We start from the raw sequence: 42,306 nt of genomic DNA, 5'->3' as shown, positions 1-42,306 counted from the left end.
TCCCGAACTCAGAAGTGAAACCTCTTAGCGCTGATGGTAGTGTGGGGTTACCCATGTGAGAGTAAGTCATCGCCAGCTCATTATTCGAAACACCCCCTGACTAGTCCAGGGGGTGTTTTTTTATGTGCGGGAAAAAGGGAAAAGAAGAAAAGAAGAATAGAATAGGAAAATGAATAAGTTAAAGTGACGAATAAATGAATATTTCTGCCTCAAATATAAATTTAATAGTCTTTAATATTTCTATAAAGTTTATTGATCCGCTGAAATAATTGATTGCGTTGCAGCTTTAAGCATATATAAGACTTGGCCTAATAAAATGTCCTTATCAGTCAATGCCACAATAATCATGGGATGATTTTGTGCAGCAACAGATGCAAGTATCGCTTTTCCATTTTCGGCATCTAAGGTTATATTTTGACAACCGACCAAATGAATTTCTTTAATAAATGCTGACACCATTGCAAGGATAGAGCTGCTAACCGCTGCTAACTTGCTATTGTTATATTGCCCACGTTTGTAAACACTCGTCAGCTCAAATCCATCTGTTGAACACACCATAATGAAATGAATCCCGCGTGCATTGTTAATAATATTATTTATTTGTTCACGGGCATGTTGTATTAACTCATTCGAAGCGGTGCGTTTTGTGACATTAAACATTAATAGCTCCTTATGCGGTAATGTAGTGATTTACTTCGATTGAGGTAATTAAAGCTTCAAGTAGCAGTAAAACGTCAGATTTTTTGCGACAGTCAATAAAGAATAGGGGCGAATATAAGTCCTGACTAATCAGCCAATCTTTGTAGATAGCAGTATTCGTTGAACTTGTGATTTCGTCTGTATGGGTAATTCCAATGGCTATGTTATCTGTATAGTTTTGGAAGGTTTCTAAATAGCTTTCGAGTTCACTTAGGGGATCATTAACATTATGATCAATCAAAATAATTGCACCGATTGCGCCTTGACAAATCACAGGCCAAATAAAATCAAAACGACTTTGTCCAGGGGTACCATATAAACCTATTTTTAAGCCATCTTCTAAGGTCACTTCTCCGTAGTCGATACCTACTGTGGTTTCAAGTTTTTGATGGCTGGTTTGATCTGTATTAAACGCCTCGGTCAGTAGAACTGGGATATCAGAAAGTGAACGGATCGCTTCAGTTTTTCCAGCACCCATAGAACCAGCAAAGACAATTTTATATTGCTGAAGAATCATGTTTGATGTCCTATTCTAAAATCCAAATTTACGGCGTAATTTACGAAAGAAGTTTTGCACAAAGTTCTTTTCTTCTGTTGGTTCATGTGTTTCAGGTGGGGTGTAATGTTTATCCCAAAGATTTATTTTTTTAATATTCAGTGATGCCATATTCGCAGCAATGAACTGTCGAACGGTGCTGAGGGGTATATCATATTGTTCTGCGATCGCTGATATCTTTGCGCCCTGGATAAAGCATGCAGAAAGTTGAAAAATTTGTTTATGAGATAAATGTTCAGTAGGTTTTGGCCAGCTTAAAATTCGAAAATGACCATCTTCAGGAACTGTTTGGTAAAAATTCGGAGTTTGCCAAAATAGATTCCATATCCAGTCTTGAAGGATGACGGGGTGCTTTCGACTTACATGGGTCATATCTTCAATTGATGCGAAATCATATTTAAAACTAGCATCTGTGTGTTGAAGTTGACGCTCGAGGTTGAGCCAAGCTATATTTTGCGCGGTATCGATTACCGCTATTGTACCTAGATCATCATATAGGTGTAATTTTTCATGGTTATCTTCTGCATACATTTTTTTGAAGTAATCATCTTCCAAATTAAAATCGCTAAAGCTTTGAGTTTGACATTTTTGTGCATGCTCTATGGATTCATTAAGGCGATTATGGCTGACGAGATGTTTATCAATCCATTGATTGAGCTCTTGATTATCATCCACGGGTAGGAACAGCGTATTATTTCTGACACGCCCAGATTGTTGGTAGTCTTTCGAGATCTTGAGCCAAGGTAAAGCGCGGCGTGTTAATATTTTTTGAATTCCTTCGGTGTCAAAAAAACGCTCATGAATAAATAAGCAATCGAGATTCACATCAGATGCACTTTTCCATTGGATATTAAAGTGCTGTGGAAAAATTGCGTAAAGCTGATGTTTGAGTTGATCTGAATCATGAATACTTAATCCAGCAATGCCGATATTGATATATTGCTTATTCATGGTGTTCCTCGACTAATTTTATTCAAATCTGTAAAACATTTTGGGAATAAAAAACCCTCTTATTGGCATAAGAGGGTTGGGTGAAATTAAGCAAAATCTAAATTTTTTTCATAAGTTTTTAATTCGTGTCGAGCCATGGCTAGGTTTGCTTTGGCACGATCAAGTACTAAATATAAGAATACGGATTCATTATTTTCCAGTGGACGAATCAAGTGATACTGCTTTCCTAAGGTAATTAAAATATCGACAATGTGATCATCTAAATTGAGTGACTGAGCAACACGTCTTTTGGAGCGAACCACTTCAGTATTTCCAGCAGCTGCTAATTCTAAATCAATATCTCCACCGCCTTGTGTCGCCATAGCTAGGCCACTTTCACCGTCTACCAGTGCCGCTGCATGAAAACCGTCGATTGTTGTGAGTGATTCTAATGAAACTTTAGCCATTTTTATGCCCCTCTTTTAGGTTATACATGATTATTATTTGTAGATATTTAGGTAATTAAACTAGCGTTTTTAACTACATAATTTAATTATAGGAAGCGTATGGGGCTTTGCAATAAAATTAATTTTTTGCTTTAAAAGGATAATATTTTCTAAATATAGCGTTAAGTTTTAGGATTTAAAAAATGTGATTTAATTTGCTATATATATTTTTTATGTATTTTAGAACTTTATTTTTGATATAAAATTTACCAAAAATTCAAATGTAATATTTTGTAAATGGTGTGACAAAACTCAATTTTTGCAGAATAAAGCTGAGTGATTTACATAAAGAAAACAAAAAGTGATCTAAAGGCGTGTAATTTAGAATATTGGATTTAAAAAAACCTACTTAAGAAGCAGGTCATTGTTTTAGACAAATGAAGCCACTTAAGAAAAAATATTACAAGCTGCAGATGCCAGAATCCATAAAATCACCACTGCAACGATAGGCTCTACAATTTTTGACCAAGTTGGCACTTGTACTTCAGTTGTCACATCTTCTTGAGTATGTTGTTGATTAACCATTTGATTGAACTCCTTCATTGATGCTTCTAATGATATCTCTTCTTGCAGATTGGGTTTAGAACCAAGAAGCTCTGTTAGGTTGTTTGTTGACCAAACCCAATCATCCGCTTGACCAGAAAGGTGTTCAATTTGTCCATTGAGTAATTCTTGAATGCTTTGTGGTGAGTGTGAGCCGGTATCATGAAGTTGCTTTAATTCATTTAATTGTAAATGAAAAATTTCAGTTGTTAGGTGTTCAAGTTCAGAGCGTTCTAATATTGATGCATTCGATGAATTGGTGGTCAGATGGCGTGAAACTTCTTGAATATAGAGTTCATCAGGATGAGTAATTTCTTGATAAACCTTTTGAACATTATTGCGGAGCTGATGAATCAATTCACCTAAAGTTAATGCATTAATTTCACGTATATGTTGACGTTTTTCTTCACGATTTAAATGACTTAAAAGCGTAGGCTTTTGAGATTCTATTTGTTCGACAAAATATTGTACTAAATCAAAAGCCATTATTCGCTTCCTTATTCTTTAATCGAGCAACCTTAAACCTGGTTTTTTCTTCGGCTGCTCTTGTTGTTCTTGGTCGTTTGATTTTAAAGCATTTTGATCATTCTGAATACCTTCATATTCTTGAGGATCGAAGAACATGCCTTGACCATTTTCACGTGCATAGATACCTAGAACAGCAGAAAAGGGGATATAGAGGTTTTGCGAAACGCCACCAAAGCGTGCAGAGAAAGTAATCGTCTCATTGCTCATGTGTAGCGCATGCGTTGCATGAGGTGCGATATTCAGGACAATTTGGCCATCTTGGATATATTGAACTGGCACCATCGTACCATTCTGTGTCGCATCAACAAGTAGGTACGGTGTAAGTTGATTGTCACAAATCCATTCATAAAGTGCCCGTGTTAAGTATGGACGCGTTGGAGTGAGTTGTAGTTCTTGTTCAGACATAATGCTTACTCGAATATTAATGGGAAATTAATTTTTTGCTAAAAGCTCGCTATAGCGATTTTTTTCCTGCAATGTCATCGATTTGATAAATGCAGGACGGCTAAAGATGCGTTGGCAATAGAGAAATATAGGGCGGCATTGCTGTTTGGGAAGCTCAATCCCCATGGCTTTTAGGCGCAGAAATACAGGTGCGAGCATACAGTCTAACATGCTAAATTGTTCAGACATAAAATAAGGATAATGCTGAAACAAGGGGGTAAGTGAAATAAGTGTATCACGTAATTGTTTTTGTGCTTTTTGCTTGGCTTTTTCATCGAGGGTATCGGGATGGCGAAGCATAATATCGGCAAGTCTTAACCAATCTTGTTCGAAGCGCCATACATATTGACGTTGCTCTGCACGAGGCATGGGTGCATCTGCATACAGTTTATTTTGACGATATCGGTCATCCAGATATTCGGCAATAATACTGCTGTTATAGAGTTTTAGGCCATTTTCAATCATCATCGGAAGTTGATTGTAGGGATTTAAACTCGCAAGATCTTCGTCTTCATCATCAGCAATAATTAAATTATGTTTGATTTGCTTCTCTGCAAGTACATAGCGTATCCAGTGTGAGCGAAAGTCATCCGCATGACTGTAAAGCGTAATCCCTTGGAGAGGTGCATTTTCGACTGACATAATCCGAGACGATGAGAAATGAATAAGATAGGATACTAAAATTAGACAGTAAAATCACGGAGACTTTAGCAATATCAATGCAGCTACAGTGAAAATTACAGTTTTGTTTTATTTGATTTTATCTGATAGCTTTTCATGTCATTCATTTACCTGATCGTCACCGCATGATGACCATTGTACTTGTACAAAAATTATTATTTTTAGCTGCTGTTATTTTTATGGGCATTGGCTTTTATACGGCACTCGCTGGAGGTTATGTCTCTGATTATGGAGCAGAGGATGATAGCCCAGAACAAAAAAGCAAAATAACCATCTCTACAATTACACTAACATTGTCGGTTATATGCTTAATTGCGAGTTTGAGTCTCTTTGTTTATCGGATCGTTATTCTATTTGCATCATCTTCATAAAAATTAAGACATAAAAAAACCTTGGCATAAGCCAAGGTTTTTTGTCCGATTCGGTAAACGAATTAACGTTTAGAGAATTGAGGACGTTTACGAGCTTTACGTAAACCAAGTTTCTTACGTTCAACTTCACGAGCATCACGAGTAACGAAACCAGCTTGACGAAGAGCAGGTTTAAGAGTTTCGTCAGAAGCGATCAATGCACGAGTAATACCGTGACGGATAGCGCCTGCTTGACCACCGATACCACCACCAGCAACAGTGATGTAAAGGTCATATTTTTCAGTAGCTTCTAAAAGCTCAAGTGGTTGATTAACAACCATACGAGCAGTTTCACGACCGAAATATTGTTCTAAAGAACGGTTGTTGATTACGAGTTTACCAGTACCAGCTGATAGGAAAACACGTGCAGTTGCGGTCTTACGGCGACCTGTACCATAGTTAGTAGCCATGTGCTGTATCCCTTAGATGTCCAAAACTTGTGGCTGTTGAGCAGTATGTGGATGCTCAGTACCAGCGTACACTTTCATTTTCTTGATCATTGCATAACCAAGAGGACCTTTTGGCAACATGCCTTTTACAGCACGTTCGAAGATTTCTTCTGGTTTGTGAGCAACTAATTTTTCGAAATTAGTTTCACGAATACCACCAGGGAAACCAGTGTGGCGATAATATTTCTTATCAAGTGATTTTTTACCAGTCACTTGAACTTGCTCAGCATTGATAACAACGATGTAGTCACCAGTGTCAACGTGAGGAGTATAAGAAGTTTTGTGCTTACCGCGTAAACGACGAGCGATTTCAGTCGCAAGGCGACCTAAAGTTTTGCCAGAAGCATCAACAACGTACCAGTCGTGTTGAACTTCAGCTGGCTTAGCGCTGAGAGTTTTCATTAAACCACTACCTATTATAGTTGGTTTGGACTATGGAAGCTGTCCAAACAAAAGGAGACGCGATTCTATACGAATACGTGAAGAATCACAAATGAAAATATAAAATTTCAAGCGCTGTATTGTAGTATATTTCTTCAGCAATAAACAGCAGATAATCCAGAAATTATAAAAAAAGCGGATGAAAGTAAATCATGTCGAATTCTAATCTGTTAAAAAACACATCTGAACCCTCATTTTGGCGGCAATGGTTGCAATTAATGGGCTTATGTAGCGCCTTGGTTTTAAGCCCAACTTTTTTGTATTTGGTGTATTTGCACGGGGCGGATGGTGCGATCATCGTTTTGTTAATGATGCTCACTTTATTTTTCCTTAGTTATTTATTGGTTTATCTGTTGATTGGATTATTGCTTCTGGGCGGTATGTTTTTTTGGCTGATAACGAACTACCCGCAGCATGTACCGGCCGTTCAGCGCGGCATTGTAATTCTTATTGCACTGATTTGGATCATAGGCATTTCAGGTTTTGCTTTCGATTTCATTCCATACAATGTCGCACAACGCGCTTATTTTTGAGTTTTAGTCCGATATTTTTAGTCAATAAAATTAGGTCTGTCATGTGCATCACACAGTATAATAATGCTATTGCACACACAGGATAGACCCATGCTGCCTTTATATATCACGAGCGGTGAACCCGCAGGTATCGGACCTGATATTTGTTTGAGCTTAGCCAATCGAATAGATGAAAGGCCACTTGTGGTTCTTATTGATAAAGATTTGCTGCTCAAGCGTGCTCAACAGTTAAAGCTCGAAGTTGAACTGATTGACTATGTTGGGCAGGAGGGTTCGGCAGCTCTAGGTCAGCTTTATGTGGAACATGTACCTGTAACTACACCTGTTATTGCAGGTCAGTTAGATGTGAATAATGCAGCCTATGTGTTGGAACAATTACGTCGTTCTGCAGATTATGCGATGTCTGGCAAAAGTGTAGGTGTTGCAACTGCACCTGTGCAAAAGTCGATTATTAATGATGCCGGTATCTATTTCAGCGGACATACGGAGTTTTATCAAGAATTTGCAGGCGTTGATCGTGTCGTGATGATGCTTGCGACCAAAACGCTCCGTGTCGCATTGGCAACTACACATTTACCGCTTCGTGATGTAGCCGATGCCATTACTCAAGAACGTTTGCATCAAGTCATTGATATTGTAATTCATGATTTAAAAACCAAATTTAAAAAAGATCATCCGCATATTTTAGTCTGCGGTTTAAATCCGCATGCGGGTGAAGATGGTTATTTGGGCATGGAGGAGATTGAAGTGATCAATCCGGTGCTAGAGCGTTATCGCGCTCAAGGGGTGAATATGAGCCTGAGCTTACCTGCTGATACCTTATTTACCCCTGAAAATTTCAAAGATGCCGATGCGGTTTTGGCGATGTATCACGATCAGGGCTTGCCTGTGTTAAAGTCGCAGGGCTTTGGCGAAGCCATCAATATCACTTTGGGCTTACCGTTTATTCGGACTTCAGTGGATCACGGCACAGCACTGTCACTGGCTGGAACTGGTCTTGCTAAAAGTTCGAGTTTACAGGTGGCGGTTGATTTGGCTTTAGAATTAGCACGTGCGAAAAATAACGAAACTTAATAATAAAGGTTTGAATTTTATATGAATAATAGTAAAAAATTATCAAAAATAAAACAGGAAAATATCAAGATGCTTAGGGCGAAATCGATCATTCGCCCATTTTTTGGGATTGCGTTAGCGTTGATGCTGTCAGCATGTTCAACGCTCGCTACAGATCATCATTCTTTTGAATTAAAAGTATTATCGCTGCAAATTCCAAAACAGACGGAAGGATTTATACGTTTTGCATTACCGGGTGCTGTGGATGGCTTTAAACATAATCAGCAAAAATTTAATCAAGCGCTGACCGCGGTGCATAAAAAATATGCGAATCGTGATGGTGCTGATAAAATGCTTCAAGATGGACAGGCAATCAATGCTAATATTGATCTGCTTGTACAGCATCAAAATAGCCTGAGTGCGCTATATGAATATCAACTTCTTGTAAGTGAAACCATTCCAGGTATTCAAGCTGAATATAACCTTCTGGCTGATATGATGGTTAGAGCAAACAATTCAGCAATGCAAGCAATTATTGCTAAAAATCAAGTCTTTATTGCGGGACGGGTGTTGGATTCTTTGCTGAATTTAACTGATGTGAATTCTATTCATCCAGACGATTTAGATGACTTTTTAGCAGATTTTGAAACTTTCAATCTTTATTTGAAGGCTCAACTGAGTGGTAATCCTGAACTGGGTGTAGAGCGCGTAAACAATGCTGAAATGCGCGAAAGTTTGCTCTCCATTGAGGCTGAAACTGAAGAAATGATGAAATCTGAAACAATGGCTTTGTTGCAACAAAGAGAGCCATTGCTCAGTGTAATTAAAGCGGCTCGGGATAATGTGACCAAGTCCGAAGAAATTTTTGCTCGCTTGAGTGAATTTGAATCAAGTCAGTAATCGTTGTAATAAACCTATGCGGAGAATTTTATGTATCAAATTAATGCCCTAAACCCAAAAGATGAAGGGCATCACACGCGTAAGCGGTTTGGACAGAATTTCTTACATGATCAACGTGTTATTGCCAAAATTGTACGTTCGGTAAATCCGCGTACTGGTGACAATATTGTCGAAATTGGTCCCGGTCTTGCTGCGCTTACATCGCCTTTAATTGGTGAATGTGATGCTCTAACTGTAGTTGAGCTGGACCGTGACTTAGCCGCAGGTTTGCCGGGCCGTGTGCCGCATCCTGAGCGCTTGACCATTGTTGAAACCGACGCGCTGAAATATGACTTTACCGAGCTGTTTGCCGAAGGCCGTCCTCTGCGCGTGGTTGGCAACTTGCCGTATAACATCTCGACTCCGCTGCTGTTCCATCTCTTGGAGTTTGGCGACAAAGTCAAAGACATGCACTTCATGCTGCAAAAAGAAGTCGTGGACCGTATTACCGCTTCACCGAATACTAAAGAATACGGCCGTTTATCGGTGATGATCCAATACTTCTGTAAACCGACGTTTTTATTTGAAGTGCCGCCGGGTTCGTTTAATCCGCCGCCAAAAGTCACCTCTGCGGTATTCCGTTTAGAGCCTTATGCCGTTAAACCGATTGTGGCGAAAAATGAAAAAGCGCTTGCGCGTTTGGTTTCACATGTCTTTACTCAACGCCGTAAGACGTTACGCAACAGCTTAAAAGGCATGTTGGTTGAAGATGGTTTTGAAAATGCAGGGGTTGATCCAATGGCGCGTCCTGAAACCCTAACACTTGCAGAATTTGTCGCATTAGCAGATCAAATGGTGGCTTAAATAATTATGACTCGCAATATTCGCTATAACTATGTCATTGGTGATGTTCAAGGCTGTTTTGAAGCATTAAAAGCTTTACTGAAAGAGATAAAGTTTGATGCAGACCAAGATTTTATATGGTTTGCCGGTGATCTCGTCGCACGGGGTGAAAACTCGATAGGCGCTTTGCGGTTCATCAAAAAATTAGTGGATAGTGAAGTTGCGGCGACGGTACTGGGCAATCATGATCTGACTTTGCTGGCATGCGCTCGCGGTATTAAGGATATCAATCCTAAAGACAATATCGATGATGTGATTCACGCTTTAGAAAGTGATGATTTGATTGATTGGTTACGCAAGCAGCCGCTGTGTCTATTTCCGAATGAGCAAACCATTTTGACTCATGCGGGTATTCCTTTGAATTGGACTGCGCAGCAAACCGCTGATTTGGCAAAAGAAGTGGAAGCGGTGATTGGTCATGACGACTTTGATGTGGTCGATGCGTTTCTTCAAGTGATGTACGGTAAAGAGCCGAACCTATGGTCGGATGATTTGTCTGGTCATGCGCGCTTACGTTGTATTACCAACTATTTGACCCGCATGCGCTTAACCGATGCAGAAGGTCGTTTAGAGTTCAGTTTTAAAGACTCACTCGATGACCCTATGCCGAAGGGTTTTCAACCATGGTTTGAGTTTGAGTCACAAGCAGCGCAGACCCATCAAATTCTTTTTGGTCATTGGGCCGCTTTACAAGGAAAAAGCATTTCAGCAAAAATCCAAAATGTGGATGGCGGATGTGTTTGGGGCAATCAGTTGATGGCCTATCGTTTAGAAGATCAGCACATGTTTGCGGTCGATAATCCTGTGATGTAAGTATTTAAAAATAAAAAAGCCGCATTGATGCGGCTTTTTTATTGGTGTGAGGATTAGTCTAAACGAATCCAAGTTTGGTTACGACCTAAGACTGAAACGCCAATACTTGCACGGATCGAAATACGTTTTCCTGTGTTGTTTAAGCGCACTTTAGCATCATAAACTTTGCCAGAAAGAGGGTCGATAATACGACCTTTTTCATAATTATTTGTATTATTAATCTGCTTTAAACCTTTAACAATTTCCATGCCGAGAATCGGTTGGTTGGTATAAGGCGCAGGGCACTTATTACAGTTTTTTTGTGGTGTATAGCCAGGACGTGGTGTAATTTTAATAATTTTACCGGTATAGGTATTATTGGATTCTTTGTGAATCGAAATAATCGCTTTGGCCGCTCCTGTTTTATCGTCAATTTGTTGCCACGTGCCAGTAATGTCATTTGCAAATGCGACATTCATCAATCCGAATGTGCAAAGGCTGAATAATATTTTTTTAAACATAATCGCTTTTCCCCTAGAAGCGTGATTTATGAGCACGTATGTTAGAAAGTTTACGAGAATAGTCAACTTTATTTTTAAAATAATTTGAATATCTTAGGCATAAAAAAACCGCCATGGCGGCGGTTTTTATAACATTGAACTTATTCTTGGCGAATCCAAGTTTGGCTACGACCGAGTGCTGATACACCCATATAGCCACGCAGCGTGAGACGTTTTCCGCTGGCATTTAAGCGAACTTTTGTGTCGTAAATTTTGCCAGAAAGTGGGTCAATAATACGGCCTTTGTCGTAATTATTGGTCCCTTCAATATGTTTTAAACCAGTTAACACATCAAGGCCTAAAATCGGTTTGTTTTTATAAGGTGCAGGGCAGTTTACGCAGGTGTCACGTGGCGTATAACCCGGACGCGGCGTCACTTTAATGATTTTACCCACGAATGTTCCATTACTTTCTTTACGGATTTCAATAATGGCTTTTTGTGAACCTGTTTTATCATCAATTTGTTGCCAAGTCCCTGAAAGGTCTTGAGCAAAAGCTGAACCACTCATTACAGCAGCTAAGAATAAGAGGCTCACTTTTAATTTTTTCATCAGATATTCCCTGTAGGTGGTTCACCTATATCAAATCAATTAACTGAATAAATTCAAAATTTATTCAGCGCGAATCCATGTCTGTGTACGACCAATCGCGGAAATCCCCAGATATCCACGTAAATGTAAGCGCTTACCATTGGCAGAAATTTTGCCTTTTAAGCTGTAAATTTTGCCTGCTAAAGGATCAATAATTTTTCCTTGAGAGTAGGTATTTTCACTTTCAAGTTTCAGCCCCTTAAATACATCCATCCCTAAAATAGGCTGGTTGGTATAAGGTGCAGGGCAATTCACACATTTTTCCTTTGGTGTATAACCCGGACGTGGCGTCACTTTCACAATTTTGCCGGTATAGGTGTCTTTGGCATCTTTTCGAATTTCGATCAGTGCTTTAGGCGAACCGGTTTTATCGTCAATTTGTTGCCAAGTCCCTGTAAGATCTTGAGCATAAAGTGCAGAGCTTGTTACTACAGCACCGAATAATGCAGCCCATTTCAAACTTTTTTCGATCATATTAATAATCCTTTATCAATACACTTTGTGAGGGTTTATTGATCATACTAGGTAATATCTGAACTTAGAGCAACTACTCTAAGCATAAATATTTACATTTTATTCGGGAAAGTTGACATGTTGCACAAAAGTGCCTTTACCAAAAATGTAACATCCACAGCACATCGTTCAATGTGTTGTGGTGTACCCTAGAATTTATATTAAGTTTATTTTTTATACAAAACAATCATTTAAAAGTGATTGCTCAGTCACATATTTTGTAGATAGAGTATGAAAGTTGGCAACCAGATTGCTGTGAATACTGCATTTACCGCCATGCCAAATGCCGCATAGCGCCCAGCAATGCTGCCGCGCTGCCAAGCTTGAGCTGTGCCAATCGCATGTGCAGCAAGTCCTAAGGCGAGTCCTGATGCACGTTCATCATGAATATTTTTGAGTATGATGGGTGAAAATGCTGCGCCAATCACCCCTGATAAAATCACAATCAAAATCACCAAAGGAATCGGGGAATGCAGCAGCGTGGCAATGTTGATGGCAATAGGGGTGGTCACTGCCCGTGTAGCAAAAGCCATAATGGTTGGATCAGACAAATGCAATAAATAAGCCAGCCCCATAGGGAGGGCAACGGCACTGATACTGGCAAAGACTAAAATCCCGCCCACGGCTTTTAATGGCAAGTCATCGTAGCGCATCGCTGCTAAAGGAATGGCCAAGGCCACTGTGACATAGCCGAGTAAGTTATTGAACAGTGGATTCACGTGTGCCATATAACTTTCATAGGAAATGCCAAAAAGATAGAGCATACCAATGACGAAAAACATCCCAATCACAATCACGGGGATTTGCGGTAATTTTTTATTAATAGGTTTTGCGACAAGATAGGCGATCAGGGTAATGATGAATCCAGAGATGATTGAAAGCATGTTGATTCTCCTATAGCCATTTCTTAGACATTTTTGCGTAGACCCATAGCGGTATGAGGGTACTGACAAAGAGAACAATCAAAAACATCGGAATTTCATCGCCTAAATGCATCATCATTAGCAATGAGCCTGCACTAATGGGTAGGAAGGCAAAGGCACTTTCTTTCATGATTTTATTATTGGTATCGACCAAACTGGCTGGAATTTTGTTGAATTTTCTCCAAAATGAAAGCACGATCAAGAGGCTAATCAAACCGACTAGATTGCCTAATTCTGGGTGATTGAATTGCTTCATGACCCAGACCGCGCCTTCACGGAAAATAATAATTAATGCAATAGTGCCTATCCAGGCTTTCCAGTCGATGCGCTTGATCCAGTCCATTTTTGTCTTTCGTTAAAATTATACTAATCAAGTTTTAACCGATTTAGTCTTTAATTTCAAATTCTTCAAGTGGACGTTGAAATTGTTGCGCACGCGTTCCCAAGATTTCTTCGATGTGTAAATGCGCCTGTTTAATCAGTTGTTCTAACTTATGCGGGGCAATGATGAGGTGCAAAATTAAGTTGCCTTGTTCATCATAACTTTCATTTTGGATCACATTGAGCGCATACAGTTGTGTTCTTAATTTGCCATAAGCTGGTTTTAGACGGACTTCAAAGCTTTGAATTTGGCCCATTAAGCACTCTTGAACCGCTTGGCGTAATAAGGGAAGACCTTTACCACTATGTGCTGAGACATAGACACGTTCCGGCTGATGTGGCTTACCATAGATGATTTTAGGATCTTCGCCACTGACATCAATTTTGTTATAGACGCGCAGAATCGGAACATCGACACCAATTTCTTTCAGTACTTTTTCGACAGCCTCGATTTGTTCCATCATGTCAGGACTGCTGGAGTCAATGACATGTAACAATAAGGTCGCCTCTAACGTTTCTTCTAAGGTGGCTTTAAACGACTCGACCAGTGAGTGCGATAAATTACGCACAAAACCTACAGTATCTGCGAGAACTAAGTTGCCGATACCATCCCAATGTAGACGGCGTAAAGTTGGGTCAAGTGTCGCAAAAAGTTGGTCTGCTGCATAGACATCACTTTTTGCTAAATTATTAAATAAGGTCGATTTACCAGCATTGGTATAACCCACCAATGACACGGTTGGAACAGCAGCTTTTTGACGTGCCACACGACCTTGCATACGTGTTTGGCGGACTTTCTCAAGTTTCGCTTTGAGTTGTCCCATACGGAGCTTGAGTAGACGACGGTCAGTTTCCAGCAGCGTTTCACCCGGTCCACGTAGGCCGATCCCACCTTTTTGGCTATCGAGATCGCCACGACTACGAATCAGCCGTGAAGCCATATGTTGTAATTGAGCCAACTCAACTTGCAATTTACCTTCATAGGTACGTGCGCGTTGGGCAAAAATATCTAAAATTAATTCTGTACGATCGACCACACGACAACGCATGATGCGTTCAAGATTACGTGCTTGGGCAGGGGTGAGAGCATGGTCAAAGATGACCAATTCGGCTTCATATTCTGCGACTACTTCTGCAATTTCTTCAGCTTTCCCTGAGCCGATAAATAATTTGGCATCAGGCTTAATACGCTGAGCATGCACATGTTGCAAAATATTGGCACCTGCAGATTGAGCAAGTAAGTGGAATTCTTCGGCATCAAGGTCTGCAAGCATTTGTACTGCCACACTGACTAAAATTACGCGTTCACCGCTCGCTTGATGTTGATTTAAATTTTCCACTCAGCACACACTCCTGTTTAAAGATTCATTTTAGGCGAAAATGCAGTGCGAGGGTTAATCTAAGTGAGGGATTAATGGCTAAGTTCTGTATGTCGTGCTATTCAATTAGAGAAAGCTTCGAAAGCTCAGCGCCAATAAGAAAAGCACACTCACATATATCAATGAAAAACCAGCAATGGCTTTTAACGCTTGTCATGAAGAAATAGGGGGATTGTCTGAATATGAATGATTCATAATTTTAACCTTTAAAACCGATATAAAAATAATATTTGATTTTTAAAAACGATTAAAATGGGAAAATATTATCTTCGACTTCGGTTTTTATGATCAATGCAAAAAAACTGTCTTCGGTATATGATGATGAAAATTTACGCCAAATTGTGGCACCGTGTCCTTTTAGTGAACCGTTTATGAATCAACCTCAAATCGTCAATACACCGCAAATTAATGTGTTTTCAAAAATTTATTTGTATTGTAAAAAAGTCGGTGCAGCAGCTGTTGCCGTGACGCAGGGTTTTTATTTGGTTTATCGTCATCAATTGTATAAAGACCCGAATAACCCGCAAAATACCCGCTATGTGCAGTATTTTTGTCGCAAGTTATGCAAAGTATTTAATCTTGAAGTCAAAGTGCATGGCGAAATTCCACGTCAACCAGCCCTTTGGGTAAGTAATCATATTTCATGGTTAGATGTGGCAGTTTTGGGTTCTAGCGCACGTGTTTTCTTTTTGGCGAAAGCTGAAATTGAAAAGTGGCCGGTACTGGGTAATTTGGCGAAAGGCGGTGGCACCTTATTTATTAAGCGTGGCTCTGGCGACTCGATTAAAATTAAAGAACAAATTACGGGCTTCTTAAAACAAGATACGCCGGTACTCTTTTTCCCAGAAGCCACCACTTCAGATGGCAGCAAAATTAAAAAAATTCATGGTCGTATTTTAGGTGCGGCAATTGAAGCCGAACGTCCAGTCCAAATTTGCTTAATTTGCTATGTGAATCAGGACGGTGAACTCGATAATATTGCGCCCTATGTCGGAGACATTAGCTTTGATCGACATGTCAAAAATGTCTTAGAAATGCCGAAAGTCACAGCGCATCTGATGACATTGCCCGCAATTGATTCGGCAGGTCATACTGTTGACAGTCTGACACAAGAAGTGCAGCAAAAAATGAATCAGGGATTAGCAGAGCTTCAAGCTAAAGTTCTTAAAGCGCCAGTTCCAGTTGAAGCTAAATAATTTAATGATACAGGCTGCAAGGGGATGCCTTTGCAGCACAATCCTTACATAAAGCCTTCGAGCGGCAACCAAGAGATAAATTTCACCCCCGCTTTTTGCCACCACTTGATTTTCGGTTCACGTGGATAAATACGCGTTTGACCATTTGACAGCTTAATTTTCCAATTGATCTGTTGGTCTGCATTGAGCACTAACTTATAGGCATATTTACTCAAATTTTCATCCATGGTGTAGTGGACGGCTTTGGCTAAGCGTGGGCTATTCAGTAATACCCCAATTTCAGTATTTAAATATGCTGAACGTGGATCAAAGTTAAATGAGCCGATAAAGACTTGTTTTTCATCAATTGCCATCAGTTTGGCATGCAGGCTTGAACGGCTTAAACCTTTTAGACTAACTTTAGATTTTTCCGCCAACTCTTTGGTATTGGTGTTGAGGTTTTCTGCATCAGGTCTAGAGAGAAACTCATAGAGTTGAACGTCGTGTTCCAAGAGGTCTTGACGATATTTGCTATAAAAAGCATGAACCAATGGTACGTCATTGGCCTGGAATGAGTTGGTCAAGACTCTGACTTTTACGCCATCTGCACGAAGGTTTTTTAGGCGTTCAGCCCCTTTTTTTTCTGGGACAAAGTAGGCTGAAACGATATCGACACTTTGTTCCGGTTTATCTAAACGGTTGAGGAGCTGAAAGTTGAGATGCTCTTCTTTTTTGGCTTTAGATTTGATTTTGCTCGGGGAGTCTTTGACGACTTCGGCTTTGACCCAGTCAAATTGGATTTTATTGTTGAGCCAGTCATCAAAGGCATGTGAACGATTGGCTAAGTCCAAATAATTAACCACAGTGGCTTCTTGGTTATAGTCATCGAGTTGTCGTTTGAGACTGTCAAAACGCAAACTATAGTGGCGTGGATTGACCAATTGGCGTACTGGAAAGGCATAGTCATCATTCCAATATTCGTCAAAAGAATGAATGATTTCATCGGACGCCGCACCGACCAACATGACGTCGACATCGGAAAATTGATAGTTATCACTGACGTTATAGTATTGGTTACTCATATTGCGACCACCAATCAGAGCAATTTGATTGTCTGCAATAAAGCTTTTGTTGTGCATACGACGGTTGATGCGTTTTAGATCCAGTACCATATCGACAGGGCGGAAATGTCGGAAGCGGTACGGGTTATACAGTTTGACATCAATATTGGCATGTTGGTCGAGTGCCATATAAATGCCTTCCATTTTTTTGGCATTGTTGTCATCGACCAATAAACGAATTTTCACCCCACGATCTGCAGCTTTGATCATGGCATGCAGGGCCAAAGCACCAATTTTGTCGTTATCCCAAATATAGTATTGTAGATCTAAACTTTTTTCGGCTTTATTGATCAGTTCGATTCGAGCCGCTAAGGCTTCTAATGGGTCATACAGAACGTGGTAACCGGTTAAGTTGGGATTTTGTTCACGTAGCGGCAGCACAATTTTCGCAAGGCTAGTATCGTCTGTCGGGGTATTAAAAGCATATTCCACAGGTTGAGTTTGCTGTTTAGGCAAGGTACTACATGCAGATAAAGTCAAAACAAGGCTACAACTCAGCAAAACCGCCTTAGTGTGGTTGTGTATGAAGGGCAAATTTTGCTGTTTCGGTGTAGCTGAGTTCATACTGTTAGACATACTAAAAAATTTGATTTGAGTATAAGTGTCAGCTGTGAAAAGATAAATATAGTGACCGAGTTTTCTCGTTAGGCAAATTGTAGAGCAAATGTATGTGGGAATTAGATTCCGTAGTGATGTATTTTTATATCGGGTTGGCTGTGCTGGGCGTTTGGGCAATTTCTCAAGCTTGGTTAAGTCAGTCGCGCACGGAAACGATTCATCCGTTTAAAGCCTTCGTACATTTGTTGGCATTCTATCTTTCGTATTTACTTATCCCTTTATTCTTCTTTAGCTTTTATGCAGGCTGGAGTGGCTATTATTCACTACATGAAGCGATTTTTGTCGGTGCTGTTACGGGGCTTTTGTGCTATGCCCGATTTATCGAGCCGCACATGATTCAGGTGAAAAAATGTCAATATCAATTGCATGAAACACGACAGTTATTAAAGCCTGTACGCATTGCCTTAATTGGTGATTTACATATTGGTTTATTTTCGGGTCATGAACGTCAGTTAAAAATGATCGTCGATAAAATCAATGCACAAAATCCTGATTTGGTCGTGGTTGCAGGGGATTGGACTTATGAGCCAGAAAATAAGTTAGCTGAAGAACTGGCCGTACTAAAAAAAATTATTGCTCCGATTTATTCGGTGAATGGTAATCATGATGAGCAATATCCCGGTCCGCCTATTCAAGCGCTGTTAAAACATGCATTAGAAAGTAACCATGTGGTGGATATCGAAGGGCAGGTGGTTGAGTTTAATGAGTTTCGTTTATTAGGTGTTGGGGACTTATGGGCTGGTAAAGCCGATATGCGCTATTTGCCAGAATTGCCACAAGATAAACCTTGGATCATTTTGTCGCATAATCCAGATACCGTCGATATGGTACCTAAACTGCCAGGACGACCATTGATGTTGTCGGGTCATACCCATGGCGGGCAGGTACAACTGCCTTGGTTGACCGATTATGTAATGAAAAAAGTGTCGATTTTAGGCCATAAAAAAGGGCTATATCAGCATGACAATGCAGATGTCTTTGTCACTGTCGGTACGGGCATGGTTGGTGTACCTTTTCGTTTTCTTGTGCCACCGACCATTGATATTATCGAGTTGGTTTAATCAAAAACTACCGTTCATTATCGCTAAACGGTTTGGTGAATGTTCTTCTTGATGTAGAGCTACAGGCCTTGTTTGGTTAATAAAATTGAATCGTGCCATTCATTTGCTGTTTGAAATTAAGTGAATGACCGTGTCTTGGAACAGATGATGTGTATTGCTCAGTTGGATCTAAGCTGTATTCATGAATTAAATCGAAATGCTGTCAACAAGAGAGTAGCTAATCAGGTCATTGACTCAATTTGAGACATAAAAAAGCCAGCAATAGGTGCTGGCTTTTTTATTATGTGCAGATTAAACCTGATTATTCACATCATCATTTTTAGTTTCGCGAATCATTAAGAACGCGATCAATGAAAGGATTGATGCTGCAGTTAGATAGTAACCTACTGCATATAAACCATAGCCAGTTGCAAGTTTAGTTGCGATCAATGGCGCGAAAGATGCACCAAAAATACCAGCCATGTTAAAGGTTAAAGCTGAACCTGTGTAACGTACAGACGTTGGGAAGATTTCAGACAATACCGTACCAATTGGACCATAGGTTAAACCCATGATCGCAAGACCGATACATAGGAATAAGAACACCATCGCAGTACTGCCAGACTCAAGCATACTTGAGAAGACTAAGCCAAACAATGCAGATACAACACATACCGCAATCGAAGTCGTTTTACGACCAAATTTTTCAGCAAATACAGCAGAAAGTGGAATGAAGGCAGCGAAACAAAGTGTGGCAACCAGTTGAAGTTTTAAAAATTCTTCACGTGTGTAACCAAGCTGGGTTGTACCCCATTGTAAAGCGAATACTGTGGTTAAGTAGAACACAACGAATGTACAAATCGCGGCAATCGTACCGAGAATTAACATCCCCCAGTGCTTAGTGATCACTTCTTTGAACGGAATATTTACTTCTTTTTGCTTATCCAAAACTTTTTGGAACGCTGGTGTTTCATGTAATTTTAAACGAATCCACAGACCGACAATAACCAATAGCGCACTTGCAATGAATGGAATACGCCAACCCCATTGCATAAACTCAGCTTCAGACATGAAGTGACCTAAGGTCAAGAATGAGCCTGTTGCAAGAATAAAGCCGATTGGCGCGCCCAATTGAGGGAACATACCATACCAAGCACGTTTGCCTTCTGGCGCATTTTCAGTTGCAAGCAGCACGGCACCTGACCATTCACCACCTAAACCAAGACCTTGACCTAAGCGACAAAGTGCAAGCATGAGCGGAGCAGCGATACCAATTTGAGCATAGGTTGGAAGCAAGCCGATACATACCGTTGAAATCCCCATGGTGAGGAGAGCGGCAACTAATGTGGCTTTACGACCGATACGGTCACCTAAATGGCCAAAGAATGTTGCACCAATCGGGCGAGCAATAAAGGCAATCGCAAACGTTGCTAAAGATTGAATTGTTGCGGTTGTTGGATCTGTACTTGCAGGGAAGAACAGATGCGGGAAGATAATTACAGCCGCAGTTGCATAGATGTAGAAATCGAAGAATTCGATTGTGGTACCTACAAGACTTGCTGTAAGTACGCGGAATTTTGAATTTGTTGGTTGCTGTTCAGTGGCAGCAGCACTTGAAGACGCCATGGTGGACCTTACACTTACTAAAAATAATTGAACTTAGTTTTAAAAGCGTAATCTTTTTAAAAAAGGCGTAATTTCTTAAAAAAATACGAAATACCAACTTACGAACTGCGGGATTAGGGTCACTAAAGAATGCAGTGTCAGTGGGTTATATCACGTAAAGATAAATCGACAGGAAATGTGATCCTGCACCTATCAATACAAAAATATGCCAGATAGCGTGTGTATATCTTACCTTTTTTAAGGCATAAAACAATGCACCGATTGTATAAGATAGCCCGCCAATGATCAGGTAGGTTAAAGCTTGATCAGATAAAAAGCGTTGCATATCATCAATTACCAGTACTGCAAGCCATCCCATCACCAAATAGGCAATCAACGAAATCTTTTGAAAACGATGAATGAAAATTAATTTGAATAGTGTTCCAATTGCAGCAATGACCCACAGTGCAATGAGTAAATAATGCGCTTTTGCGGTAGGCAATGCGATTGCCAGAAACGGGGTGTAAGTACCTGCAATTAAATAATAGATTGCGGTATGGTCGAGTTTTTTGTACCAACCACGGCGCTCAGGAGATTCTGCGAAGTGATATAGACTCGAGGCTGAAAACAATAACAGCATACTGAATGCATACACCCAAAGTGCAAGCCATTGTCCAGTTGGAAGATATGATCCTTTTAAAATCAGTAGGATACCTGCGATGACAGACAGCGCTGCACCGAAAGCATGGGTATAGAAATTCAGTCTTTCTTCAGCTGGGTCATAAGCTAAAAGGTGGGGAGCATTCATAACGTATCTTTTATAATAATTTAAATATACAAGTGTATAGTAATTCAATTTTGCTTTTGGTGTAAGAAGATTTAAAATTGTTTTGCAAATTTATCTAGGTTTATATTATGTCATCTTTGGCTTCTCCCTCTACGCAAGAGCAGCAATTTTTAGCGGCCTTTCAGCAAGCCATTGAAACACAGCGTTTTGATCGCATGATTTTGAGTCAGTATAAAGGTGAATTAGACCAATTAGAAAAAATGACCTTGCGAGTCATTTCGCTGCAAGGTGAGTCATTTCTCAGTTGTTTATATCGTTATAAAACCCAAGACATCACCAAAAACTATCCAATGGCAGCTGCATATCAACAAGTCGAAAGTTTATTGAGTTGTTGTAAGCAAGCCAACCTGATGACCTTAGATGAAGAAATTCAGCTTAAGAAAAATAAAAGAAAGCCATGCTAAGCATTAGCAAAAAGCAGCCTGCTTTAGGGAAAAATCCTACGGAGCAGCAAGGGCATGATCGAGCAAAACATCGCTATGTCGATCAAGACAGTTATTTCTTACAGCCACTCGGTATTACGGATGCAAAAGCACAAATTATTCCGAGCATGGCGCGTAAATGGAAACAAATTAATAAATTTGTAGAAATTTTTTCAGGCGCTTTAGGTCAGATTAAAGAGACTGATCAATCTCTACATGTTGTAGATTTTGGTTCAGGCAAGGGATATCTAACTTTTGCATTATATGATTATTTAGCAAAACACCAGCAAGTGCCTAAAGTGACTGGGGTTGAGCTGAATCCAAAAATGGTGGAATTTTGCCAAAGCGTTGCTCAGCAGTCGAATTTCAGCCAACTGGATTTTTTCCAAGGCGATGTTCGTACCTATGCGCCTGAGCGCTTAGATATCATGATTGCGCTGCACGCCTGTGATGTGGCAACGGACTTTGCGATTCATACCGGCATTCGATTAAATGCGCAAATGATCATGTGTGCGCCGTGTTGTCATAAAGAACTGCGTCCGCAATTGAAAGCGCCGCAAGTACTTGCACCGATGTTGCAATTTGGTATTCATGCAGGCCAGCAAGCAGAGATGCTTACTGACACGATTCGTGCACTTTTATTGAAAGCATATGGTTATGAAACCAAAGTCTTTGAATTTGTGGCACTTGAACATACTAGTAAAAATAAAATGATCTTGGCAACCAAACGTGCAGACTATGTCGAACCTGATCAAGCGGTATTGGCGCAGATCCAAGCTTTAAAAGACATGTATGGCATTCAAAAGCATTCGTTAGAATTATTGTTGAATGATCAATGGGACCAGCAAGATATTGGCTGTAAATGCTAAAGGATGAAGGGATGCAGCAGTTAAATATTCAATTTGGTCCGTGGGAGCAACTGGCATCTGCAGCTCGGCCGATACGTGAACAGGTCTTTATTTTAGAACAGCAGATATCGCCCGAAGATGAATGGGATGCAGAAGATGCGATTTCACTGCATTTTATTGTTCATGATGGGATGAAAGCTATTGCAACTGCACGTTTGTTGAAAAATAACAGTATAGGTCGTGTTGCTGTTTTAAAGGCCTATCGCGGTCAGGGGATTGGTAAAATCTTGATGCAAGCCATCATTCAACAAGCGAAATTAGAGCAACGTGAATATTTAAAACTATCATCACAAGTGCATGCTATACCGTTTTATGCAGCTTTAGGTTTTGTTGTTGAAGGTGATGAATATTTAGATTGTGGTATTCCGCATCAAGATATGTACATGGCTTTGGCTTAAATACGTAAAATTGGACATCTATAAATAAAAAAACGCTTAATATTTTAAGCGTTTTTTTTATATAGATGAGGTCAAAGCTTAGTGACCATGATCATTCGATGCAGTAGGTTCAGGGCTCATGTCATCCATATGTGCATGTTGTTCTTCAGTCATCTGCATATCTGCTGCAGTCGGCGCAGAAGCTTCACGAGCTGCTTGATCAGCTTGCGCCTTTTTCAAGGCTTCTTCTGACATCACAGGGGCATTTTTAAATGCATGCTGTTGAGTATTGTCTTTTTTCTGTTGGCTCGGCATATAGTCTGGTTCATTGGTCACAGCAAGCCAGAAAATACCCATGAATAGCGCACCTAAAATACAGAAGATAATCAGTGCCTTCCAGCCCCACGGTGATTTTTCAGGAGAAGTATGATCAGTCATAACAAGCTACTCAATCGGATAAAAAGAAATCAAAAAACTTGTTACTTTATAACATAAAACAGATGAGAGTTCGCGTAAAATCTAGACTTGTTTGCAAACACGCGAATGCGAAGAAAAAATAAAAGGAGCCGAAGCTCCTTTTGATGTGATTGAACAGCAAAATTTGCATGCTCAAAATGAATAATTAAATCTGCTCAGCTTTCGCCACTTTGTCTTTCAGCAATTGCGGTGCTTTGAAGCGTTCGCCATATTTTGCTTCTAGTGTATTGGCACGAAGTAACGCTTTTTCCAAACCATATTGATTTAAAAATTGAAGTGCACCACCTGTCCAAGGGGCAAAACCAATCCCGAAGATTGAACCGACATTGCCATCGACTGTCGACTGCAAAACACCTTCTTCTAGGCAGCGTAAGGTATCAAGTGACTGTACAAACAGGAAGCGGTCTATCATTTCCTGTTCAGAAATAGCATTATCATTCTGCCATTTGCTCAAGCCATCCCAGAGGTGCTTTTTACCGCCTTCAGGATATTCATAAAAACCTGCGCCGGCAGCTTTACCTTTACGTCCGAACTCATGAATCATTGTCTGAATCACCTCATCCGCACCTGAACGTGGTAGGTCTTTGCCTTCGGCTTGCAAGGCTTTACGTGTCTCGGCCGCAACATGCTCAGAGAGTGTTAAAGACACTTCATCTTGAATCGCCAATGGGCCTACAGGCATGCCAGCTTTCAGAGCTGCCATTTCAATGCGGGCAGGGTGTACGCCTTCAGCCAATAGACGTAAACCTTCTTGCACAAAGGTGCCAAAGACACGGCTGGTAAAGAAGCCGCGGCTGTCATTCACCACAATTGGCGTTTTGCCAATTTGCTGCACAAAGTCAAAGGCTTTAGCCAAAGTGTCTGCTGATGTGTTTTTACCTTTAATAATTTCGACCAATTGCATTTTGTCGACAGGGCTAAAGAAATGTAGACCGATAAATTTAGCTTGATCTTGAGATGCATTGGCTAAGCCTGAAATTGGCAAAGTTGAGGTATTGGATGCAAAAATACCGCCATCTGCCAAATAGGCTTCTGCTTCTTGTGTCACTTTGGCTTTGAGTTCGACATTTTCAAATACCGCTTCAATGATCAAGTCGCAGCCTTGTAATTCGGCAGCATCTGCAGTGGCATGTATCAGGCCTAAGACTTGATCACGTTTTTCTGCACTTAAACGAGCTTGAGATACTTTTTTATCTAGCAGTTTTTGGCTATAGGCTTTGCCTTTTTCAGCAGCTTCAACAGAAACATCTTTGAGTACAACTGCAATGCCTTTTGATGCTGTGGCATAAGCGATGCCTGCACCCATCATGCCTGCGCCTAAAATACCAACTTTGGTGGCTTGCCACTTCGCGACGTCTTTTGGACGGCTTGCACCAGACTTAATAGCGTTGAGACCATGCCAGAAGGTGCCGATCATATTTTTAGAAATTTGACCGGTTGCAAGGTAAGTAAAGTAACGTGATTCAATGGTGAGCGCCGTATCGACATCTACCTGAGCGCCTTCAACCGCAGCTGACATAATGGCTTCAGGCGCAGGGTAACAGCCCTTGGTTTTGTCACGTAGCATAGCGGGGGCAATTGCTAACATTTGCGCCACAGCAGGAGTCGATGGCGTACCGCCCGGAATTTTATAGCCTTTTACATCAAAGGGCTGCTGTGATTTTGGATTGGCTTTGACCCAAGCAATGGCTTTGTCCATCAGGTCTTCAAGGCTATCTACAGTATCTTGAATCAGCCCCAATGATTTGGCTTTTTCGACACCAATTTGCTTGCCTTCCATTAAGAGTGGAAATGCATTTTGCAGACCCAATAAACGGACCATACGTACAATACCGCCACCGCCCGGTAGTAAGCCTAAAGTTACTTCTGGTAAGCCAAATTTCGCCTTAGCATCATTCAGTGCGATTCGATAATGACAACCGAGTGCTAACTCCCAACCACCGCCCAGCGCTGTGCCATTTAAGGCTGCAACAACAGGAATGCCGCGTGTTTCGATATAACGCAATTTAGCTTTCATCTCTTCAATCATATTGAAGAATTCAGTCGCATGTTCAGGTGTAGCTTGAATCAGTTCGTCTAAATCACCGCCGGCGAAGAAGGTTTTTTTTGCGGAACGGAAAATAATCCCTACAATATTTTCATCTGCTTGCAGTTTGTCTACCGTTTCAGCCAGTGCCGTGCGGAAGTCTGCATTCATGGTGTTGGCAGATTGGTTTGGAGAATCTAAAGTTAAAATGACGATATTGTCGGCATTTTTTTCAAATTGAATTGCACTCATTTTAGTCTCCTTATACCAACTCAATAATCGTTGCGATGCCCATACCGCCGCCTACGCACAAAGTCGCTAAACCGCGTTTTTTACCTTGGCGTTCCAGTTCATCCATCAGTGTGCCTAAAATCATGGCACCTGTTGCACCTAGCGGATGTCCTAATGCAATTGCGCCGCCATTCACATTGACTTTGGCAGGGTCCACCTTGAGTTCGGTAATAAAACGCATCACGACTGCTGCAAAAGCTTCGTTCACTTCAAATAGGTCAATATCATCAATGGTTAAGCCAGCTTTGGCTAAGGCTTTACGTGCAGCAGGTGCAGGGCCAGTCAGCATAATGGTTGGGTCTGCACCCACCAATGCAGTGGCAAGCACTTTGGCACGCGGTTTTAGGGCTTGTTCTTTGATCGCTTTTTCAGAGGCAAGCAATACTACGGCAGCACCATCAACGATGCCCGATGAGTTCCCCGCATGGTGTACATGGTTGACTGCGCCGACTTCAGGATATTTTTGCAAGGCAATGGCATCAAAGCCCATTTGCCCCATCATGGCAAAACTTGGGTTGAGCTTGCCTAAGCCTTCTGCTGTGGTCGTTGGTTTAATAAATTCATCTTTGGCTAAAACTGTCACGCCTGCTTTGTCTTTAACAGGAACGACAGATTGGTCAAAATAACCATTGGCTTGAGCTGCTGCGGCTTTTTGCTGAGAGTTGGCTGCAAAGGCATCCACCTCTGCTCGGCTGTAACCGTCAATGGTGGCAATTAAATCGGCCCCAATGCCTTGTGGAATAAAGTCACAGGCCATATTGGTTTCAGGGTCAAGCGCCCAAGGACCGCCATCTGAGCCCATCGGCACACGAGACATCGACTCTACACCGCCAGCCACCACAAGGTCTTCCCAGCCAGAACGCACCTTTTGCGCTGCCATATTCACAGCTTCTAAACCTGATGCACAAAAACGGTTGATTTGTACGCCTGCCACATCATTGTCCCAACCTGCTGCAATGGCTGCGGTTTTTGCAATGTCTGCACCTTGGTCACCAATGGGGGTCACGCAGCCCAGTACAATGTCGTCAACTGCAGCGGTGTCAAATTGATGTCGGTTTTGTAATTCGTTCAATAAACCGGTCAGTAGGCTAATCGGTTTAACGGCATGTAGTGAACCGTCTTTTTTTCCTTTGCCGCGCGGTGTGCGAATGGCATCAATGATGTAAGCCTCGCTCATAATCCTGTCCCTATGATCTATAAATTTTTATTGGTTTTTTGAGTGTACGGATTAATCAACCTAGTGCAATGATGAGAACGGGCGAGTCGTTTGATATTTTTGGTCAACGCTTGCTGCTGAATAAGATAAAAATCAACCTGCATATTGAAAGCGAGGATCGGTTAAGATCAGTTGCTATGGATTCAGTACATATTGAAGATCTGCTTATGCATAAAAATGTGAAGCGAGTGTTGAAAGGTCTGGCTTGGTTAGTACTAGTAGGCTGCTTAGGTTTTGTATGCTTGATCGGTTTTTATATTTATATGATCTATGGCATTCATCCCTCAGATGAGGGGACGGGCGGTTTAGCTTGTAAGTATGATCGAAATGATCATGTGACCAAGGCAGAAATGTATCGGATACAGGATGGCAAACGCGTGATCACGCCCGTCGATCCATTGCTTTGTCAAAAACAACGTGCAGATTTTCCGAAATAAAAAAACCTGATCGAGATCAGGTTTTAGAGAATGCTATTTTTGAATATTGCTTAGTGATAACCATGTAATTGGCGATATAGGCCTGGTGTTACACCGGTCCACTTTTTAAATGCACGGTGGAAAGTACTGGTTTCACTAAAGCCGACTTGCTGTGCAACATCTTCAAGCGTTAAGTCCGGATTAAGCAATAAGTGAATTGCAGCATCTCGACGTAAAGCATCTTTTACACCTTGGTAGCTCTTACCTTCAGCGGCTAAACGACGACGAAGTGTCTGCGGTGATAGATATAGCATTGACGCAACATCGTTCAAGGTTGGCATTTCTTCGCCAATTTGACTCTTCAGCACATCACGGATACGAGATGTTAATGAATTGGTATTTTTAAATTTAACCAATAACTGTGCAGGAGCCGCTTTTAAGAATTCTTCAAGCGTTTCTTCGTTTTGACGAATGGGTAAATCTAAATAATCCGCTGCAAACGTGATCTCAGTTCGTGGCGTATCAAACTGCATGACAGGTGCAAAAAACAAGGCATCATATTCGTCAGCATGTTCAGGACGTTCATAACCGAAGTGAACACGCTCTAAAGGCAGACGACGTTCAATCAACCAAGAAGCGAGACCATGCCAAATCATCAGCATACTTTCTGTAATGAAATGGTCTGGGTCCATAGATTTTGGAATTTGAGGAACTAAACGTGCTTCGTGCTTATCACGTTCTAGTGTCACCGACCATTCATCGCCAAACAGTTTGTAGAACTGCGAAGACAATTCGAGTGCATCACCGAGGGTTTTTGCATGAATAATCAATTGGCACATAATGGCAAAAGTACCCAGGCGGCGCGGTTGAATATCAAAACCGACATGTTCGTCTTGAGTCACCATCCACAACATTTTAATAAAACGTGTGTATTGTTCAGGTGAAATACGGGCTTTGGGTTGGCGTAGAAGTTCAGCCTCAATGCCAACATGAGACAATAAAGTTTCGACATCCATGCCGAGACGTCTCACACCAGTTAAGGCTGCGTTGACGAAATGGATACTGATCGTATCACGACTCATGTTTAATCCTTCAGTCTCTTTAATGTTCACAAATGTTTGACCTAAATGACGCTAAAAAAAGAAATCATGGCAATTTACAACAGCGGTTTTACCATTTTTACATGGTAAATTGCCGAAACTATCAAGGTAAATGGCTGAACATGACATTGTTTTAATCATTTTATATTTCTACCATGGATAAAAAATCTACACAATTAGAGAAAAATATCCATGGAAGCTGCTTTAAAAGGATTGAAAGTACTCGACTTTTCGACATTACTCCCAGGGCCATTTGCGACCTTGTATTTGGCTGACATGGGTGCGGAAGTTGTGCATATTGAGTCACCGACGCGTCCCGATCTAGTTCGTTTGATGCCACCTTATGCCAATGGGCAAGCCACAGCGCATAGTTATTTAAATCGCAATAAACAATCCATCGCATTAGATTTAAAAGATCCGAAAAGTATTGAATTGATCAAAGCCAAAATTTCAGATTTTGATATCGTGGTAGAACAATTTCGTCCAGGTGTCATGCAACGCTTGGGTTTGGATTATGCAGTTTTGGCCGAAATTAATCCGAGACTTATTTATTGCTCGATTACGGGTTATGGTCAAACCGGACATTATAAAGACCGCGCAGGGCATGACATCAATTACTTGGCTTTATCGGGCATTTCAGGTCATAGCGGACGCCAAGACAGTGGCCCGCCACCGATGGGGATTCAAATTGCCGATGTCGCAGGCGGATCAATGCATGCGCTTACTGGCATCTTAGCTGCGGTGATTGAGCGTTACCGTAGCGGTTTAGGACAATATATTGATATTTCCATGACCGATTGTGCCGTCGCATTGAACAATATGGCTGCAGCAGGAGTATTGGCTGCCAATGCGGTAACCGCGGCAGAGACGGCACATCTGAATGGCGGAAGTTTCTATGACTATTATCGAACCCAAGATGGTCGTTATCTGTCTATAGGTGGTTTGGAGCCACAGTTTTTACATGGATTGGCGCAAATTCTCGATTTACCCGCTTTAGCGACGCAAGGCATGTCATTTGATCCGCAAGACCAGACTGAAATTAAGCATGCAATTGCCCGAAAAATACTAACCAAAACATGGGCTGAGTGGAAAAAGATTTTTGCCTCTCAAGATGTCTGTGTGGAACCAGTTTTAAGTTTGGACGAAGCTCTAAATTCACAATTGGCCCAAGAGCGGCATTGGTGTGTTGAAGTTCCGCTACAAGAAGGCGACACAATGACACAAACTCAACTGACATGTCCGATTAAATTTTCTAGATCAGCATTGATTTATACCCATGTGGGTAAAACTTTAGGTGCGGATAATTGGTTATGAATGGTATAAAAAAAGGTGATAAGTTAAACAATAAACCCTTTAAAATCTCTTAATTAGATAAACATCTATGTAAATATTGACGGTTGTTAACAACAAAATAAATAAATTATACAAATGTGAGAGTATTATATGAACTATTAACACAATTGGTATATAGGTCTCCAAATGAAAATAGCTGTGAGTAAACTTGGATCTTTATATCTTAGCCTCGGAATAATGCTTGCGGGTTCAGCAACCCACGCGGCAACTACTACAGATGCTTTCAGTTCTGAAAGCCCATGGATGTTCGGTGATTGGAACGGTCAACGAACAGCGCTTCAACAGAAAGGTTACGATTTTAGTTTTAGTTATGGTGGCGAATTAGCTACTTTGTTAGATGCAAAGCATGCTTCAAGTCATGGCACTGAATATGCGGACCAATTCGCGATTGGGGCACATCTCGATTTAGAAAAAATTGCGGGTTGGAAAGATACCGAAGCACAAATCAATATCACTGAACGAAATGGTCGTTCATTGTCTCAAACTTCAGATGCATTAAATGGTCATTTAAGTGCAACACAAGAAGTGTGGGGTCGTGGTCAAACTTGGCGTTTGACTGATTTTTGGATCAAGAAAAAATTCTTAGACCAAAAATTAGATATTAAAGTCGGTCGTTTCGGTGAAGGTGAAGATTTCAACAGCTTTGACTGTGACTTTCAAAACTTAGCACTTTGTGGCTCACAAGTGGGTAACTGGGTCGGTGACCAATGGTACAACTGGCCAGTCAGCCAATGGGCTGCTCGCGTGAAATATAACATTCAGCCTGAACTCTACGCACAAGTCGGGGTTTATGAATACAACCCTGAAAATCTAAAACGTGGTAAAGGTTGGAACTTAAGTACCGATGGTTCTAAAGGTGCGATTATTCCTGCTGAAGTAGTGTGGACTCCAAAAGTGGGGACACAAAAGCTTCCGGGTGAATACCGTGCAGGTTACTACTATAGTACCGCTGATGCCGATGTCATTGATAGCCCAATAAATGAAAAAGATCACCATCAAGGTGGTTGGATTGTGGCGAAACAACAACTGACAGCACACAAAGACGATGCCTCACGTGGTTTGAGTGGTTTTGTAAATGTCACAGTGCATGACTCAGACACCAATAATGTGAGTGATATGCAAAACATTGGCTTGGTCTACAAAGGTGCATTCGATGCACGTCCTCAGGATGAAATTGCGATTGGTTTAGGTCGTATCAGCATTAATGATGATGTGAATGATGCCAATATTGCCAATAACAGCGTTGATGCACGCGGTCTACAAAGTGAAGAGTATGACGCAGAAATTTACTACGGTATTCATGCAGCAAACTGGCTGACTATTCGTCCAAATATTCAATATATCCGTCACGTCGGTGCTTACAAAAATGGTGAGAATGCGTGGGTCGGCGGTATCAAATTTCAAACAGCATTTTAATTGATGTCAAATTAGAGTTCTTATAAAAGCAATTCGGTAATTCTGAGAAAAATTACGATATTTTCCCTTGAATTGTTTTTGTAACAACTTCTCTTTGCGACATAAAAACGGTGGTGTGTTGAATGTGTTTCACGCACCAAATACAACATTCGACAATAGAGGTGGTCAACATGAGCAACCCATCTACTGGAACTGGGATGCGAACATTTACCGTCGTTGTGATGGCAATTTTCGCCTTAGTTCTATTGATTGGTGGTATCTGGCTGGCAGTCCTTGGCGGTTCTTGGTACTACATTATCGCCGGCCTGTTAATGCTGGCTTCAGCAATATACTTAAGAAAAATTCAAAACAGTTCTTTATACATTTATGCAGCGTTGATGCTGGGTACAGTGATTTGGGGACTTTGGGAGGCAGGTTCTGACTTTTGGGCACTTGCACCGCGTTTTGATATTTTAGGCTTATTGGGCCTTTGGTTACTGATTCCTGCCGTGACACGCGGTATGGAAAATGGCAAAACTGCGAAAATTACATTATCAGGCACACTGGTGATTGCGATTATCGTGATGATCTATTCAATTTTTAATGATCCGCAAGAAATTCACGGTGAAATTAAAAATGCACAACCTCAAACAGCCAAAGCGATTGAGGGTATTGCTCCTGAAGATTGGCCTGCCTATGGTCGTACACAAGGTGGTGTACGTTATTCTCCACTCACCCAAATCAATAGCGACAACGTTAAAGATTTAGAAGTGGCGTGGACTTTCCGTACAGGTGAATTGCCAACTGAAAATGACTCAGGTGAAACCACAAACCAAGTCACTCCGATTAAAGTCGGCAATGACATGTTTATGTGTACAACTCACCAACGTTTAATTGCACTTGATCCTGCGACAGGTAAACAAAAATGGGCATTCGATCCTAAACTTAAAGCGGACAATACCTATCAACATTTAACATGTCGTGGTGTGTCTTATTTTGACGCAGCAAATACCACTCAGTTTGCAAAAAGCTTAGAGAACAAACGCTCGACTTCAACTGAATGTCCGCGCAAAGTGATCTTGCCTGTAAATGATGGTCGATTGGTTGCAGTCAATGCTGACACAGGTAAAGCATGTAGTGATTTTGGTCATAACGGCGAAGTCGATCTACAAAAAGATATGCCTTATCCGTATCCGGGCGGTTATATCCCAACTTCACCTCCAGTGGTTACTGGCACAACCATTGTGATTGGCGGTTCAACTACCGATAACTTCTCGACTAAAGAGCCATCTGGTGTCATCCGTGGTTATGATGTCAATACCGGTGAATTATTGTGGATCTTTGATACAGGGGCGGAAGATCCAAATGCCATGCCAGGCGAAGGTCAAAAATACTCTGTCGCCTCACCGAATGCATGGGCACCTTTAGCATATGACGAAAAACTTGACATCGTTTATGTGCCGACAGGTGTAGGCACACCAGACATTTTTGGTGGTCACCGTACGCCTTTAGATGAACGATATGCAAACTCAATGCTTGCGATCAATGCATCGACTGGTAAATTGATCTGGAACTTCCAAACCACACATCATGATTTGTGGGATATGGATGTACCATCACAACCTTCATTGGCAGATATCAAAGATAAATCAGGTAATATTGTTCCTGCGATCTATGTCTTAACCAAAACAGGTAATGCATTCGTCCTTGACCGTCGTACCGGTAAAGCGATTGTGCCAATCACCGAAAAAGCGGTTCCACAAACTGTAAAACGTGGTCCACAAACTAAAGGTGAGCATTATTCTGCAACTCAACCGTTCTCTGATTTTGATTTAGCACCAAAAGATAAATTGACTGATAAACAAATGTGGGGTGCCACTATGTTTGACCAGTTGATGTGTCGTGTGTATTTCAAATCATTAAACTACGACGGTATTTATACACCACCTTCTGAAAATGGCACATTAGTATTCCCAGGTAACCTTGGGGTATTTGAATGGGGTGGTATGTCGGTGAACCAAGACCGTCAAGTTGCTGTGATGAACCCAATTGGCTTGCCATTTGTCACTAAGTTGATTCCTACAGATCCAAACCGTGAGCAAACTGCGAAAGGTGCGGGTACTGAACAAGGCGTGCAACCGATGTATGGCGTACCTTATGGTGTGGAAATCAAAGCCTTCTTGTCACCACTTGGCTTACCTTGTAAACAACCTTCATGGGGCTTTACTGCAGGTGTAGATTTAAATACACATGAAGTGGTCTGGAAAAAACGTATAGGTACAATTCGTGACAGTTTACCGAAATTGTTCCAATTACCTGCTGTGAAAATTGGTGTACCGGGTCTTGGTGGATCAATCTCGACTGCTGGTAATGTCATGTTTGTAGGCGCAACACAAGATAACTATATCCGTGCAATCAATGTAACGAATGGTGATACTTTGTGGGAAGGTCGTCTACCAGCAGGTGGTCAAGCGACTCCAATGACTTATGAAGCAAATGGTAAACAATATGTTGTGATCATGGCTGGTGGTCATGGTTCATTTGGTACAAAACTTGGTGATTACCTTGTTGCGTATGCTTTACCAGATAAAAAATAAGTGATTTTACATCGCTAAATAAAAAGCCCGATTTATCGGGCTTTTTATTGGCTTAAATTCTTTATGTAAATTTATGCTAAGTAATGGAGAAATAATTCAATATATTAATAAATAAAAAGTAAATGACCGGAATCCGCTATATCAGTGAAATTGCGACAGTCTTATCAATAAAATCGCTATTAAATATGTAAAAAACGCATTTTCTTGATAGATAAAATCTCGTTATGCTGTGCATTGTTATAATAGAAATTACTAGCTGTACGCCATGTATTTATATACTGATTTTGACCAGCAACTGGTTAATGAACGTGTTGCACAGTTCCGTGATCAAACGGAACGTTATTTAGCAGGTAAATTGACGGAAGATGAATACCGTCCACTGCGTCTTCAAAACGGCCTTTATGTACAACGTTATGCACCGATGCTACGTATTGCAGTACCTTATGGCCTGATGAATTCTAAACAATTACGTAAAATTGCGTCATTGGCTCAGGACTATGACCGTGGTTATGCGCACGTATCTACTCGTCAAAACATTCAGTTTAACTGGCCTGCACTAGAAAATGTGCCTGATATGTTACAAGAGCTCGCATCTGTTCAAATGCATGCGATTCAAACTTCGGGTAACTGTATTCGTAACACAACCACTGACCAATATGCAGGTGTGGTTGCAGGTGAAATTGCTGACCCACGCCCAACGTGTGAATTGATTCGTCAATGGTCAACTTTCCACCCAGAATTTGCTTTCTTGCCACGTAAGTTCAAGATTGCAGTTTCAGCACTGGAAGAAACTGATCGTGCGGCAACGTCTTTCCATGATATCGGTGTATATATCGTGAAAAATGAAGCAGGCGAGATTGGCTATAAAATCAAAGTTGGTGGTGGTTTAGGCCGTACACCAGTGATTGGTAGCTTTATTCGTGACTTCTTGCCACGTGAAGATTTGATTGCTTATTTAGAAGCGGTACTTCGTGTATACAACTTACACGGTCGTCGTGATAACAAATATAAAGCACGTATCAAAATTTTGGTGAAAGCATTAACACCAGAAGTATTTGCAGAGAAAGTGGAAGCTGAATTTGCACATACCATCAAAACTTTAAAAATTGATGCTGATACCTTGGCGAAAATGGATGAGAACTTCACACCATTTGATTACCAAGATTATGCGGATGAAGATTTTGCAGAGCAATTTGCCGCAGAGCCGAAATTTAAACAATGGTTCAACATCAACACCAATGCACATAAAGTCAAAGGTTACCGCATCGTTACGATTTCTTTGAAACGTGCGGGTATTGCACCGGGCGATATGACTGTTGAAGAAATGAACCTGATTGCTGACTTGGCTGACAAATATACCTTTGGTGAGTTCCGTACCACACATGAGCAAAACATTGCGCTTGTTGATGTACCGCAAAAAGATTTGTTTGATCTATGGAAAATCCTTGATCAACATAATCTTGCACGTGCGCATATTGGGTTCTTAACCGACATCATTTGCTGCCCAGGTGGTGATTTTTGTTCATTGGCAAATGCGAAATCGATTCCAATTTCTGAAGCGATCTCTCGTCGTTTTGATGACTTAGATACCATTTACAATTTAGGTAAATTGGATCTGAACATCTCTGGTTGTATGAATGCGTGTGGTCACCACCATGTCGGTAATATCGGTATTTTAGGTGTAGATAAAAAGGGTGCTGAGTTCTATCAAATCACTTTGGGTGGTAATGCCGACCATGATGCATCAATTGGTGACATCTTAGGCCCATCATTTGCAGCCGAAGTTGTACCAGACATCATTGAAGAAATCTTAAATACTTATCTAGACCTTCGTGCTGAAGGCGAAGAGTTTATTGATACTTACCGCCGTGTTGGCATCCAACCATTTAAGGAGCGTGCATATGCTTAATACAGCACTACAAGTCCTCTCTAAAGATGGCTCGATTGCAGACAATACTTACCAAGTCATTGGTGAAGATGGTATGTTGCCACAAGGCGACGTGGTTTTAACAGTTGAGCAGTTAGATCAACTTGCGAATGTGTCTGGTAAAAAAGCACTTTTCGTAACGGTGGATGCTTCACCTGAAACCAATGAATTCCCGCTTGACCAGTTAGATGCTATTTTCATCGAATTTGCCGGTTTTAACGATGGTCGAGGTTACTCATTTGCTGCATTGTTACGTCGCCAAGGTTTCCAAGGAGAACTACGTGCGACAGGTGATGTATTCAAAGACGTGTTGAACTACATGAAGCGTTCAGGTTTCGATACTTTTGTAGTGAAAGAAGGTAAAGATATTGCTGAAGCTGCTGCTGGTTTAGGTGATTTTACCAATCCATACCAAGCATCAACTGCTGTGCCGCAAGCACATTATCAAACAGGTGCTTAAGTACCTTGATTGATAAAAAAAAGCCTCCATTCGGAGGCTTTTTTATTGATCAAAATACTTTTAATGAGTGATTATTCGTTTTCAAGCTGGCAATTGACCATCCATTTAATACCGAACTGATCGGTAAATGCACCATACAGTGCACCCCAAAAGGTCTTTTCGAGAGGCATTTCTATAGAGCCACCTTTGGACAATGCATCAAACAGTCGTTTGGCCTCAGCTTGTTCACTGCTTTCTAAATTAATCGAAATATAATGATTGCTGCCTACTGTAAAGGGTTGGTTAGTTTGTGCACAAAATTGTTCGCTGACATCTGAGGCCATCAGCACGGTAAATTCATTGATCGGTAGGGAAATATGCATAATCTTTTGCAGTTCTGTATCGGATAGTGAAATGCCATCCTCAGCAGGCATATCACCATAACGCATCACATTGAGGAATTCTCCACCAAGTACAGAGCGATAAAAATTAAAGGCTGCTTCGGTATTGCCTTGAAAATTCAAGTAGTGATTGAGCTGCATAATGGTCATCCATTTTTTATTATGTCGACATTTATTTTAAGAGCCTTTGCTGACCTGTATGTGAACAATTTATGTCTAAAATGTAAGCATAAAAAATCCCTCTTACAGAGGGATTTTTCAGTCTCCCTCCTTTATTAAAGGAGGGGTTAGGGGAGGATTAAAGAATATTCCCTCTAAATCGCCCTTTGCGAAGGGAGTCTACAGAGCATTAAAGCAATTCAATCGCCACAGCAGTCGCTTCACCGCCACCAATACACAGCGCAGCAATACCACGCTTACCACCAGTACGTTTTAATGCATGGATCAGCGTTAGGATAATGCGTGAACCTGTAGAACCAACAGGATGTCCAAGCGCACAAGCACCACCGTTGATATTTACTTTTTCAGCATCTAATTTAAATTCATCAATTGGGCACATCGTGACCATAGCAAAGGCTTCATTGATTTCCCATAAATCGACATCAGCAACATTCCAACCCGATTTATCTAGAACTTTTTGAATTGCGCCCACAGGTGCAATGGTAAATTCTGAAGGATGCTGTGAATTTGATGCATAAGCCACAATTTTCGCGAGCGGATTTAAACCTTTTGCTGAAGCTAGATCTGCTGATGTTAAAACTAAAGCAGATGCACCATCAGAAATAGAACTGGCATTGGCAGCGGTAATCGTTCCATCTTTAGCAAAAGCAGGGCGCAGTGTTGGAATTTTTTCGATATTAGCGTTAAAAGGCTGTTCGTCTTTATCGATAATCACATCGCCTTTACGACTCGAAACAGTGACAGGCACGATTTCGTCAGCAAAATAACCCTCAGTAATTGCAGTCTGTGCACGTTTAAGCGAGCGAATGGCGAAGTCATCCATTTGTTCACGTGTATAGCCTTTGGTATTTGCCATATCCTGCGCAAAAGAACCCATGAGTCGGCCCGTTTCTGCATCTTCTAGGCCATCTAAGAACATATGATCTTTAACGTCACCGTGGCCCATACGGTAACCAGCTCGTGCTTTGGTCAAAACATAAGGGGCATTGGTCATAGACTCCATACCACCTGCAACCACGACTTGAGCCGAACCTGCCTTAATCATATCTGCCGCTTGCATCACGGCCTTCATACCTGAACCACACAGCTTGTTGATGGTTACGGCACCAGTTGAATCTGGAAGACCGGCTTTACGCATCGCTTGACGGGCAGGACCTTGTTTCAGGCCAGCCGGAAGCACACAGCCCATAATGACTTCTTCAACATCTGTCGGTTGTAAACCCGCGCGTTCGATGGCTGCTTTAATCGTAACTGCGCCTAATTCTGGTGCAGTGACAGCGGCTAAACTCCCTTGAAAACCACCCATTGCTGTACGGGCACCATTGACGATGACGATATCAGTCATTACATGTCTCCATTTTCTTATACATTAATTTTTGAATACGTCAGCAGTATAAGTAAAATTGAACAGGAATAAAGCAAATTTAAAAGGCTGCTTTGGACTCACCGGTTCTCAAATTAGCAACTGGTTGGGTTTTCAAATCGTAAATGTCCCATTCGACTTAAGACTGCTCGGATCGGTTGAAGCGTTGATTTCGAACAGTAGTAGAAACTACCATTTGAACCATTGGGTAAACCGGAGCTAGCCTGAAAGGTTAGGCTCGGAATGTGTAAAGTCCCACGCCAAGACAGATCGCCATATTTTAAATTGAGTTTATCTTGCAGCAATATTTTTTCATTTGCGTCGACTTGACGGTTTTTATTACTGTCAATAAATATGATCAGACCACTGTTCCAGTTGTTAGGTTGGCAAAGTTTAAAGTTAAGACTAGGACAAATCACAATATTGGAATGATAAATAGTGGCCTGAGCCCGTGCGAATGCATTGTGATTCTGAATAGTCAATTTGATGTTATTCGCTTCTCGCTGCGCCATTAAATTGTTGAAATGTGGTAAAGCTATCGTCACGATAATGACCATAATCGCAATTGAGACCAAAAGTTCAAATAACGTAAAGCCGTTTTCTTTATTGTAAAGCATTGATTTAATCCAAAATTTAATATTATTTTTATATGTCTAATGTTATATGTGTTTTTAATGGCGATATTAATTTTGAGTATAGAATTTTATTACTCAATTTTAGATAAAGCTGTTAAAATGAAAATAGCAAGTGACAATAGGCGATTCACTGCTCAAAATTGAGTAAAAATTTACCGAATTACAACGGAAATTGTAAGTAATTTTGTCAATAATTTACTTGATTAGATTAATCAAGCACTTGGAAAAAGAAAAAAGTGTTTGTATGATTCAGCGTGAATAGCTTAAAAAAAAAACTGGGGTATAAGAAAGCCTATCTCAGGATAGCCAATTTTTCGGCTTGAGCTTGAACAACAATTGTTATCTCTGGAGGATAAATCCATGAAAATGAGTCGTATTGCATTAGCAATGCTCGTAGCTGCTCCTTTAGCAGCTGCAAACGCAGGCGTAACTGTTACTCCATTAATGCTTGGTTACACTTTCCAAGATTCTCAACACAACAACAGCCGTGGTAACTTAACTGAAAGTCCTGAGCTACAAGATGACTTGTTTGTTGGTGCAGCACTTGGTGTTGAATTAACTCCATGGTTAGGTTTCGAAGCTGAATATAACCAAGTTAAAGGTGATGTAGACGTTGATTTCGGCGAATACAAACAAACTCAAATCAATGGTAACTTCTATGCTACTTCTGATTTGATCACTAAAAACTATGACAGCAAAGTTAAGCCATATGTATTGTTGGGTGCTGGTCACTACAAATACAAATTTGACGAAGCTGCTGCTCGTGGTTTAGCTCCATCTGCACAAGCTCGTGGTACTACTGAAGAAGGTACTTTGGGTAATGCTGGTTTAGGTGCTTTCTGGCGCTTAAACGATGCTTTATCTCTACGTACTGAAGCTCGTGCTACTTACAACATCGATGAAGATTTCTGGAACTACACAGCTTTAGCTGGTCTTAACGTAGTTCTTGGCGGTCACTTGAAACCTGCTGCTCCTGTAGTTGAAGTTGCTCCTGTAACTCCAGTTGCTCCAGTTGCTCCAGCTCCTCAAGAGTTGACTGAAGATCTTAACATGGAACTTCGTGTGTTCTTTGATACAAACAAATCAAACATCAAAGATCAATACAAACCTGAAATTGCTAAAGTAGCTGAAAAATTAGGTGAATACCCTAATGCTACAGCTAACATCGAAGGTCACACAGATAACACTGGTCCACGTGCTCTAAACGAACGTTTATCACTAGCTCGTGCTAACTCTGTTAAATCTTCACTTGTTAACGAATACAACGTTGACCCAGCTCGTTTATCTACTCAAGGTTTCGCGTGGGATCAACCGATCGCTGACAACAACACTAAAGAAGGTCGTGCTATGAACCGTCGCGTATTCGCTACGATTTCTGGTAGCCGTACTGTAGTGGCTCAACCTGGTCAAGCTCAATAATTTGAGTTTAACTTCGGTTAGAAAAAAGCGGCTCTTTTGAGTCGCTTTTTTTATGTCAAAAAATTAAAAAAGAGACTTAAATTTGGCTAAAAGGCACTAACCATAATGCCTTATTAACTTTTGAATAATCGTAGGATGTAAATGGATACATCTATTCAAAGGCAATAAAGCATGTAAAAATTCAAACTATTTGTATATTAATTAATCATTTGTTTGCCTGAGAACTTTAATTTAACATGCACAGTTTGTGTTTTTATTTTTTATAAAATTAATAATAAACAATTATTTACATTTGTCTTATCTACAATTTATAAAAAATGAATATTTATATTTTTCATTAAAAAATATTATCATCGGGATTCATGATGCAGTTAAGAATTATTCTAAATATAATAATGATTCTTATTCAAATAAATTAAGCGTTCAACAATGATCAATTTTGCAAAAACTCATTTAGTCCGTGCGATTTCAATCGCGATCTTAGGGGTGGGCACATCTGCAGTAGTAAATGCAGCAGAGCGAACCGTGCTTGAAACAATTCAAATTGAGGTACCTGCAGAAAAGCAACTTGCAAATGGTAAGTTGAAAGCGCAGACAGAACTTGGTGCTTTGGGAAATAAAAAAATTGTTGATACGCCGTTTAGCGTAACAGCATATAGTGAAAAACTGATTGAAGAACAGCAAGCGTCAACTGTAGCACAAGTTTTAAAAAATGATGCGAGTATTCGTATGACCACCAACCAAGGTCATATAAACGAAAACTTTAATATTCGTGGCTTTGACATCAATCACGATGACATTGCACTCAATGGTATGTACGGTATGGCGCCTTATGGACGCGTACCGACTGAATTTCTAGATTCGGTAACGGTTTTAAAAGGCCCGAATGCCTTGGTTGCAGGTATGTCGCCTGCTGGTGGGGTCGGTGGTGTGGTCATCGCTAAAACTAAGCGTGCAGATAAAGAAAAAACTCAAGTTTCAGCTTCAATGGAAGAAGGTGGTTTTTACCAATCAGGTTTTGATGTTTCGCGACGTTTTGGTGCTGAAAAAGAATTTGGTCTACGTGTGAATGGTGCTTATGGTCAAGGTGAGCACATTATTGAAGGCATGGAAGATAAACATGCATCAGGTGCAATTGCTGCAGACTATACAACGGATAAGTTAAAACTTAATTTTGATGCCTATGCGGTACGTGATGATCGTAATGGTGGTTCACCTGCGATGGTAGGCTTCATTTCATGTGAAGGAATTACTAATCCCAAAAAATGCACTAAGCCTTTAAGATTAATGGACGCTCCTGAGGGGGATACTAATTATTTCTCTAATTTAGAAGGTCACACCAATACACAATTTGCGGGGTTATCAGGAGAATATAAATTTAATGATACGTTGCAATTTAATGCTGGTGTTGGTCAAGTCGAGAAAAAATATCGTGGTCATATCTTTGGTACACGCTTTATTGTAAATGATAGTAATACTGGCGATGCAACTTCTCAATATTACCGTGTAGGTATGAATGAGAAGAACACAACTGCGAATTTTGGAGTAGTTAGTAATTTCAGTACCGCTGCAATAAAACATACTTTGGGTTTACGCGCAGACTATTTGGAACGCAAAACGAGCCAGCATAGCGGGCAAGGTGCAACACCAGTAGAGTATCCGACTAATATTTATGATCCTAGCTCTAATGAAATGATGCCTGAAGGTAAGCCACTTATGGCTTCATTATTGGATAATAAATATATTAGTTATACTCTTACTGATCAGCTTTCCCTGTTAGATGATAAATTGCAGCTGATTGTCGGTGCACGCTATCAGGATATCGATACCAAGAATTTACAAAGAAAGACTGGCTATCAAGATGATAAAATTTCGCCTAGCTTAGGTGTTGTGGTTAAACCTTTTGGTGAGAATCTTTCTATTTATGCAAACTATGTAGAGGGACTTTCTGAAGGGGTAACGGTGAATAACGTTGCAGATGCTAACAATAATGTTACTTTCGCGCCATTTCAAACTAAGCAATATGAATTGGGTGCAAAATATCAAGCAGGTTCTTGGTTGAATACATTTGCCCTTTATCAAATTGAAAAACCATCGACCATGGTATCTTCATATACTGATGGTCAACCCAATAGTACAATCAATCAAATTACCACAGATGATGCAGAAACACGTTCACGTGGCGTGGAATGGGCATTTTCAGGAGAGATTTATACAGGTCTAAATCTGATGGGTAGTTTGGCTTATATCGATGCTGAATATACC

Annotated in this window: 42 protein-coding genes and 1 pseudogene (1 of these 43 running past the window's edge); 18 read left to right on the top strand and 25 right to left on the bottom strand. The window is 40.7% G+C overall.

Translation table 11 applies throughout. The features are described from left to right. Positions 1–249: 249 nt before the first annotated feature. The 7 genes from FTV27_RS05905 to FTV27_RS05875 all read right to left on the bottom strand — a co-directional run bounded on the left by FTV27_RS05905 (position 250) and on the right by FTV27_RS05875 (position 4,848). Positions 250–660, bottom strand: coding sequence for a roadblock/LC7 domain-containing protein (locus FTV27_RS05905; protein WP_180077487.1), 411 nt, complete (start codon positions 658–660; stop codon positions 250–252). A 10-nt stretch (positions 661–670) separates the two neighbouring features. Further along, positions 671–1,216 (bottom strand): ATP/GTP-binding protein, encoded by a 546-nt coding sequence (locus FTV27_RS05900; RefSeq protein WP_078190122.1) that lies wholly within the window; start codon positions 1,214–1,216, stop codon positions 671–673. A 15-nt stretch (positions 1,217–1,231) separates the two neighbouring features. Continuing rightward, entirely contained in the window at positions 1,232–2,206 is a 975-nt protein-coding gene (locus tag FTV27_RS05895) for a hypothetical protein (protein ID WP_180077485.1), read from the bottom strand. Between the two features lie 86 nt (positions 2,207–2,292). Continuing rightward, a complete protein-coding gene (locus FTV27_RS05890; protein WP_180022868.1) occupies positions 2,293–2,652 on the bottom strand; it encodes a roadblock/LC7 domain-containing protein in 360 nt (119 codons plus the stop codon). A gap of 426 nt (positions 2,653–3,078) precedes the next feature. Continuing rightward, positions 3,079–3,720, bottom strand: a complete 642-nt coding sequence (locus tag FTV27_RS05885) for a hypothetical protein (RefSeq protein WP_180077483.1) — start codon at positions 3,718–3,720, stop codon at positions 3,079–3,081. 18 nt (positions 3,721–3,738) lie between these two features. Beyond that, positions 3,739–4,167 (bottom strand): ClpXP protease specificity-enhancing factor, encoded by a 429-nt coding sequence (locus FTV27_RS05880; protein ID WP_078194278.1) that lies wholly within the window; start codon positions 4,165–4,167, stop codon positions 3,739–3,741. Between the two features lie 27 nt (positions 4,168–4,194). Continuing rightward, positions 4,195–4,848 carry a glutathione S-transferase N-terminal domain-containing protein gene (locus FTV27_RS05875; RefSeq protein ID WP_111884994.1) on the bottom strand — a complete coding sequence of 218 codons (654 nt, stop codon included), beginning with the start codon at positions 4,846–4,848 and terminating at the stop codon, positions 4,195–4,197. A 164-nt stretch (positions 4,849–5,012) separates the two neighbouring features. Here FTV27_RS05875 and FTV27_RS05870 point away from each other — a divergent pair, with 164 nt between their 5' ends. Continuing rightward, positions 5,013–5,258: a hypothetical protein gene (locus FTV27_RS05870; RefSeq protein WP_180077481.1), complete on the top strand. Its 246-nt coding sequence runs from the start codon at positions 5,013–5,015 to the stop codon at positions 5,256–5,258. Positions 5,259–5,320: 62 nt separating this feature from the next. Here the strand turns inward: FTV27_RS05870 and rpsI are convergent, their stop codons facing one another. Further along, positions 5,321–5,707 carry a 30S ribosomal protein S9 gene (rpsI, locus tag FTV27_RS05865; protein ID WP_078190115.1) on the bottom strand — a complete coding sequence of 129 codons (387 nt, stop codon included), beginning with the start codon at positions 5,705–5,707 and terminating at the stop codon, positions 5,321–5,323. 12 nt (positions 5,708–5,719) lie between these two features. Continuing rightward, on the bottom strand, positions 5,720–6,148 hold the full coding sequence (gene rplM / locus FTV27_RS05860; RefSeq protein WP_004722943.1) for a 50S ribosomal protein L13: 429 nt from the start codon (positions 6,146–6,148) through the stop codon (positions 5,720–5,722). A gap of 191 nt (positions 6,149–6,339) precedes the next feature. Between rplM and FTV27_RS05855 the strand changes: the two genes are divergently transcribed. The 5 genes from FTV27_RS05855 to FTV27_RS05835 all read left to right on the top strand — a co-directional run bounded on the left by FTV27_RS05855 (position 6,340) and on the right by FTV27_RS05835 (position 10,368). Then, the gene (locus FTV27_RS05855) at positions 6,340–6,720 is read left to right on the top strand and encodes a hypothetical protein (RefSeq protein WP_180077479.1); all 381 of its coding nucleotides are present in this window, start codon (positions 6,340–6,342) and stop codon (positions 6,718–6,720) included. Positions 6,721–6,810: 90 nt separating this feature from the next. Continuing rightward, positions 6,811–7,794 (top strand): 4-hydroxythreonine-4-phosphate dehydrogenase PdxA, encoded by a 984-nt coding sequence (gene pdxA, locus FTV27_RS05850; RefSeq protein ID WP_180077477.1) that lies wholly within the window; start codon positions 6,811–6,813, stop codon positions 7,792–7,794. Positions 7,795–7,815: 21 nt separating this feature from the next. After that, the gene (locus FTV27_RS05845; RefSeq protein WP_180077476.1) at positions 7,816–8,673 is read left to right on the top strand and encodes a pilus assembly protein PilJ; all 858 of its coding nucleotides are present in this window, start codon (positions 7,816–7,818) and stop codon (positions 8,671–8,673) included. 30 nt (positions 8,674–8,703) lie between these two features. Continuing rightward, on the top strand, positions 8,704–9,516 hold the full coding sequence (gene rsmA / locus FTV27_RS05840; protein WP_180024991.1) for a 16S rRNA (adenine(1518)-N(6)/adenine(1519)-N(6))-dimethyltransferase RsmA: 813 nt from the start codon (positions 8,704–8,706) through the stop codon (positions 9,514–9,516). A 6-nt stretch (positions 9,517–9,522) separates the two neighbouring features. After that, on the top strand, positions 9,523–10,368 hold the full coding sequence (locus FTV27_RS05835) for a symmetrical bis(5'-nucleosyl)-tetraphosphatase (protein ID WP_180024992.1): 846 nt from the start codon (positions 9,523–9,525) through the stop codon (positions 10,366–10,368). A gap of 53 nt (positions 10,369–10,421) precedes the next feature. Here the strand turns inward: FTV27_RS05835 and FTV27_RS05830 are convergent, their stop codons facing one another. The 6 genes from FTV27_RS05830 to hflX form a co-directional block, all read right to left on the bottom strand. Continuing rightward, positions 10,422–10,868, bottom strand: coding sequence for a DUF2147 domain-containing protein (locus tag FTV27_RS05830; RefSeq protein ID WP_180077474.1), 447 nt, complete (start codon positions 10,866–10,868; stop codon positions 10,422–10,424). 140 nt (positions 10,869–11,008) lie between these two features. Next, positions 11,009–11,458 (bottom strand): DUF2147 domain-containing protein, encoded by a 450-nt coding sequence (locus tag FTV27_RS05825; protein WP_180024994.1) that lies wholly within the window; start codon positions 11,456–11,458, stop codon positions 11,009–11,011. Between the two features lie 60 nt (positions 11,459–11,518). Then, the gene (locus tag FTV27_RS05820) at positions 11,519–11,971 is read right to left on the bottom strand and encodes a DUF2147 domain-containing protein (protein ID WP_111884999.1); all 453 of its coding nucleotides are present in this window, start codon (positions 11,969–11,971) and stop codon (positions 11,519–11,521) included. A 248-nt stretch (positions 11,972–12,219) separates the two neighbouring features. After that, positions 12,220–12,894 (bottom strand): LrgB family protein, encoded by a 675-nt coding sequence (locus tag FTV27_RS05815; RefSeq protein WP_180077471.1) that lies wholly within the window; start codon positions 12,892–12,894, stop codon positions 12,220–12,222. Positions 12,895–12,904: 10 nt separating this feature from the next. Further along, the gene (locus FTV27_RS05810) at positions 12,905–13,276 is read right to left on the bottom strand and encodes a hypothetical protein (protein ID WP_078190105.1); all 372 of its coding nucleotides are present in this window, start codon (positions 13,274–13,276) and stop codon (positions 12,905–12,907) included. 43 nt (positions 13,277–13,319) lie between these two features. Continuing rightward, positions 13,320–14,654 (bottom strand): ribosome rescue GTPase HflX, encoded by a 1,335-nt coding sequence (gene hflX, locus FTV27_RS05805; RefSeq protein ID WP_180077469.1) that lies wholly within the window; start codon positions 14,652–14,654, stop codon positions 13,320–13,322. A gap of 410 nt (positions 14,655–15,064) precedes the next feature. On the opposite strand from hflX, the gene FTV27_RS05800 reads away from it, so the two are divergent. Continuing rightward, positions 15,065–15,889, top strand: coding sequence for a 1-acyl-sn-glycerol-3-phosphate acyltransferase (locus FTV27_RS05800; RefSeq protein WP_180077498.1), 825 nt, complete (start codon positions 15,065–15,067; stop codon positions 15,887–15,889). Between the two features lie 44 nt (positions 15,890–15,933). Here FTV27_RS05800 and FTV27_RS05795 read toward each other — a convergent pair whose 3' ends face one another. Further along, entirely contained in the window at positions 15,934–17,553 is a 1,620-nt protein-coding gene (locus tag FTV27_RS05795; protein ID WP_257223939.1) for a phospholipase D family protein, read from the bottom strand. 104 nt (positions 17,554–17,657) lie between these two features. Between FTV27_RS05795 and FTV27_RS05790 the strand changes: the two genes are divergently transcribed. Then, positions 17,658–18,668, top strand: coding sequence for a metallophosphoesterase (locus FTV27_RS05790; RefSeq protein ID WP_180050311.1), 1,011 nt, complete (start codon positions 17,658–17,660; stop codon positions 18,666–18,668). Between the two features lie 291 nt (positions 18,669–18,959). Here the strand turns inward: FTV27_RS05790 and FTV27_RS05785 are convergent, their stop codons facing one another. Then, the gene (locus FTV27_RS05785) at positions 18,960–20,273 is read right to left on the bottom strand and encodes an MFS transporter (RefSeq protein ID WP_078194265.1); all 1,314 of its coding nucleotides are present in this window, start codon (positions 20,271–20,273) and stop codon (positions 18,960–18,962) included. 145 nt (positions 20,274–20,418) lie between these two features. Beyond that, positions 20,419–21,060 carry a hemolysin III family protein gene (locus FTV27_RS05780; protein WP_180077467.1) on the bottom strand — a complete coding sequence of 214 codons (642 nt, stop codon included), beginning with the start codon at positions 21,058–21,060 and terminating at the stop codon, positions 20,419–20,421. Positions 21,061–21,167: 107 nt separating this feature from the next. Between FTV27_RS05780 and FTV27_RS05775 the strand changes: the two are divergent. Continuing rightward, a pseudogene (locus FTV27_RS05775) lies at positions 21,168–22,390 on the top strand (SAM-dependent methyltransferase). 11 nt (positions 22,391–22,401) lie between these two features. Further along, positions 22,402–22,827, top strand: coding sequence for a GNAT family N-acetyltransferase (locus FTV27_RS05770; protein WP_257229975.1), 426 nt, complete (start codon positions 22,402–22,404; stop codon positions 22,825–22,827). Between the two features lie 78 nt (positions 22,828–22,905). Here the strand turns inward: FTV27_RS05770 and FTV27_RS05765 are convergent, their stop codons facing one another. From FTV27_RS05765 to FTV27_RS05755, 3 genes are all read right to left on the bottom strand, one after another. Next, on the bottom strand, positions 22,906–23,244 hold the full coding sequence (locus FTV27_RS05765) for a hypothetical protein (RefSeq protein WP_078194261.1): 339 nt from the start codon (positions 23,242–23,244) through the stop codon (positions 22,906–22,908). A 184-nt stretch (positions 23,245–23,428) separates the two neighbouring features. After that, positions 23,429–25,561 carry a 3-hydroxyacyl-CoA dehydrogenase NAD-binding domain-containing protein gene (locus FTV27_RS05760; protein ID WP_180077464.1) on the bottom strand — a complete coding sequence of 711 codons (2,133 nt, stop codon included), beginning with the start codon at positions 25,559–25,561 and terminating at the stop codon, positions 23,429–23,431. Positions 25,562–25,571: 10 nt separating this feature from the next. Continuing rightward, on the bottom strand, positions 25,572–26,777 hold the full coding sequence (locus tag FTV27_RS05755; protein ID WP_180077462.1) for an acetyl-CoA C-acetyltransferase: 1,206 nt from the start codon (positions 26,775–26,777) through the stop codon (positions 25,572–25,574). Between the two features lie 176 nt (positions 26,778–26,953). Between FTV27_RS05755 and FTV27_RS05750 the strand changes: the two genes are divergently transcribed. Next, positions 26,954–27,253: a hypothetical protein gene (locus tag FTV27_RS05750; protein WP_257229974.1), complete on the top strand. Its 300-nt coding sequence runs from the start codon at positions 26,954–26,956 to the stop codon at positions 27,251–27,253. A 50-nt stretch (positions 27,254–27,303) separates the two neighbouring features. Here the strand turns inward: FTV27_RS05750 and FTV27_RS05745 are convergent, their stop codons facing one another. Further along, positions 27,304–28,314, bottom strand: coding sequence for an AraC family transcriptional regulator (locus tag FTV27_RS05745; RefSeq protein WP_180005120.1), 1,011 nt, complete (start codon positions 28,312–28,314; stop codon positions 27,304–27,306). Between the two features lie 210 nt (positions 28,315–28,524). Here FTV27_RS05745 and FTV27_RS05740 point away from each other — a divergent pair, with 210 nt between their 5' ends. The 5 genes from FTV27_RS05740 to FTV27_RS05720 all read left to right on the top strand — a co-directional run bounded on the left by FTV27_RS05740 (position 28,525) and on the right by FTV27_RS05720 (position 36,064). Next, entirely contained in the window at positions 28,525–29,646 is a 1,122-nt protein-coding gene (locus FTV27_RS05740; protein ID WP_180077460.1) for a CaiB/BaiF CoA-transferase family protein, read from the top strand. Between the two features lie 216 nt (positions 29,647–29,862). After that, complete coding sequence (locus FTV27_RS05735) at positions 29,863–31,101, top strand: carbohydrate porin (protein ID WP_257229977.1); 1,239 nt, start codon at positions 29,863–29,865, stop codon at positions 31,099–31,101. 170 nt (positions 31,102–31,271) lie between these two features. After that, positions 31,272–33,677 carry a glucose/quinate/shikimate family membrane-bound PQQ-dependent dehydrogenase gene (locus FTV27_RS05730; protein ID WP_180041627.1) on the top strand — a complete coding sequence of 802 codons (2,406 nt, stop codon included), beginning with the start codon at positions 31,272–31,274 and terminating at the stop codon, positions 33,675–33,677. 265 nt (positions 33,678–33,942) lie between these two features. Next, complete coding sequence (locus tag FTV27_RS05725; protein ID WP_078190090.1) at positions 33,943–35,586, top strand: nitrite/sulfite reductase; 1,644 nt, start codon at positions 33,943–33,945, stop codon at positions 35,584–35,586. Further along, complete coding sequence (locus FTV27_RS05720) at positions 35,579–36,064, top strand: DUF934 domain-containing protein (RefSeq protein WP_180077456.1); 486 nt, start codon at positions 35,579–35,581, stop codon at positions 36,062–36,064. The genes FTV27_RS05725 and FTV27_RS05720 overlap by 8 nt, the downstream gene beginning before the upstream one ends. A gap of 71 nt (positions 36,065–36,135) precedes the next feature. On the opposite strand, the gene FTV27_RS05715 is transcribed toward FTV27_RS05720, so the two are convergent. The 3 genes from FTV27_RS05715 to FTV27_RS05705 form a co-directional block, all read right to left on the bottom strand. Continuing rightward, complete coding sequence (locus FTV27_RS05715; RefSeq protein WP_180077455.1) at positions 36,136–36,585, bottom strand: VOC family protein; 450 nt, start codon at positions 36,583–36,585, stop codon at positions 36,136–36,138. Positions 36,586–36,793: 208 nt separating this feature from the next. Then, entirely contained in the window at positions 36,794–37,969 is a 1,176-nt protein-coding gene (locus FTV27_RS05710; RefSeq protein ID WP_180050276.1) for an acetyl-CoA C-acyltransferase, read from the bottom strand. 113 nt (positions 37,970–38,082) lie between these two features. Then, entirely contained in the window at positions 38,083–38,604 is a 522-nt protein-coding gene (locus FTV27_RS05705; protein ID WP_180077453.1) for a GspH/FimT family pseudopilin, read from the bottom strand. Positions 38,605–38,982: 378 nt separating this feature from the next. Here FTV27_RS05705 and omp38 point away from each other — a divergent pair, with 378 nt between their 5' ends. Both omp38 and FTV27_RS05695 read left to right on the top strand, forming a co-directional pair. Further along, positions 38,983–40,041: an outer membrane protein Omp38 gene (gene omp38, locus FTV27_RS05700; protein ID WP_180077451.1), complete on the top strand. Its 1,059-nt coding sequence runs from the start codon at positions 38,983–38,985 to the stop codon at positions 40,039–40,041. 429 nt (positions 40,042–40,470) lie between these two features. Further along, a protein-coding gene (locus tag FTV27_RS05695; protein ID WP_180077449.1) for a TonB-dependent siderophore receptor crosses the window boundary here: on the top strand, positions 40,471–42,306 show its 5' portion. It continues 363 nt past the right edge of the window; 1,836 of the gene's 2,199 nt are visible here — the first part of the coding sequence; it begins with the start codon at positions 40,471–40,473; the stop codon falls past the right edge of the window.

This window comes from Acinetobacter sp. YH12251, assembly GCF_013417465.1.
Lineage (GTDB): Bacteria > Pseudomonadota > Gammaproteobacteria > Pseudomonadales > Moraxellaceae > Acinetobacter > Acinetobacter amyesii.
The sequence above is the reverse complement of the archived record's forward strand: the minus strand, read 5'-3'. Positions and strand labels throughout refer to the sequence as shown.

What these genes read in the sequence shown, in the direction of transcription:
- FTV27_RS05735 (WP_257229977.1), top strand. Translation starts at nt 29,863, where the DNA reads ATGCTTGCGGGTTCAGCAACCCACGCGGCAACTACTACAGATGCTTTC.
- FTV27_RS05790 (WP_180050311.1), top strand. Translation starts at nt 17,658, where the DNA reads ATGTGGGAATTAGATTCCGTAGTGATGTATTTTTATATCGGGTTGGCT.
- FTV27_RS05880 (WP_078194278.1), bottom strand. Translation starts at nt 4,167, where the DNA reads ATGTCTGAACAAGAACTACAACTCACTCCAACGCGTCCATACTTAACA.
- FTV27_RS05755 (WP_180077462.1), bottom strand. Translation starts at nt 26,777, where the DNA reads ATGAGCGAGGCTTACATCATTGATGCCATTCGCACACCGCGCGGCAAA.
- FTV27_RS05800 (WP_180077498.1), top strand. Translation starts at nt 15,065, where the DNA reads ATGAATCAACCTCAAATCGTCAATACACCGCAAATTAATGTGTTTTCA.
- rsmA (WP_180024991.1), top strand. Translation starts at nt 8,704, where the DNA reads ATGTATCAAATTAATGCCCTAAACCCAAAAGATGAAGGGCATCACACG.
- FTV27_RS05785 (WP_078194265.1), bottom strand. Translation starts at nt 20,273, where the DNA reads ATGGCGTCTTCAAGTGCTGCTGCCACTGAACAGCAACCAACAAATTCA.
- FTV27_RS05705 (WP_180077453.1), bottom strand. Translation starts at nt 38,604, where the DNA reads ATGCTTTACAATAAAGAAAACGGCTTTACGTTATTTGAACTTTTGGTC.
- FTV27_RS05795 (WP_257223939.1), bottom strand. Translation starts at nt 17,553, where the DNA reads ATGAACTCAGCTACACCGAAACAGCAAAATTTGCCCTTCATACACAAC.
- FTV27_RS05855 (WP_180077479.1), top strand. Translation starts at nt 6,340, where the DNA reads ATGTCGAATTCTAATCTGTTAAAAAACACATCTGAACCCTCATTTTGG.
- FTV27_RS05740 (WP_180077460.1), top strand. Translation starts at nt 28,525, where the DNA reads ATGGAAGCTGCTTTAAAAGGATTGAAAGTACTCGACTTTTCGACATTA.
- rpsI (WP_078190115.1), bottom strand. Translation starts at nt 5,707, where the DNA reads ATGGCTACTAACTATGGTACAGGTCGCCGTAAGACCGCAACTGCACGT.
- FTV27_RS05750 (WP_257229974.1), top strand. Translation starts at nt 26,954, where the DNA reads ATGGATTCAGTACATATTGAAGATCTGCTTATGCATAAAAATGTGAAG.
- FTV27_RS05825 (WP_180024994.1), bottom strand. Translation starts at nt 11,458, where the DNA reads ATGAAAAAATTAAAAGTGAGCCTCTTATTCTTAGCTGCTGTAATGAGT.
- FTV27_RS05820 (WP_111884999.1), bottom strand. Translation starts at nt 11,971, where the DNA reads ATGATCGAAAAAAGTTTGAAATGGGCTGCATTATTCGGTGCTGTAGTA.
- FTV27_RS05760 (WP_180077464.1), bottom strand. Translation starts at nt 25,561, where the DNA reads ATGAGTGCAATTCAATTTGAAAAAAATGCCGACAATATCGTCATTTTA.
- FTV27_RS05710 (WP_180050276.1), bottom strand. Translation starts at nt 37,969, where the DNA reads ATGACTGATATCGTCATCGTCAATGGTGCCCGTACAGCAATGGGTGGT.
- FTV27_RS05810 (WP_078190105.1), bottom strand. Translation starts at nt 13,276, where the DNA reads ATGGACTGGATCAAGCGCATCGACTGGAAAGCCTGGATAGGCACTATT.
- FTV27_RS05830 (WP_180077474.1), bottom strand. Translation starts at nt 10,868, where the DNA reads ATGTTTAAAAAAATATTATTCAGCCTTTGCACATTCGGATTGATGAAT.
- FTV27_RS05895 (WP_180077485.1), bottom strand. Translation starts at nt 2,206, where the DNA reads ATGAATAAGCAATATATCAATATCGGCATTGCTGGATTAAGTATTCAT.
- FTV27_RS05770 (WP_257229975.1), top strand. Translation starts at nt 22,402, where the DNA reads ATGCAGCAGTTAAATATTCAATTTGGTCCGTGGGAGCAACTGGCATCT.
- pdxA (WP_180077477.1), top strand. Translation starts at nt 6,811, where the DNA reads ATGCTGCCTTTATATATCACGAGCGGTGAACCCGCAGGTATCGGACCT.
- FTV27_RS05730 (WP_180041627.1), top strand. Translation starts at nt 31,272, where the DNA reads ATGAGCAACCCATCTACTGGAACTGGGATGCGAACATTTACCGTCGTT.
- FTV27_RS05765 (WP_078194261.1), bottom strand. Translation starts at nt 23,244, where the DNA reads ATGACTGATCATACTTCTCCTGAAAAATCACCGTGGGGCTGGAAGGCA.
- FTV27_RS05725 (WP_078190090.1), top strand. Translation starts at nt 33,943, where the DNA reads ATGTATTTATATACTGATTTTGACCAGCAACTGGTTAATGAACGTGTT.
- FTV27_RS05870 (WP_180077481.1), top strand. Translation starts at nt 5,013, where the DNA reads ATGATGACCATTGTACTTGTACAAAAATTATTATTTTTAGCTGCTGTT.
- FTV27_RS05835 (WP_180024992.1), top strand. Translation starts at nt 9,523, where the DNA reads ATGACTCGCAATATTCGCTATAACTATGTCATTGGTGATGTTCAAGGC.
- FTV27_RS05875 (WP_111884994.1), bottom strand. Translation starts at nt 4,848, where the DNA reads ATGTCAGTCGAAAATGCACCTCTCCAAGGGATTACGCTTTACAGTCAT.
- FTV27_RS05715 (WP_180077455.1), bottom strand. Translation starts at nt 36,585, where the DNA reads ATGCAGCTCAATCACTACTTGAATTTTCAAGGCAATACCGAAGCAGCC.
- FTV27_RS05905 (WP_180077487.1), bottom strand. Translation starts at nt 660, where the DNA reads ATGTTTAATGTCACAAAACGCACCGCTTCGAATGAGTTAATACAACAT.
- FTV27_RS05780 (WP_180077467.1), bottom strand. Translation starts at nt 21,060, where the DNA reads ATGAATGCTCCCCACCTTTTAGCTTATGACCCAGCTGAAGAAAGACTG.
- FTV27_RS05815 (WP_180077471.1), bottom strand. Translation starts at nt 12,894, where the DNA reads ATGCTTTCAATCATCTCTGGATTCATCATTACCCTGATCGCCTATCTT.
- FTV27_RS05885 (WP_180077483.1), bottom strand. Translation starts at nt 3,720, where the DNA reads ATGGCTTTTGATTTAGTACAATATTTTGTCGAACAAATAGAATCTCAA.
- FTV27_RS05720 (WP_180077456.1), top strand. Translation starts at nt 35,579, where the DNA reads ATGCTTAATACAGCACTACAAGTCCTCTCTAAAGATGGCTCGATTGCA.
- FTV27_RS05745 (WP_180005120.1), bottom strand. Translation starts at nt 28,314, where the DNA reads ATGAGTCGTGATACGATCAGTATCCATTTCGTCAACGCAGCCTTAACT.
- omp38 (WP_180077451.1), top strand. Translation starts at nt 38,983, where the DNA reads ATGAAAATGAGTCGTATTGCATTAGCAATGCTCGTAGCTGCTCCTTTA.
- FTV27_RS05845 (WP_180077476.1), top strand. Translation starts at nt 7,816, where the DNA reads ATGAATAATAGTAAAAAATTATCAAAAATAAAACAGGAAAATATCAAG.
- rplM (WP_004722943.1), bottom strand. Translation starts at nt 6,148, where the DNA reads ATGAAAACTCTCAGCGCTAAGCCAGCTGAAGTTCAACACGACTGGTAC.
- FTV27_RS05890 (WP_180022868.1), bottom strand. Translation starts at nt 2,652, where the DNA reads ATGGCTAAAGTTTCATTAGAATCACTCACAACAATCGACGGTTTTCAT.
- FTV27_RS05900 (WP_078190122.1), bottom strand. Translation starts at nt 1,216, where the DNA reads ATGATTCTTCAGCAATATAAAATTGTCTTTGCTGGTTCTATGGGTGCT.